Raw genomic sequence first — 57,671 nt, forward strand, 5'->3', positions numbered from 1 at the left:
TATTGAGGAGGTCATTGTGTCGGGGTCATCTACCAAAACATTGATTAAAGAAAGCCCTATTCCTATTTCGGCTTTGTCTCGTACACAGTGGTTGCAGTCGGGCTCTACCAATTTGGTAGATGCTATTAGCAGGCTGCCAGGGATGTCCCAAATCACGACAGGCTCTACTTTGTCGAAGCCTATTATTCGAGGATTGGGCTTCAATAGAGTTATTACGATGCACGATGGTGTGCGTCAGGAAGACAATCAATGGGGCGAAGAGCATTCGTTGCATATCGACGAATATTCGATAGACCGCTATGAAATTATCAGAGGTGCGGGGTCGCTGATGTATGGTTCAGACGGTATTGGTGGGGTTATGTCGGTTATTTCACCCTTACCAATAGAAGAAGGAAAAACACAAGGAAATATTTTGTATAACTACCAGACCAACAATGCTATGAGTGGTGTGTCGGCTAATTTGGCCGGCAATAGCAACGGGTTTATTTGGTCGGGACGTATCAGTATGAAAGATGCCAAAAACTACCAAAACCCTGCTGATGGGCGTGTTTTTGGATCTAATTTCAACGAACTTAACTACTCTGGAATGTTTGGTGTCAATAGAAAATGGGGGTATTCGAGGTTGTACTTTTCTAAGTTTGGCCAAAAAATAAATATCATCGATGGGCTTCGTAATGAACGAGGAAAATTTGTTCAGAAGGTCTTTATCAACAACCAAGAAAAACTCCAAGAAGTAACCGAACATGAGCTTGAAAGCAGAACTATCAATCCTGCCAATTCCCAAAACCTTAGCAACTACAAAATTTCGTCTAACAATCTCTATTTCTTTGATAAAACATCGCTCAGCCTCAATATTGCTTATGCACAAAACCACAGAAAAGAATACGGCAATATCCAAAAGCCTCTTGAGCCTGATTTATATTTCTTTTTACAGAACCTCTATTATGATGTACGCTATAATTTTGCAGAAAATAATGGCTGGGAAACTACACTTGGAAGCAATGGTATGTGGCAAAGTATGCAAAATCAAGGAAATGAAACGCTCTATCCCAATTTTAATTTACAAGATAAAGGAATATTTATTTTTAGTAAGAAAAAACTGCATCGTTGGATTATGAGTGGTGGTCTTCGCTTTGATCATCGTAATCTCGAAATTAACAAATTATATGTAGACCAAAACGGAAAGTTTCAAACGCATGAGTTAGGTGCTGTAGAAGAACGTTTTTCGGGCTTGCAAAAAAGCTATGCAAATCTGACAGGGAGCTTTGGTGCTGTTTGGAAAGTAACCGATAAGCTTTCGGTCAAAGCTAATCTTGCACGAGGATTCAGGGCCCCGAGTGTACCCGAATTAGCATCTAATGGCGAACATGCGGGTACGTTTAGGTACGAAAAAGGCAATGTCAATCAGCAGTCGGAAGTATCGCTTCAGTCTGACTTGGGAATAACTTGGGAATCGTCGAGCCTATATGTCGATTTTAATATTTTCAGAAATCATATTCAGCATTACACCTATTCCGAGCGAGTACAGAATACCTCGGGAAAAGATTCTACTGTAGCGGGTGTTCCGGTGTTTCAGTATGTGCAAGGCAATGCTTTGCTCTGGGGTATCGAAGGTAGTATTACATTCAATCCTGAGTCGGCCAGATGGCTAAGTTTTACCCAAAGTTATTCGATGGTAAATGGCCAAAACCAACAAGCAAACAATGACTCTCTCAAATATTTGCCTTTTATGCCACCTCCAAGATGGATTTCGCAAGTAAAACTTACCAAAAACTCTTGGGGAAACCATATCAAAAACCTTTATATTATGGCTGAGTGGGAATATAACCAAACTCAAAATCAAGTATTATTGGCCTATAATACCGAAACGCCTACCCCTTCGTACCAGCTGTTGAATATAGGAATGGGGACAAGTATTATTAATCGACAAAAAAAGGCTTTGATGTCGATATACATTAGTGCCAATAACCTTTTGGATACTATTTACCAAAGTCATCAAAGTCGCCTAAAATATTTAGACCAAAATCAGGTGACTGGTAGAGCGGGGGTATTCAACATGGGTCGTAATATCAGTATCAAACTGCTTGTGCCAATTGATTTCTAAAAGAATTGAGTGGTTGAGTGGTTGAGTGGTTGAGTGGTTGAGTGGTTGAGTGGTTGAGTGGTTGAGTGGTTGAGTGGTTGAGTGGTTGAGTGGTTGAGTGGTTGAGTGGTTGAGTGGTTGAGTGGTTGAGTGGTTGAGTGGTTGAGTGGTTGAGTGGTTAGGGCAAACAGCAGCTCAATATTTTGAGTTCCCAAAACAACATCTTTTTTCAAAAAATCACTAAATCACTCATTCACTAAATCACAACTCACTAAATCACAACTCACTAAATCACAACTCACTAAATCACAACTCACTAAATCACTCATTCACTAAATCACTCATTCACTAAATCACTCATTCACTAAATCACAACTCACTAAATCACAACTCACTTTTCAACGTTGCCATTTCAAAGTATTCAGCATTTTCACAACATCCTTTTTTAGGTAATCAATAACAGGAGAAAGAGAATCGCTTTGTGTTGAAGAATTAAAATACAAAGCACCTCTTAAATAGTGTTGTGTAGAATCGGTTACATAAAATTGCAAATACGTAGGCACTTCGCCCTGCAACTCTATCAAGCTAGCAGTTTTACCTGTTTTGGTTTTCATCACCATTTCCTGAATAGAATATGCTTTGATATTGTGTTTAGCGGCCAAACGATGAGCATCATCAATCAACTTCGCTAATTTTTGTTTGTCACCACCCAGCGACTTATAAGTAAGTTGTACAACAGCCTTAAAATCAGGATAATACACATATATCCAGTGGGGTTCGGCCCAGGGTACTGTATCGGGCTTAATAACAGCGTATTTAGAATACTCAAAAGTATAAGGATGAGTTTCTTTCAAAGCCTGATAAGTGGCCACAGGCAAGTCTATTCGATTATAGCCTTTGGGTTTGGGCATAAAATCATCATCCGTTTTATTTTGGCGACAAGCCACTGCCAATAAACATAAAACAAGAAAATAACAAGAAAACCTCATGAGCCTTAGCCTATGAGGTTTTCTTGTTATGAGTGATAAAAAATCTTTTTTGAGATTCATTAAAATTATATTTAGTCTTCAAATAAATTACCTAAACCTCCCAATACAGAACCCCCTTCTTTATTGGTATTGCCACCATAAGGCGATAATGTACGAATGAGTTTTGACAAAGGCATCGACTGAATCCATACTCGGCCAGTACCACGCATAGTAGCAAGGAATATCCCTTCGCCACCAAATATCATTGATTTTAAATTACCTGCACGCTGAATATCGTAACTCAATGTAGGCTCAAAAGCCACAATACAGCCCGTATCGATACGAAGGGTTTCGTTGTTCAAATATTTTTCTACGATTGTACCACCTGCATGTACAAATGCAAGGCCATCGCCTTGAAGTTTTTCTAAAATAAAACCTTCGCCACCAAAAAAGCCAGAGCCAATTTTTTGGTTGAAAGTAATTGATACTTTAGTACCTAAAGCGGCACACAAGAAACTATCTTTTTGTGCGATAAGGGTATTACCTGGCAAATTAGCTAAATTAATCGGGATAATTGTACCTGGATGTGGAGCAGCAAAAGCCACTTTTCGTTTGCCATAGCCCCGATTGGTAAAATGCGTCATAAACAGCGATTCGCCTGTTAGTAAACGGCTACCTGCTTGAAATATTTTGCCCAAAATTGAATTATCAGCATTTGAGCCATCGCCCATTTTAGTTTCAAACGTAATGCCATCTTCCATATAAACCATAGCACCAGCTTCGGCAATAACGGTCTCGTTGGGGTCTAATTCAACTTCAACAATTTGAATATCTTCTCCTAAAATTTTGTAATCGATTTCGTGTGAGTTCATGTCAGTTTTAGCTATTAGATTCAGAAAAGCAAGAAAGCTCGCTTTAGATTTGGTTTCAAAATAATTACTTCACAAAGTAAATGAAAGAAAATAATCTCATCATATCAATTATGGATAATTGGCCAAATGGTTGAGTAATCGGTGCGAATCCCTGACAGTATTTTTGTTAATTCAAATGAAAGCTTGTCAGCTCGCCCTGAATTACTTCGTAGACACGTGTTTTTAGGATTTCGATATCATCCTGAGTCATCCCTTTGGTTTCGATAGGTTCATGCACAACTACCTTCAGGGTATGGCGGCTCAAAGGAGGCTGGTTGTCAAACATAATTTTGTAATTATTCAAAAACGAGATAGGCACTACAGGCACTTGTTGTTGAATAGCCATCATAAAAGCTCCATCTTTGAACGGTTTGTGCATTTGTGGAGGGCGTTTGGTTTTGATTCCTCCTTCAGGAAAAATCACAATACTACGACCACTTTGTAGGGCTCGGATCGACCTTGTCATCGACTTGGCTCTGCTACCCTTATCTTCACGGTCTACCTGAATATGCAACTTTGAAAACATATACCCAAAAAGAGGCACTTTTTTAATCGCACTTTTTCCTACAAAAGCATAGTAGTTTTTAAGAACCACCCCCATAGCGGCAATATCCAAATAGGAAAAGTGATTGGCACAAAACACATACGCTTGATGTACGTCGGGATTAAAACGATATTCTACTTTAATAGGGATTCCGACTATTGGAAAATACAATTTGCCCCACAAACGATTTAGGTAGTGAGCTTTAGGCTTCCATTCTTCTTTTTGTAGAAAAATCCAGAAAAACGGGAATAAAATCAGGAAAAGGACAATCAACCAAAATGCTGCCCAAACTGTATAGAGGATTTTGAATATACGCATAATGACAAAGTTAGGCAAAAGATGTCAGTTGCGAGAAGGTAATTGTCAGGAAAATATTTTTGGGCGAAAACTATACCAAAAAAGGGCTTAATAGCCGCCACTATTAAGCCCTACTGGGTATTCTAAACTAGTTGGATTTGTTAGCTGAATATCATTGTTTTTTATAAGATATTCAAGATAAAATACATATTTGATGAAAGTAATAGATAAAGGCTACTTTATTTTTATCAAAATTTAGCTTACCTTCAAAATACCTAAATTCCCATCATTTCTTTGAATGCAACCGAGTTTCGAGTCGATATTTCTAATTCAATTCCATTAATCAATACTACTTTCATACCACCTTTATAATACGAGTCAATATCGTGAATATATTCAGTATTGATAATTTGTTGACGATTTGCTCTAAAGAAAATAGTAGGGTCCAAGCGTTCCTGTATTTTATTCAAAGAACGATGAATCATTGGGCGATTACTGCCAAAGTGAAAACGGCAATAGTTTCCTACCGATTCAATCATAAATACTTCCGACAAACGTACGAAGTAGCATTTCTCCCCATCTTTCAAAAAGATACGCTTATCTGGCGACAACCTGCCTTCAGATACCGCAGCCGTAGCTCTCTCTTGCTGGATTTCAGACCTGATTTTTTCAATAGTCTTTGCCAGGCGTTCGGTTTTGGTAGGCTTCAATATATAGTCCATAGCTTCTGATTCAAAAGCTTGGATAGCATATTGGTTATAAGCCGTTACAAAACAACCTTTGGAACAAACTCAAGTTCTTCTAATAAATCAAAGCCATTTTTTTCGGGCATCTCAATATCGAGGAAAATTAAGTCTGGTTGCAATCGGTGTATTTTTTCTAAAGCCTCATCCACGTTCTCGGCTTCATCAATAATCTGAATATCGGAGAACTCCTGTAATAAGTACTTTAATTCTTGGCGAGCTAATCGTTCGTCATCGACCAAGATAGTTTTAATTTTCTTACTCATCGGTTGTGAATTTAACAAGTCGTGATAAGGGCGGTTACCAGCTCTTGGAGAATAAGGCAATCTATTAGCCATACCTGAGTAACTGATTTTCAATTAATTAACAACAATAGTTCAACTCCTGTGAACCAATCAGGGAGGGTACTATACCTAATACCTTGTAAAGAATGCTAATATAGTAAATTCTATGACATTTTTCTTGATTGACCAAAGATAATTTTCTACATTCAAATCTCCTTTTCGTTAGGTAACTTGCTAAAAATCATCTACTAGCAGTAAAATGTCTTACTTATTTGATATTTTTTTGTTGTAGCTAAGTGATTGAGCAGATTAGTTTGCATATTCTTTGCTTATGCGATTACCGTTTCAGAAACAAACATACTTTTCATTTTGTTCATCTACCCTACTTACATCGAAAATATCATTAACATAGCCTTTATTAACCCTTTTTGTTATTAACTATGAAACCTCCACGCCATTTCATTTCTTTTTAATATGTAAAATCTTTGATAACAAGTAGCAACTTTCTTGCCAATTTAGCATTTTTGGTAGATAAAAACCGATAATCTCTACGATTCTTCACTCAAAACTAATTTTACAAACAAGCTCCATTTTTAAAAGTTATCTAACAAAGGTAGTATATATATTAATTTATGCTAGCACTTTGAATCTGTAAACCCTTGAATTTTTCAAAAAAGTTATCAAATACCAATATAATCGACAAACTGGCACCAAAACCTTACCAATTAATAAAAGCAAAAAGGGACTGTCTTTGACGACAGTCCCTTTTTTTGAGCATTAAAAACCTATTCTACTTGTCCTAATTGAACAGTATTAGTTTTTAAATCTTTGTTTGAAGGTACGCTCAATGTTGTTACAAAAGTATCACCTTTAGCAAGCAATCCTTTCGCCACCAAAATATCGGTCATACCTTTTACAGTAGCTTCTACATCTTTACCTTCGGCTTCATAATAAAATACCTGAGCTCCCCACAGCAAACCCATTACGTTCATAACTTGCTTGTTTGAAGTAAACACATACAAGTTAGCTTTAGGGCGGTGAGCCGACAAACGGAATGCCGTATAGCCACTGTTGGTAATGCACAAAATAGCTTCTGCTTTTGTATCACGAGCCAAACGACAAGCACTCGCAATCATGCGGTCGTTGAGGGGAAATTTTGAATTATTATTAGCCAATGAATGGTTTTTGAAATAAATCGCCGCTTCATCACCTTTTACAATTTCAATTTTATTTTGTTGAACCTCTACTACCTCTTGGATATGAGCCATTGTTTCAACGGCTTTCACTGGGTATATCCCCGAAGCCGACTCAGCACTCAGCATCGTAGCAGAAGCCCCTTGCAATACTGCATTAGCTACGTCAGATGTTTCGGCACGTGTTGGTACAGGGTTTGAAATCATAGATTCCAACATTTGAGTAGCAACAATAACAGGCTTTCCAGCACGTGTACATTTTTCAACCATTACTCGTTGCAAATGAGGCACTTCAGCACCGTCCATTTCTACACCCAAGTCGCCACGAGCTACCATAATAGAATCTGTCGCTTCAATAATTTCGTCGAGGTTGTCAATAGCCTCTGGCTTTTCAATCTTGGCAATTACTTTTGTATTTTTGCCATAAGCTGCAATTTTTTGCTTGATATCATAAATATCTTCTGCTTTACGAACAAAAGATAACGCAACCCAATCTACACCATTATCAAGCCCAAAATAAAGGTCAGCTTCATCTTTTGGTGTCAAACATGGCAACGAAACCTTTGTACCTGGCAAGTTGATACCTTTCTTAGATTTTAAGATACCACCGTATACTACTTCAGTGATAACCTCTTTCTTTTCTTTGTCAACAGCCAAAACTTTTACCTCCAAGTTACCATCATCCATCAAAATACGTTCGCCTGGATTTACATCTAGGTACATCGAAGTATAGGTAGTTCCTACTCTTTCCGAAGTTCCCATGATATTCTCGTCCATCACAAAAGTTAACGTATTTCCTGCAATGAGTTGAACACCGTTATTTTCAACGAGCTGAGTACGGATTTTGGGGCCTTGTAAGTCTTGAAGAATAGTAATATTTACACCTAGTTCCTCAGAAACTTCTCTGATATTCTTAACTCTTTGCAAATGGTCTTCATGTGTTCCATGAGAAAAATTGAGTCTGAATATGTTTGCACCTGCTTGGGCAAGTTTGGTCAACATTTCCTTTGATTCGGATGCTGGACCAATCGTAGCAACAATCTTGGTCTTTCTTTGATAAGACATCTTTCGGTTACAGTTTTAGGGATATTGGATTTGCTTTTGAGGTTGGCACGCAAAACAAAATATTGCTTTGCCTACCAAATCATAACAAATAGTTCAAATGAAGATGCAATTTACAATTTATGACTCGAAAATTGAATCATATTTTGAGTATTTATTACGAAGTAATTTCCTTAGCGACAGAAATTGCATCTAAATTAGATAAATTTGGAATAATATCAACCTTACAAAAGAAAGTTTGTAAAATAAATCATTTTATTCTATTTGATTTTGACGCATATATCATTAATAGAATAAATTATGGTTAATTATCAGTATTTTTTAGTTTTTCTCCGCTAGCGTTTTTTCGCTTTATGGCTATTCTACCTTAAAAATTTATTTTTTTCACTAAATTGCTTTGTTGTAAAGTGCTAGTTTAGCCCTTGCAAATTTGTTTAGTAATCAAGAAAATAGGCCCCTAGCCTACATAATCATTAGGGGTGAGCTATTGGGCTTGGGTAGTATTAGGATGTCAAAGCCATAAGCCTTCGGTATAGTTTTTTTGTACCTGATTGACTTACCACTAATTATTATTGCTAGGATTTTTGCCTAACAATTTAAGTTTCAATATGGAAAAACAGGAGTTTATGCAACAGGCTATTGCCTTGTCGCTCAAAGGGTGTTTGGAGGGAAAAGGTGGCCCTTTTGGTGCTGTGGTAGTACGCAATGGCCAAATTGTCGGACAAGGCCACAATCAAGTAACTTCTACCAACGACCCAACAGCTCATGCAGAAGTGGTAGCAATTAGAGATGCCTGCCAAAATTTAGGAAAATTTCAATTAGATGATTGTGAAATCTATACTTCTTGCGAACCTTGCCCTATGTGTCTGGGGGCTATTTATTGGGCTCGTCCTCAACGAGTTTATTATGCCAATACCCGAGAAGATGCGGCCGAGATTGGGTTTGACGATGCCTTTATTTATGAAGAAATCCCGCTACCTTTATCGCAGCGAAAAATAGAAATGATTCCGCTTGGCCGTGAAGAAGCCCAAAAGGCTTTCCAGTTTTGGAAAGAAAAAGCCGATAAAAACCTTTATTAAAATACGATGGGTTGTATTATTCTAAGCAAAAGTAATTATGCTATAAAAATAGCTGATAACGATTAGATTTATCTTAATTTTACAAGAATCTCATAAAGTTTAACGTTAGGGATTCTTGTTACTTTTATTTGCTTTGCTTGGCATGATGTCAGGCTTTTTTCATTCCCAATTTTCAAAAAACTATGCAAAAAAAACTATTTTTATCCATTGCTTTATCGGCTTTGTTGTCGAGTGCCTGTTCACAAAAAGTGCTTTTCAAGGCAGAAGATTTTACGGCCGAAAACCTTTTTACTAATAATATTGAAGGGCCAAATTTTGACAAATCTGGTAATTTATATGTGGTAAATTACCAAAAAGATGGTACTATTGCTCATGTAAAACCCGATGGCTCGTGCGAGCTTTTTTTGACATTGCCACAAGGAAGTACCGCCAATGCGATTCAGTTTGATAGCCAAGGAGCTATGTATTTAGCCGATTTTTCGGGGCATAATGTGCTTAAAGTAGATATGAAAACCAAATCTATTTCGGTTTATTGCCACAACGACGCATTTAACCAACCTAATGATATTTGTATTACCAAAAATGACGTTTTGTTTGCCAGCGACCCTAATTGGAAACAGTCTACGGGGCAGATATGGCGTATCGACAAAGGCGGAAAAGCAGTATTACTTACCAAAGAAATGGGTACAACAAATGGTATTTGTTTGAGTCCCGACGAAAAAATCTTGTATGTCAACGAAAGTGTTCAGAAAAAGATTTGGGCTTTTGACCTTGATGCTACTGGCAATATTACCAATAAGCGATTATTTACTTCGTTTGAAGATGGCGGCCTTGATGGTATGAAATGCGACCGTAAGGGTAATTTATATACAACTCGCTGGGGGTTGGGCAAAATACTGGTATTCTCTCCAAAAGGCCAATTACTCAAAGAAATCTATACAAAAGGTAAACAAACAAGCAACTTGGTATTTAGTCCCGATGCCAAATCTGTATTTGTAACATTACAAGATAGAAAAGGAATGGAGAAATTTAGTATCAAATAATAGCTGTATTTATAACAAAACAAAACCATAAATATGATTATCCGAATTGTAAGAATGACTTTTCAAGAAGACCAAGCCGATGCTTTTCTTGCTATTTTTAATGCTTCTAAAAAACGAATAAGAGGTTTTGAAGGCTGTTTGCATTTAGAGCTGCTTAGAGATAGCCACCAAAAAACGATTTTTACAACCTATAGCCACTGGGAAAGTGAAGCCCATTTGAACCAGTACCGAGATTCGGAGCTTTTCAAAAATACATGGGCTGCTACCAAAAAGCTTTTTGCAGACAAACCTTTTGCTTTTTCTTCTGAAAGGATTGATTCTGTTATTATTTAAAAGCAAAAACAGGTTCTATTGATATATAGAACCTGTTTTTGCTATATACTATCGGCTATTTATCTTCAAAAATAGATTTTAGTTCTACGGCTTCATGAGCTTTCATTCTACCACCCAACACCAATCGTAACTGACGACGACGCAATGCACCTTCATACAACGACTTTTCTTCGTCTGTTTCTGGAATCGCCTGAGGTACGTCGATTGGGCGGCCAGACTGGTCAACAGCCACGAATGTAAAAAATGCTTTATTGGTAGTTACACGTTCTTTTGCTGGAATATTTTCAGCCCATACATCAATTACAACCTCCATCGACGAATTGAACGAACGTGTTACTTTGGCTTGTAAAGTTACTACACTTCCTAAAGGAATAGCTTCTTTGAAAGATACGTTGTCGACCGATGCCGTAACAACGATTCTATTAGAATGTTTTTGGGCACAAATCGCTCCAACAACGTCCATCATTCGCATAAGGTTTCCGCCCATCAAGTTACCTAAAGTATTGGTATCGTTGGGGAAAATCATTTCGGTCATGGTCGTTAGTGACTCTGAAACAGGTTTGGTCTTTGCCATTGTTTGGGATTATTATATACAATTATAGAGAAGGAACCCCTGTATATTCCTTATCACGGGATGAAGTGCTACAATAACAGGGTTTTATTTTTTTAAGTGACTTACTTCGTCGAGGTTTACAGTTTTAAAATGCTCGTACACTTTCAACACAATTGCCAAAGCTATTACCGCTTCGCAAGCTGCCACTACAATAACAAACAACGAAAAAAGTTGTCCTTGTAAGTCAGGGTCATTTTTGCTAAATGCTACCAAATTGATATTTACGGCATTGAGCATCAATTCGATACCCATCAATACTACAATAATATTGCGTTTTACCACTACAATTGCCAAGCCAATACTAAAAAGTACTGCCCCTGTTAGCAAGTAATATGATAAATAACTATTGTCCATGATAAATGATATAAGGGTCTTAAAGAGATAATTATGGCTTTGTTTTGGTACTTAAATACGCCGCTCCTATCAATACGGCCATCAATAATATACCTGTTACTTCAAATGGTAAAACAAAGCTTGTCATTAACGATACGCCTATGGTTTGGGTAGTTGCACCAAGCTCAATTGGGTCAAACAAGTTGGATTGTGCCTCTACAAAATTGGAACGTCCTATTGTATAAAACAGGGTAATGAATATACCTATTGCTACGATAACCCCCAATATACGATTAGAGCTTTCGGTTACAATATCGTTTTTGCCAGTACCTTTATTGCCTCTTTGGTTGGTAAGCATCACCCCAAAAATCAGTAAAACAAGCACTCCTCCCACATATACTAAAATCTGTGTAACAGCCAAGAAATCAGCTCCTGACAATACATACAAAGCTGCAATACCCAAGAAAGTACCCAGCAAGCTAAAGGCTGCATACAATACGTTTTTGGTGGCTAATACTACTGATGCCGAAGCCAAAGTAAGCACCACGAAAAAGATAAATAGTACTTGTATCAATTTTTTATTGTTTTGATTTCAACTCACTCTATATTTCTATCAATCGGAATATGACTATTCTGGTTTCTTAAACTTTGGTTTAAAAACTGGCTTAGGACGTGGTGTTGACTCTACCGCTGGCTCGGGTGAGGGTACAACATCGTTAGTCTCTTCTGATTTTGCTTCTACACTTTCAGCATTGGCAGGTTTAAACTTTGGTTTAAAAACTGGCTTAGGACGTGGTGCTGACTCTACCACTGGCTCGGGTGAGGCTACAGCATCGTTAGTCTCCTCTGATTTTGCTTCTACACTTTCAGCATTGGCAGGTTTAAACTTTGGTTTAAAAACTGGCTTGGCTGATACTTTAGCTTCTTCAGTAGGTAATGTAGAGGTATTTTCGCCTTCGTCGGCTGTAGCAGTAGGCCTTATTTTGGGTTTAAATACTGGTTTAGCTGTAGCCTGTTCATCTGTAGCTTCTACAGATTTATCAGTTACAGGCATTACAGAAGCTTTAGGCTTAAATGCTGGTTTTGCAACAGGCTTTGCTACAGTGTCATCAGATGCCGTAACAGCTTTTTGTTTTGAAGCCTCTTTTTTGAATGCTTCCTTCTCAAGCATATACTGCTCATACAGTTTTTTCTTTTCCTCCGATTGTTCAAGCGTTAGATTACCAAACTCAAAATTATGTTCGATAATATCAAATACCGAAAAGTCATATTCTTTTTTCATGGTTAGGCACTCTGTTGGGCAAACAGTAGTACAAAGTCCACAAAAACAGCATTTTGACATATCTATATCAAACTTTGCGGCATATAACCTTATAGCAGAGCCATCGGAGGCATAACCTACAACACCTGTAGCTTTGATAGGCTCTATTTCAATACAATCGACAGGACATATTTTGGCACATTTATCGCACACAATACAATCATCCATTTCGTTGTGTAACTGATAACGGCCATTGTCGGGTACAGGAATTTGCTCAAACGGATACTGTGTAGTTACAATACCTGTTTGCTGGTCGAAGTAAGTGGGGTCATCTACAAAAATAGGTTTACGACTTTGTCGAGCATCTTTAAAGTGCTTAAATGATAACGATAAGCCCTTTAACGAAGTTTTGATACCTTCTTTGATATTACCCCAATATGTGTTGTTGGCTCCTTTTTGCATAATCAATCACAAAACTACTTTATAAAATACTGATTTTATAGAGTAAACCTTTTTTTTTAGTAAATGAATCCACAAAACCCATTTTTAAACAATTGGGAGTATTCAACATGACGCTGAAACATGTACACAAAAATAGGCAAAAAGGCTACAAACAAGCTTTTTGATAAGGCTAATCGCAATGATAACCTCTTGCCTGTGGCCTATTTGCCTATCTATTTTTATTCTTAATAATGGTTATCTCTTGTAAATTAAGAGTATCAAAACTCCGCTTTATATTTTAATCCATTGCTAATCTCGATACACAGCAACCTCAAACCTTCTCGCTCGATTACTCACCCAATCTTAATACAACCTAGGATATTCATTAGGGTTTACCTCCGACATTATTTCATAAACTGTATCAAAAACCGTATCGATATTTGGTTTTGAGAAATAATCACCATCGGAGCTGTAGGCTGGACGGTGTGGCTGGGCAGCAATACAAACAGGCTTAGAATCCAGCCAACGATAAGCATTTTGGTTATCAAGCACTTGCTGCATCATATAGGCCGATGCTCCGCCAGGCATATCTTCATCGGCAAACACCACTCGATTTGTTTTCTTGATAGACTCAACAATTTTATGCGAAATATCAAAAGGCAACAATGTTTGAACATCTACAATTTCGACGCTAATACCCACCTCTTGTAATTGGCGTGCGGCATCTTGTACAATCCGACACATAGAGCCATACGTAACAATAGTAATATCCGAGCCTTCTCTGATAACTTCTGGAACGCCTAGAGGCACACGCATTTCAAAGAGATTTTCGGGAAACTTTTCTTTAAGTCGATAGCCATTTAAGCATTCTATTACAATAGCAGGGTCGTCGCCATCAATAAGTGTATTGTACATACCTGCAGCCTGAGTCATATTGCGAGGAACACAAAGATGAACACCTCGAAGACCATTCAATAGTACTCCCATTGGCGAACCCGAATGCCAAATACCTTCTAAACGATGCCCCCTAGTCCTAACAATCATGGGAGCTTTTTGCCCTCCAACAGTTCGATAATGCAAACACGCCAAGTCGTCGGACAAGGTAGCAAAAGGATAAAATATATAGTCTAAATACTGAATCTCGATAATTGGGCGTAATCCTCTCATGGCTGCTCCTATACCTTGCCCCACAATCGTCATTTCACGAATACCCGTATCGGTAAGTCGCAATTCTCCGTGTTTATCTTGAAGCCCTGCCAGCGTTTGGTTTACGTCTCCTATTCGTCCTACGTCTTCGCCAATAATAAATATACGAGGGTCAGTTGCCAGTAAATGGTCGAAGTTACGATTAAGAATCTCACGCCCATCTATCATCTGAGCTTGGTCGGAATAACTTGGAGCAACAGGATGTACCTTGAGCGGAGACCATTCAGATTCACTTACTTGATGAGAATTGAATCGGCCATAATTAGCTTTTTCGGCTTGTTGAAGCCACTGGAGAAGTCCTTGTTTGGCAGGAAAATTTTCAAACCGTAATTGTCGAAGTACTTTTTTTACGGCAATAACATTTTCACGATAAATAGGATGTACAGCCTTTCGGAGTTCGTCGGCGATAGCCTTGATTTGTGTTCCATTTTGGCTTTCAGATGCGGCCTGATACATCAACGACAAAGCGTCTTCTCTTTCAGGTTTTATGGCATCTATGTAATCTTTCCAAGCATCTTTTTGCGACTGCTTAGCAATTTTCACGGCTTCTTCGTCAATAGCTTTTAGTTCCTGTTCGGTAGCAATTTCAGATTCAAGAATCCACTGACGAAAGCGAATATTACAATCAAAATCTATTTCAAACTGAAGTCTTTCTGCTGATTTGTACCGTTCGTGCGAGCCCGAAGCAGAGTGTCCTTGTTGCTGTGTAACCTCCTCGACGTGTATCAAAGAAGGAATATGATATTTACGAGCAAAAGAAGCTGCTTTTTGGAAAGTATCCATCAATCCAGCATAATCCCATGCTTTAGCTGTAAAAATTTCAAGACCGGCCCCATCTTCGTTGCGTTGATAACCCGCTAGAGCTTTTGAGATAGACGATTTGGTAGTTTGGTACTCTGAAGGTACCGAAATACCATAGCCATCGTCCCATACAGCCAATACCAAAGGTATCTGTAAAACTCCTGCAGCATTGATACATTCCAAAAACATTCCTTCCGAAGTAGAAGCATCGCCAATAGTAGCAAAACATACTTCATTACCTTTATTTGAAAATTTTTGAGCAATATCGCCTTGCAATTCAGGTAGTTCTCGGTACAACTTAGAAGCATAAGCTAAACCAACAGCACGAGGCATTTGGCCTGCCGTAGACGAAACCCCAGCCACCGAATTAAAAAGTTCGGTTTGGTTGAGCCAATCGCCATTTTTGTCGAGCCATTGGGTAGCATGATGATTATTCATGGTTCTACCACCTGTGTGAGGGTCAAATTTTTTATCAGGGTGTCCATACAGCTGGGCAAAATACTGTTGCCAAGTCATATCCCCTACGGCGGCTACAATAGTTTGGTCACGATAATAACCAGAAATAAAGTCACCTGCCTTCATTGCCCTTGCTAAGGCAATTTGGGCTAGTTCTTTGCCATCGCCATAAATACCAAACTTTGCACGACCCGTAAATACCTCTTTTCTAACAAGAAGAGAACATTCACGGCTTATTCGTGCAAGACGGTAATCTTCGATAACCGACTCTTTTTTAAGCACAATTGTTTCTGATAGTAGTTCGTTTTCCAACACGGTAGTTTCGGGTTGATAAGTAATAGTCTTATGGTTTAATTTGTTTTTGAACCTTTTAAATCATGAGCATAATCCAAAAACGAAAAAAGGTATTAAAAAGCTGTATCAAAAATAAGAGAAATTAATTAGTATAACAAATACCTGTTATTTCTGAGCTTTGTTAATAATTTGTTAAAGCTTGGCAAAGATTTTGCGAACCTTTTTAATGAGTTTACTTTTGTTTCGGAATAGTTGAAATAACTCTGGTAAAAGAAAAGTAAATTTAAGTATCTTACTTATTTTATATTTTTTTTAAAAAAATGTAACTTTTTTATTTTTATTTAGAATTAAATCAACAGTTCTATGTGATTTTATAGGTATTGATACATTGAATTAATACTACAATCTTGTAATACAAAGTTTGTTTTCTTTATCTTTAAGTTTCCATCTAAGTAATTTTATTAATAACAACTAAAAAATCTGTTCAAATGAAAAAACTATTTTTCTTTTTCGCATTTTTGTTTGCAGCTACATTCGCTAATGCACAAGGTGTAATCAAGTTCAAAGCTGAATCTCATGACTTTGGTAAAGTGGAGGAAGGTACTCTTGCTACCTACACTTTTGAGTTTACTAATACTGGTACTGCTCCTGTTGTAATTTCAAATGCTCAACCTTCATGTGGCTGTACTACACCCGATTGGACAAGAGAGCCTGTTCTTCCTGGTAAAACTGGAAAAGTTACAGCTTCGTTCAACTCGGCTGGTCGCCCAGGTGGTTTCAACAAAACAGTTACAGTAATCAGTAACTCAGAAACACCAACTATCGCTTTGACTATTAAAGGTGAAGTTGTTCCTAAGTCAGCAGAATCGGCTCCTGCAGCTAGTCCTGCACCAGTACCAACTGTTACTAAAAATGCGGCTCCTACTACCGCACCAGCAAAACCTGCTGCTAAGAAAAAGTCTAGCAAATAATTTTGTATCGACATAGCGAGGTGTAAAAACCGTCATTCTAGTTAATCTAAAGTTTAAATAGAATGCCTTTTTTAACCTCTCAATCAGTATGAGGGCATCTTCGATGCCCTTTTTTTATGACTTAACATTTGTGAATTTACTAATTTTATCGAGAATTTTCAATTTAACGGCTCGCTTTCATGATAATTAATACACCTTACTATTATTAGCTTTTTTTTTACACCAACGTAAAAGATTGAGTATCAATAAAAATGTTGGTCGAGTTTTAAGCCCATATTTAGCCAATTTAGTCGCCGTAGCGTTGTTTAATTCTCATGCCCATCTGAAAGCCAATCCATAGGGTAAATTTTTCTGTAGAGCGAATTGCTTGGTAGGTTGGCATATTTCTGAAAGGTTTGCCATTCCAATAAGAAGAGTTTTGGGGGTCGATAATAAGAGCCTTTACCGACGGGCCAAAGGTCAGTGTAGAATTACGAGCCAAAAACTTCTCGAATCCAATATCTAATCGAAATAATGTTCCTTGGTTTATACCAGACATACCGTCGTATTCTACAATAGCATTGGTAACCAAGTCTGTATTGAGCATCCACCGCCGTCCAAGTTTATAAGCCCGACCAACCCCATAACCAATGTTGAAGGTTTCGTAAGTTCTTACAAAATTGTAGCCTAATGTAATAATATTGTAAAAAGCTGGTACGCCCGTTTTGAAGGTAAAATTGGCAGATTGGTTTTCGTCAATAGCAGCTTCGAGCCTTTTATAGCCGTTGCCACGCCCAACAAAGCTCAAAAAGCCAATGGGTGTTGTAGCCGACGAATCACTGAAGTTGAGAAAGCCAAATTGTTTACCTCCTTTACTTACTTTATGAGCAAAGTTTATAAAGCCAATTTGCCAACCTCTCGATTCTTTTAGTACAACATTGAGGTTGGGCGAAAGCTGAACTCCTTTTGAAATAGAACCCGAAACATTAAGCAAAGCACTCATTTGTACTCCTCGTAGGCTTTTGTGCGTAAGGTTGATAAGAGTGGCCATTTGTACTCCCTTATGGTTTCGCCACGAATGATTCCAGACTCCTGCTAGCGACATTCCTTCAGTTTGGCCCAAGTTGGTATTAAATACCCCTGCAAACTGCATGCCTTTTACATCTTTGCCCACGATATTGCCCACACCAGCCACTTGGATTCCATTCATATTGCGGCGTACACCATTGAATAAACCTCCAAACTCAAATTTGCGTACACCTGCAGAGTAGCCCATAACAATATTGATAGAAACGCCGTTTTCGATACTTCCCGAAAGCAAGCGGTTAGTACCCAAAAAAGGTAATAACGATATTTGCCAAGAACGATAAAGCGTATCTGTTACGTTTTGGGCGTGTATTCTTTGCGAACGATGCACCATCATTTTACCAAATCGTTCTTTGAGTTGTTCCCATAAATTTGCTTTTCTGGCTGTATCTATTTTTCGATAAACAGGAAATATTCCTTCATTTGTTACATCGGGGATATATTCATTCAGTGATATTTCGGTGTTAAGCACTGTAGGCAAAGCGATATGTTGTGTAGGTAGCATCGCCGAGTCGATGGTATTAGGGAACAGTACCGTATTGTCGTCGATGGGAAGTTTTAGTGGCCCTACAGGTTCGATAGCCTGCAATATCCAGTCTTTGGTATCGCTCTGAGCCGTTTTTATCCATACCGATTGCTGCACAAATCCAGGTTTAGAAACAGTAAGCTTAAAAGGGAGTTTGGGCGAAGAAAGCTTTAGTTTATAATATCCATTGGCATTACTGATGGCAGCAGCCAAGCTATTTTTCTCATAAATACTGACATTGGGTAACTTTTCACCTGTATTGGCATCAATCACAAACCCCGAAATATAAATTGTGGTTTTGGGGGGCGTTTCATTTTTTATCAAAATAACATATTGCCCTTGTAACTTATATCGAATTGTACCTTTAAACAGTACCGACAGTACTTCCCGAACAGGCTTATTGTACAACAATAAGTCTATTTTTCGGCTAGGGTCAATTAAGCTAGAGTTATACGAAAAGTTAAAATCACCTTGTTTGGCAATATATTCTAAGACATTATCGAGTCGTTCGTCATTGAAGCGTACAGAAATGATTTTATCTAAGGGAGAATTCTGAGAAAAAGCCGAATAGCTGATAAAGTTAATACTATAGACAACCCAAAAAGTTATTGTATATCGTACACTTTGAGTCATTGGAAAGAGTTTATTGTATAAGCAAAGATAATTTAGCATTATTGGCATCCGTTGCCTTGAAGCACAAAATCTTGCCCTTTAGTTTCAACTTTTAAGCTAAACGTTTCGGCAATAATCGACAAGATATTGGCTAATTTCTCACGCTCAAAGGTAGCGGTAAGTTTGCAATTGGCAATGGCAGGATTAGCCAAAACTACCTGTTGTGAAAAAGCCCCTGAAAGTATTTGGGCTACTTCTTTAAGTGGCGTGTTGTCAAAAACAAACGTTTTAGATTGGTAAGCCAGTGCATTGAGATTTACGACTTCCGATACTTGAACTTGCTCGGAGGTTGCTTCTGCTTGTTGACCTTGTGTTAAGATTACTTCGCTATTGTTTTTCGAGAACCGTACTTTACCTGTTTTTACCAACACTTTTACCGCCGTATTATAGGCTGTCACATTAAATGATGTACCCAACACTTTGATTTCGGTACCTTTGGCCTTGATAATAAAAGGATGCTCGCTGTCGTGATGAACCTCAAAAAAAGCCTCTCCTTCAAGGGTTACTTGGCGGGTATCACCCTCAAATTGTTCAGGGAAACTAATACTTGAGTTTTTATTGAGCAACACCCTCGTACCATCGGGTAATGTTTTTGATAACGTATTTTGTTGAGAACTTGTTGTAAGTGAGGCTATTTGAGGAATATTTTGTTGTTGATACAGCCAAAAGCCAATGCCACAAAGCAATACTAGCATAGCTGCTATTTGGGTTATCAGTGGCCAAAAGCGAATAACGGAAGGCGTTTCGGCTGGTACTTCTTTTACCGTAGCAACTCTTTCGTTGAGATGAATAACGGGTTCTACAGCACTGGTATCTATTTTCTTCTTGGGGGTATCCATACCTGCCCTAACTTTAGTCCAGGCAGCGTCAATATCAACTTTCTTTTTTTCTTGAAACGCACCAGAAGCCTCCCAAATTAGCTTTGAGTGGCTGAGTAATGTATCGGACTCGTCAGAATCATTCAGTAGGGCATTCAGTAGAGCAGAATCGTCCTCATGATTTTCTTCGGCCAGATATTTTGCCAAAAGTTCGTCTATTTTAGTATTATTAGTCATTCGCTATTAAGACGATTTTATAAGATATTACAGTTTTTAGTGGTAATACCCAACCGCCTGTACCTTAAAATTAGCCTCCTAAACCTGCCCACAACAAAACCAATATAGGCAAATAATCGGCCAATTCGGTTCTTAGGATTTTTAGAGCTTTACCTATTTGGTTTTCAACGGTTTTGATAGATAATTGTAATTGGTCGGCAATTTCTTGGTATTTAAGTTCCTCAAAACGGCTCATTCTAAATATCAATCTGCATTGCTCTGGAAGCTTATCAATAGCCACGGCAATGCGTTGTTCTAGTTCATTTTTATACAACTCATCTGTTGCTGAATCGTGATTTAGCTCCAGAAAATCGCCAACATGCTGGCGATAAGTATCTTGAATTTTGAGGTGTTTGATACGATTCAGACAAGTATTATGTACTGCTCGATACAAATATGATTTCAGCGATACCGTAATTTCTATTTCTTCACGCTGTTCCCAAAATTTCATAAAAATCCCCTGCACTATTTCTTCGGCATCATCCATATCTTTTAGCAAGCCAAATCCATAGTTACAAAGTGCCTGATAGTGCTTCCGAAAAACTACTTCGAAAACACGTTCGTTACCTTGCCGAATGGCTGTTAAAATATCAGAGTCTGTAAGTTGCAATGGAATAAAACCTTGTGGTGTTTGATTAAAAGTCTAAAGAAAATCAATGGTCGTATATTATAGCGAAGCAGTTTTAACATTCTTGCTTTTTCTGATTCATTAGGAAAAGTAAGATTAAACAATCTTCATTCTTAATAATGGACTTTTATTCCACAAAAGTACAACTCTTATCCGATTTTTTACTGCCTAAAATTTTTAAACGGTTTCTATGGGTTATAAAAGGCTTTGACAAAAATTACCCAATTGCTTTTGGGCATTTAGTCTATGACAATTCTTGAGTAGCTAGCCCCTATGTCAAGCCTCAATTTATTATTTCTTATGCTGCAAGAGCCTTCCTTCTACAATCAAATACTGAGCGACACAATAAGTAAGCATTACCCAAAAACCGTTGTAAGGAAAAGGGTATCCAAATTTGTCAAAAGCAATTAGGCCATCAGACAGCATAAACAAACCCGCCCCTAGGGCTACCCATACAAAGCTCTTGGGCAAAACTTGCCCTCCCCTATTACAAGCCGTACTTACCATCGTGGTAATAGCAATCGAATAAATCAATACAGGTAAAAATAGCTGATTGAGTTGGGGTATAATAAGATACAATACCAAACACTGACACAACACCACTACCACAATAATCCATGCTTGCCGAAAAGCAAACCCCTGGAACGGCAATGGGCAGTCGTGCCAAAATACCCACGCATATAATACCTGCATTACCAAAAAAGATGCCAATCCTAACTCAAAAGCATCGGGGAGCATCAGCAGAATATCGCCTAGCCATGCAAAAAATAAGGCTATCAGAAAGATATTAGATGACCGAGGGGTATTTTTTCGGAACTGCCAAAAATACAACATCAGCGAAAGCACCAAGGCTGGCTTGGTAAAGTACCTCAAATATCCGTATTGTGGAGGCAATAAGCCAAATACCAACTCAGCTATAGCAATGATACCATAAATCCACTTAAAATTTTCTGTTAAAATCCTTTTCATGGCTGTTTAGATTATTATTTCAACAATATACTATTTTAGTAGCAGTATGCCGAAACCCAATACCAAGGATTTTATTCATAAAAACAAAAACCCCGCAACGACACATTTGCGGGGTTTTGAAAACAATTTATTTTCAACTTAAAACCTATACATTGCCAAGTACAAAAATTTGTCCTTTAGGGCCAGCTTCAGTAGTACTTCCGCCCTCAGCCTCTAGCGAAATAGCAAAAGCCACTGCATTTCCCAACGACTTCATACGTGTAAAACTCCCCGAGTCATTTATCAAACCAGCATCAACGGGCTTGCCATCGACAATCGCCCAGAGTTGGTACTGTTTTCCTGCTGGGGCTACCGGTAATTTTAGTGAAGACAGGTATACTTCTTCAGTTTTGGCGTTCCAATATACCATTGCTTGGGCATTTGGAGCGGCCTCTTGGCCTCCAAGTCGAACTTTCTTAATATCAGGATTTTGTAAAATGGCAATCTCTTGCTGGTAGTTTGCTTTCAAGATTTGCTCGTTTTGGGCAAAAAGCTGATTTTTTGATTCAAGAGCTACGACTTTTTCTTCCGAGTTTTGCCAGCGAGTATACAGCAGTACGTTGGCCGCTATGCTTAGGGCTAGCAATACCCATGAGGCAGCATATCTCAACACCGACGGTTTTTCGGCTTCAGCCACTTGAGGCTGAAATGCTATTACATTGGGGGCAACCTCTTGTATTTCGGCCGAGTCTTGTTCTAATGCAAGCAAGGCATCCATAACACGGCTTTTTAATGCAGAAGGGGGATTTTGGGCAAATTGTAGAGCATATTCTTCAAGCGACCCACGTATCAAAGCAATTTCTTGCTCAATAGCAGGGTATTGCTCGGCCAAACGCTCTACCTCTACCGACTCTTCGGCAGTGGTATTTCCAAGCACATAGCTTTCCAGAATACCTGATTCTATATATTCTTGAATATTCATTTTCTTAATGTTTTTTACAGTGGATATTACTCCAGCTTTTAGTCATTTTCTTAAATTGTTTACTGTCGGTCACCAAACTTTGAAAGAACCCTAAGAAAACCAAGCTAAAAGCAATAGTGAAAGACTAACGAAATACTCTCGTAAATGTGTAATAGCTGATTTTACACGAGTTTTGACAGTTCCCAAAGGAATACCATATTCTTTTGAAACCTCCTCTTGAGTATAACCTTTAAAATACAGCAAGTCGATCACTTGTCGATGCTCGGGCTTAAGTTTGTCTACTACCTTCGACAACCCAATGGCATCTATGTCAAATTGGCTGGCACCTTGGCTATCAATAATATTTATCGTAGATTCTATATCTTGATTCCGCTGGGAGTTTTGATAATCTTGCGAACGAATTTTGTCGATAGCCGTATTACGAGCCACATTCAAAATCCAAGTAAATAGAGTTCCTTTCGATTGGTTATAGCCATCGATATTCTTCCAAATTTTTACAAAGGAATCCTGCATGACATCAGCGGCGATTTCTTCTGAACGAACTATCTTAAAGATAACCCCATAAAGTGCCGATGAATAATTATCATACAGAATCGAGAAACCTCGTTGGTCTTTATTTCGCAATAAAGCAACCAGAGTATCTTCCGCTATGACAGTTTTACGCTTTGACATAAGTGTGTTTTATAATGATATTATACTTAATAATGGGATTGCAAGCTTTTGGGTATTCCCAAAAGTAATCGAACAGTTTTCATAGGAAGCGGTATGGGGTTGTTTTTTAAAGCGGTTTTGTCTTGGCTTTCACAAATATAAACATTCCTAAGCAAAGATTAGCTTCTTAAAAACAAAGGACTTTCGCTTTTGAAAGCCCTTTGTACATTACCCATTATTAAACCACACCTATTTCATTTGGTGAGATAGAGCCTCTTAATACTACTTCAATATATGGTATTATAAGTTATTGAATATCAGCAAAAAGAGTGTAAGCTGTGTTTTCTATGCTAACGAATCTCTTAAACTCTGTACTTGTTGATTCAATAATTTAACTTTCTTATTACATCTTGAGCGTTATTACTCTGTCTCACCAATTTCCAAGTTTGATATTTCAAAACCTTGAATATTAATAGCAAAAACTACGCCTCGGCTTTATGATATTAATGGATATAAGTAATTGTGTAATACAAATCCAAGAAGGATTGAACGACTTTCGATATTCGGATATTTGATTTGTCAATACAAAGAATAGAGCCTTTTAACTATATTTTTATATCAGAAATCTCAAATTCTAGGTAGCATATAATACTAACTCCTACTTTCGGTAGGCATACTATATAATGGCATGGAGTTTCTTGTATTTGTCCTAAATACTGCTCCTGTTCCTGCCGGAATGATTGAAATTAATAACTTTTTCATATTCTTAAATGTTTTATTTTTTGATTGATGTCTTTTAAACAGATTTACGAAACAGCCTTTTACTTGGATTGGTTATGGCCACAAATATTTTACTTTTGTACAAATGATTGATATATTTAAGACCTCAATAATCATAAACGCCACCCAAAGTGCATCAGTACCTATACAACGATTAGGCTTTGCCAGCTCAAATTTGTTACTATGAAAAAAAATCTATTCTTTATCTGCTGCTTATTGATGCTTCAACATGTTGTTGTTTCACAAAACGATTCTTTGTCTATTGGTAAAAAAGTCCTTACTAAGCTAACTAGCTATAATTGGGAAAAAGACTATGTAGATATGAAAGATGGCAGTATCTTGCTCGACCCCTCGGTTGGTAAAAAAGCTGTTATGTGCCTAATTTTTCGTAAAAACGGAACAGGTACGTTTATTCATGGCGAAAATGCATCTCCTTTTCGTTTTCAAATTGCCGACTCTATCCTCATTATCAATGCCGTAGAATATAAAATTCATAAGCTCAATGATTTTGAATTGGTTTTTGACCAGTACCTACCCAATACCAACGACGATGGTATCAAGCGTTTTCATTACTTGGCTACAACCGATAGCCCAACAGAGATTTATCTAAGAAAACACATTAAACCTTTTATTTCTATTTCGGCCTTAAAGGATACAGCTTTTCTATTCAATGAGGAGGTATATCCCGAGTTTTTAGGAAATCTATATACCAATAAAACCCAACATACAGGACAAACCTTTGAAGAAGTACACGGAGATTCGTATAATTTTATTGAAAAGGCTTTCTTAGAGAATATCCCCAAAAATACCGAAGGTGTATTCAAAGTATCATTTACGGTAAATACCAAGGGCTTGGTACAAGATATTGTGGTCAACGAAAGCACACAGGAAGCCTACAACGCCAAACTTGTCGGTGCTATTCTAAGTACCAATCGCTTATGGATTCCTGCTACTTGGCAAAATAAAAAATACCCTGTCAAGTTTCAATATATTTTTCAGTTAGTAAAAGAAAAACCTAATCTGATTGAATTTGACCCTGTGCTGTACAACGAATACTTTAACCGAGCCAACAGCCTAATGGCTCGCAAAAACTATGACAAAGCAGTAAAAATTTATACAAAGTGTGTTTTGATGACCGACGATGCCATTGAGGCTATTTATAAGCGGGCAGAATGTTATGAAGCCATGAAAATCACCAAAAATGCTTGCTCGGATTGGAGCTATCTGGCATCGAAAGGACTCAAAAAAGCTGAAAAACTATTTTTAGAGAAATGTGCCAAATAGCAATGAATGAGTTGTTAATTGCTGAATAAGAGATTAAATTTTGATTGACTAATTGAAAATCAAACAAATACCTATAATTTGCATTAATCCTTGATGGATTATTAGGCTTTCAAGAACTTATTGATGTATAAATATGCTCATTTACTTTTCTACTACTGCAAAATATAGGGTAAACCCTGATAATGTACCTCAGTTTTTTTCGTATTTTTCGCCCCGATTATTTTGCAATAATACCTCTTATTTTAATACTGTTCTTTTGGTAAAATTTGAGTGGCAATTGTATTACAAAACCATATTTTTCTAATAGTGTACCTTTTCATTCGTACAAAACCCCAATTCACAAATGTTAAAACGTTTGATTTGTTTACTTATACCCGTTTCTGTTTTTGCACAGACAGAAATACCATTAAATGATTTGAGCTACTTCAAAAAGCCTAGTGCCAATTGGAGTATCGAAGGGCAGGTTGTTGGCACAGCCAATGGCGAAGCCCTGAAAGTTAGCTCAGGAAAAGGTATTTTGTTAAATACCCTCAAAGGCCCTAAATATCAACGTACTGATGATTTGGTATTTGGTTTTGAGCATGGCGATATTCGTCTTTCGCTCGACTACATGATTCCGACAGGCTCAAATTCAGGTATTTATTTACAAAGCCGCTACGAAGTTCAAATCATGGATAGCTGGCTCAAAGCCAATCCTAACGATGGCGATGCTGGTGCTATTTATCACCGCTGGGACGAATCGCGTGGAGCTGGCAAAGAGGGTTATGAAGGGCATGCTCCTAGGCAAAACGCTATCAAAGCTCCTGGCCTTTGGAATCACCTCGAAATTGATTTTAAAGCACCTCAATTTGATGCTTCTGGCAAAAAAATCGCTAATGCTCGCTTTGTAAAAGTAGTATTGAATGGTGTGTTGATTCATGAAAATATCGAACTACTAGGCGTTACACGTGGGGCCGTATCAACGCAAGAAACAGCCAAAGCTCCTATTATGATTCAAGGCGACCACGGGCAGGTAGCTTTCAAAAATATTCGCTATGAAGTTTTTGACAAAACTCCTGCAACCTTCAGCCCTGCTACCTACGAGTATTACCAAGGCAAATTTGGTAACCTCCAAACAGGAACTAACAAGCCCGTAACAACAGGTACAACGGCCATACCTACCATGAAGTTGGCAGAGGCTAAATCTGATTTTCTTTTGAAGTTTCAAGGTAAAATCACGATTCCAGAAACCGACACTTATACCTTTACTACCAACTGGACAGGTTCGGGTGCATTGTTGATTGATAACGACACCATTACCAATGGAAGCCACTGGTACAGCGAAAATGTAAAAGGAAGCAAAAAACTGTCGGCAGGCGAGCATTCTTATACATTGATTTATGCAAAAGATTTTGGTTGGGGGCCTAAAGGACTAGGCTTATTTATAGAAAGAGTAGGCACTGCCAAACAATCTATTACAGAACGTACTTCCTTACCAGAGCCAGAAGCTACGCCACTTGTAGAAGTAGCTGTAAATCAGGAAACTGTACTACAACGTTCTTTTGTTGTCTATAATGGTGTAAAAAAGACACATGCTATTAATGTAGGTATGCCTAATGGCCTGAATTTCTCTTATGACCTCAATCAAGGAGGATATTTACAAGCTTGGAGAGGAAAGTTTTTGGATGCTACTCAAATGTGGCATGATCGTGGCGAACCCCAAACATCGGAGCCTATGGGTGCGGCTATTACAGCTAATGATAAATTTCCTTTAGCATTTTTGACGAGTGCCTCAGCCAGTTTTCCCGATTCGTTGACCAAAAGCGACCTTCAATACAAAGGTTATACTTTACAAAAAAATGAGGCTTCTAAAATCAACTCGGTATTTCCTATTTTCCAATACGAATACAAAGGGCTAAAAGTAAAAGATACCTCTGTTCCATCGGCTCGTGCTGAGGGTATCATCCGTCAGATAAGCTTTGAGGGAGCAACCCCTGCCAATACACAACTTTATGCCCTTCTTGCCGAAGGCTCTTCTATTATCAATCTTGATACCCAACGTTTTGGCGTTGATAATCAACAATACTATGTAGAAGTACTTTCTTCAAATCCGAATAACAAACCTTTTATTCGTGAAAACAAAGGCAAAATGCAATTGTTGATGCCTCTTACTGGTCTGAAAGAATTGTCTTATCAATTGACTTTCTAATCTTTAGTATTGATAACGGTGAAATACCAAGTAATATCTCAGAAAATGAAAAAACGATTTAACATATTATTATCAATAGGCTTGTTGGGGCTAGTAACTCAAGGAACAATAGCTCAAACCAAACCAAAACCTTATACCGAAGAGGATTTTTACGAAATCAAAACCATTGCTATTCCCGACGGTATTAAGCTAGAAGCAGGTGGATTGGCCCCTATGCCCGACGGACGTATTGGCGTGTGTACTCGTAGAGGCGAAGTTTGGATTATCGAAAACCCTTACCAACTCAACGGAACGAAACCAAGCTATACCCTTTTTGCTAGTGGCTTGCACGAGTCATTGGGGTTGGCCTATTACAATGGTTCTTTTTATTGTACACAACGTGGCGAACTAACCAAATTAACCGATACCGATGCCGATGGCAAAGCAGATATTTATGAGTCTGTGGCTAACTGGGATTTGTCGGGCAATTACCACGAATATTCTTATGGCCCTGTTTTCGACAAAAATGGCGATATGTACCTAACGTTCAATGTGGCGTGGGTGGGCTATGGCGAAGGTAAACTTGCTAAATGGCGTGGCTGGCTTGTAAAAGTGAAAAAAGATGGTACTCTTGAGCCTGTAGCTACAGGTTTACGCTCGCCAGCAGGTTTCACGATCAATTCTAACGGTGATGTCTTGTATGGCGAAAACCAGGGTGACTGGGTAGGATCGGGTAGAATAACACATCTTGAAAAAGGTGACTTCGCAGGAAATGCAGGGGGCTTGTTCTGGACAAAAGAGCCCGAATCGCCTTTAAAACTTACCAAGGCTGATATTCCTGACACAGGCGAACCTATGTACGAAGCTGCCAAAAAAGTAAAAGCCCTTAAATTACCTGCGGTGTGGTTTCCGCATGCTTTGATGGGTATTTCGACAGCCGATATGATTGAAGATGAAACAGGTGGCAAATTTGGCCCTTTCCAAGGACAATACATTGTGTTTGACCAAGGGCAATCAAAGGCTATGCGTATGACCCTAGAGAAAGTAAATGGCAAATATCAAGGAGCTTGTTATCCATTCCGTGAAGGTTTTCAGTCGGGAACGGTTCGGGCAAGATGGGGCAACGATGGCTCTATTTTTGTTGGTATGACTTCAAGAGGTTGGGGGTCTACAGGAAAAGACTTGTATGGTCTTCAACGCTTGGTTTGGAATGGCCGTATGCCTTTCGAAATGAAAAATGTACGTGCTATGCCCGATGGCTTTGAAATTGAGTTTACACAACCTGTAACCTTGAAAAGTGCCGAAAATGCCAGTAGCTACGAATTGAAAAGCTTTACTTATAAGTACCACCACGAATATGGTAGCCCTATTATTAATCAAGAAAAAACACCTTTAAAGGGTATCATTGTTTCGGCCGACCGCCTCAAGGTTCGCTTAGTAATGGATAACCTTCGCAAGGGATATATTCATGAGGTACGAGCTACAGGCTTAATCAACGACGAAGGACAACCCCTTTTGCACGATGTAAGTTATTATACCCTCAATGATATTCCGTCGGGAGAAGCGGCAAAACTAAGCCCTACTCAAAAGGTAACCCAGCCAGCGGCAACTCCTAGTAAACCAACGAAAGCTCCTGCCACAAAAGGTAAAGTAGCCTTAGAAAGCGGTTTGATCGACACTAAATTGGTAGCATCGTTGCTCAAAAAGCATGCTTGTACCAGTTGTCATGCCGAGGCTACCAGAGTAGTAGGGCCTGCTTTTACAGAAGTAGCCAAACGCAATTATACCAACGAACAAATTTTAGAGCTTGTGTATCATCCAAAACCAGAGAACTGGCCAGATTACGCTACCGAAATGGCATCAATGACACACGTACCAAAAGCCGATGTGCTAAAGATTGCTGCTTGGATTAATTCTCTTGGCAAAAAATCAAAAGTAGATTTGAATAAAATTGAAAATAGAGACTAGCGTATTGCCTTATACCCAAAAAAGCCACCGAAAACTCGGTGGCTTTTTTTAGAATAAACCAACAGATTAATTAATCAATCTACGACACTTTCACTTTTTTTAACGGAATCGGCTGTCATGGCCTGTTCTTTTGTGTCTTTCTTGCTAAATGGCATCTTATAATTTTGCCATGTCAAATACTCTTCTTTGGGTTGAGTCCTTTCTACCACTACTGCTTTTTCAACCGACTTGCTACCTATAATTTGTTTGTAGTTTCTACTAATTGCTACATTGTCGGTAACAGGTATTCCTTTTTTACTTTTTTTAGCTGCGGCGGCAGCTTTGTTAGGGTGTTTGTAATTGCTAGTACTATAGCCTGGGTCACCTGCGGGAATCTCCTGAGCGAACGAACCAAAGCTTGCTACCGTTAACAAACTCGCCCAAAAAAATTTCACTTTCATAATTTAATTGATTGTATGTGTTTTGTTTCAGAATTTACACAGTCAATACAGCCTTTTGTTACTAAGCTGCCATAGTATAATCATCGGTATCGAATGTTTTTTTATACAATGCTCTGAAAGTAGGTACCATACCCAACATTTCTTCGAGCTTATACTGAGCCTTGCGGTAAGTATAGTTGTTTTTATTAGATGCTACCAATGATTTAAACAGATGCGACATCATATAAAGCTCTTGTACGTGCATGGTAAAATCCAAGATTTCGTACATCAAGAAGCCCTTCTGTCCGTCGTCGGTCATCATAAATAATACTAAGTAAAAGTTCTCATCTTTTACAAAAGATATAACCTGGTTTTGGTTAAAATCTTTAGGCATATATCCAAAGTCTACTAAGCAATCTATGATTTCGACATCGCTAATAGTAGTATATAAATTTGGGGTCAAAAACTGGTTGTTCATCATCGTCGCTTCCATATCTTTTCTCTATTAAAATTGTAAGAGTTTATTTCGTTGTTGTGAATTATGAACGAAAGATTACAATAAAAAGTTTGATTGTCAAGTACTTAGAAAATAACCAAAAAGTTCATTTTTTGACGCAAATAAGACTTTTTCTAGTACTTTTCTTGATGAATCACCAGTTTTATGAAGCGTTTTTTTCTCAATTTTCAATTTTATCTTCGATTCCTGTACTTTTTTAAAGTATCCTCTCTAAAAAAGATAAAAAATAAATTTTTTAAATATTTTTTTGCACTTTAAATATCTACAAGTTGACTTTTCGCATCTTTTTGAATGAATTATGTTCTTTTTTCAAAAAAAATGTTCAAATACTATATCTGTTGACCAAAATACGGTAAAAATCCCTAAAAATGAGTACTAAAAGGAGGTTAATAAGTCAAAAAACAAATAAGTATAATTACTTATAAATATTTTAATATTTTTTTAGATAAAAACAAAACCCCCTCATTAGTCTAGCTGATGAGGGGATTTATAAGCTGATTTACTTACCGTACTTCAAGGACTCAAAATGAAGATTCTTCTTGCCTTTTCTGGTAATTAAATATAGGTTATCGTATTCTGAATCTGGTAAATTTTGAGGCTCAAACTTTACCCCAAAATAGCGGATGATGTCGGGAACGGTATTGCTATGCCCAACAATCAACACATTTTTGGTAGCTACACCTGCTTTTTGGAGGTTATCTTTCAGAAAAGTGTCTTTGGCACTGTACCAAAGGGTATCTATTTTCTGATTAATCCGCAAAGAATCGGCAGTTTGCTGTACTCGAAGGTATTCAGTTACCCATATTTTCTGGATATTTTCCCCTTCTAACCGCCGATACAATGCCCCCGCTCGGGCATAACCTTGCTGATTAAGCGGCCTCTGGTGGTCGTCGCCTTTATAATTGGTCTCTTTTTCAGCATGACGTACCACATAAATTTTGTAGGTATTCTGACAAGACGACACCGCCAGCATTCCTAGCAATACACAACCCAATATCTTTTTTTTCATTGCTCACTTAAAGGTTTTTGGGAGTAAAGCCCATATTATAAAATAAGAAAGCATAAATATCGGCTGTTTGCTCTATACTCTTGGCGGTGTTGCTTGCTCCATGCCCCGAGTTGACATCTACTCTTATAAGCAGAGGGTTGGCTGAACTAGCCCCTGCTTTTTCCTGCAAAGTAGCAATATACTTGAACGAGTGTGCAGGCACAACACGGTCGTCGTGGTCGGCAGTAGTAGCCATCGTAGCTGGATACGCCACCCCTTGCTTGATATTGTGTAGGGGAGAATAGCCATATAAGTTTTTGAAATCGACCGCATCGTCGGCATTGCCATATTCTGGCGACCAGTTCCAGCCAATCGTAAATTTATGATAACGCAACATGTCCATTACACCCACTTGTGGAAAAGCAACTTTACATAAATCAGGACGCTGGTTGATAACAGCACCAACCAGTAATCCTCCGTTTGAACCTCCACGCAGTGCCAAATGCTGGTTATCGCAGTATTTCTGAGCAATCAGGTATTCGCCAGCAGCAATAAAATCGTCATATACATTTTGCTTTTTGAGTTTCATACCTGCTTCGTGCCATTTTTCGCCATACTCAGCTCCACCTCTGATATTGGCCAAGGCATACACTCCGCCTTGCTCCAAAAACGGTATCAATGTAGCACTAAAAGCGGGCAATGAACTTATATTAAATCCACCATAGGCATATAATAAGGTGGGATTTTGGCTGTCGAGCTTCAAGCCTTTTTTGTAAGTAATAAACATTGGTACTTTTGTACCATCTTTACTAGCATAAAATACCTGTTTGGTTTCAAAAGCCGCAGGGTCAAAACTCAGCTCTGGCTTACGGAACAGTGTACTTTTTTGAGTAGCAATATCGTATCGGTAAATAGTTGGCGGAAATGTAAACGAGGTAAATGTATAGAATACAAATTTGTCGTCGTTGTTACCTCCAAAACCCGAGCAAGTACCCAAGCCCGGGAGTTTTACTTCGTTTTCTAGCTTACCACTGGTACTATATACATATACACGAGTTGTAACGTCTTTGAGGTACGACAAAAACAGCTTTCCTCCCGCCGACTGAGCTCCTTGTAATGGTTCTGGTTTTTCTGGCACAAGGTTTTTCCAAGATTTGTCTGCTGGATTATACAATTCAATCTTCGAGTTTTGAGCTTTTTCGTTGGTTTCGATCAAAAACTTATCACCAACGTTGTCAATCACCGAATAAGAAAAATCGCCCACTTTGGCCACAATAGGGGTAAATTGTTTGTCATCTGCTTTTTTGAAAAACAAAGCGTTACCTTCTTTACCTTTTCCTCGGTCGCTTACAATCAAAATAGCAAACTTTTCATCTTCGGTAACTTGCAAATAATGGAATCGTTGTGGGTTAGCAGGGTCTTCGTGTATCAATTTATCGGCCGACTGAGCTGTACCTACTTCATGATACCATACTTGGTGATTTTCATTTTTGGCAGCCAATGCACTTCCCTCTGGCTTAGGATAACGGCTATAATAAAAGCCATTACCTTGCCACGATAAAATAGATACTTTAATCCACTCTATTTTATCAGACAAATTTTGTTTGGTAGTAAGATCCATCACAAAAGCATCTTGCCAGTCAGAACCACCCTTCGACAAAGTATAAGCGGCGTACTTTCCATTTTTAGAAATCACAAAACTCTGCAAACGAGTAGTTCCATCGGGCGAAAGTTGGTTGGGGTCAAGTACCACCTCAGGCGAGCCATCGAGTCCTTTTTGACGGTACAATACCGACTGGTTTTGCAAACCATTATTTTTATAGAAATAATACCAGTCATTTTTGCGAGAAGGTGCCGAAAACTTAGGGTAATTAAATACCTTTTCGATACGCTGCTTTAGAGCAGCCCGATGTGGTATTTTGTCTAAATAATCGAATGTAACCTTATTTTGCTCTTTTACCCATTGAGCCGTTTCGGCCGAACGGTCGTTTTCAAGCCAACGATAAGGGTCGGCTACTTCAGTACCATGATAATTGTCTACTTGATTAACCTTTGCGGTGTTGGGATATTGCCATTGAGCCATACTAAGAATCGGAGCTAGTACCAAAGACGATACCAGTGTGAGCGTTTTGTTCATTAGATAGATACTTTTAGATTGTTGACAAACATTCTTTCTCTCGAAAATAAGGATAAATCTGCAAAAAATGAATTTTCACGAATCTATCACCTTGGCTTTGGTCTCACAAAAAACATACTTGGTCGGCAAATACCAAACCCATAAACTCGTTTATTGTTGATGACCAACACTTTGTTTAAGTTTGTAAAAAAAAAAGCAGTGAAAACAAGCAAATCCATCAACATACAACAAGTAGTTATTCACATTATTGCATGGTCATGCTTTGCAGCTCTTCCTTATATTTTGAAGGGAACAGTACCCGACCCTCCACGGGTTGGTGCAGTTCCACCTGCTCCAAATGCTAATGCTACATTGTATTTTACATTGTTGGGAATGCTCAACATTCCGTTTTTTTATATCAATAGCGAGTTTCTAATTCCGAAGTTTTTGAATAAAAAAGGGCTTTGGCAATATATATTGGCCATTGTTATTACAATAGCAGCCTTGTTTTATATCAATGGCTATTGCAAAGCCCTATTGTTTGGCCCGCATGTATCACGTTACCCAAGGCTTGGTACTATTTTTCAAACCCTCTTTGTACTGGCAATTAGTTCTAGTTATAGAATTATGGCCGACAATATGAGAAAAGAAGAAATCAGAAAAGAACAAGAAAACGAACGGCTCAAATCGGAATTATCGTTTTTGCGTTCGCAGATTAGTCCGCACTTTATGTTCAATGTACTGAATAGCATTGTATCGTTGTCGCGTCGTAAGCCCGATTTAGTAGAACCAGTTGTCATAAAACTTTCAGAGCTTATGCGGTATATGCTCTATGAGTCGGATGGAGCCAAAGTTTCGTTAGAAAAAGAGGTACAGTATTTACAAGGCTATATCGACCTACAGATGATTCGTTTTGGCGATGATGTGCATTTAACCTTTCAAAAACCCATTATTGAAAACCATCAGTTAATAGAGCCAATGCTTATTATTCCGTTTGTAGAAAATGCCTTTAAGCATGGCGTAGGTATGATTATGAATCCAGAAATTCATATCAAGCTAGCTATACAAGTCGACGAGCTTCATTTTGAGGTACGCAATAAAATAAATTCGCAATACAAAGAAGTAAAAGACCAATCCTCGGGGATTGGCCTAAACAATGTCAGTCGCCGTTTAGAACTCCTTTATCCAAATCAGCATACCCTCCAAATCCTGTCAGATTCTGATTGGTATAGTGTACATTTAACCATCAAAACATAATTGCTACCTATTTTATTAAACTTTATGGTTAGTTATTTATCCAACTGCCCTTGAAAGGTTTTATCTATTAGAGTACTTAGATTAGCAACAATTTCTATCAAAATATTGTTAGCCTACCTATACACATAGATACTTTACATTGGGGGATGCCCAAACTTTTGTGTTTTGGCTATCGGTATTACTCAAAAGTATTTTTGAATACACTTGATTAAATAAAACCTCTGTTCAATCTATCGACAAATACCTATTTGTTGACACAAACTCTTCTCATATATTATGATACAATTAAACTGCATAGCGGTAGATGACGAAAATCTTGCACTTGATTTACTAGAAGATAACATTAAGAAAGTGCCTTTTTTAAATCTGGTTAAACGTTGTAAAAATGCTTTTGATGCCATTGAAACCCTTCAACATGAAAAAATAGATTTACTTTTTCTTGATATTCAAATGCCTGGTATTACAGGAGTTCAGTTTTTACAAAGCTTCAAAGAGCCTCCTATGGTAATTTTTATTACGGCTTATCAGCAATACGCCCTAGAGGGTTTTGAGTTAAGTGTAATAGACTACTTATTAAAGCCTGTAGCTTTTGAGCGTTTTTTGAAGGCTGTCAATAAAGCCTACGAATTGCATAACCTCCATATCAAAAGCAATCAAATCGAAAATGAGACCAAGGTGCTTCCTCCTCTCGAAAGCGATTCGTTGTTTGTCAATGCCGATTATTCGTTGGTCAAAATAAAAATAGCTGATATTACTTATATCGAAGGGCTCAAAGATTATATCAAGATTCATTTAGAAAGTAATAACAAGCCTATCGTAACCCGTATGACCATGAAGGCGATTGAAGAAAAATTACCGTCTCAAGCTTTTTTCAGAATACACAAATCTTATATTATTTCATTAGACAAAATCGAGTCTATCCGCAATCTAAAAATCAAAATAGGCTCTGCTCAAATTCCAGTAAGCGAGCATTACTCCGAAGATTTCTTCAAACGAATAGGTCAATAACTATTCCTAAAAATATCAGGCAGACGTATATTCTTTGCTTGATATTTTTTTTTGTATTCTTAGCCATAACCTATTTTTATCTTCACAATTCACGTATACATCTACACACTTTTCTTCTCAGCCGACTTTCTGTAGGCTCGTGGCAACGCACACTCATACTTCGCTGGTCAATGATGCTGATATATTATCAGAATAATCAAGCATTTATTAAACCTAATGTTTCCTCCCCAAAGAAGGTATGAGAAAAATATTATTACTAATCACTATGGTAATTTGTAGCGTTTCGGTTGTTTGTACGGGACAACAAATGCCTACATCGGTCAACACAACAGGTATTACTATTAAAGATGAATTTTATAACAATACATCCTTACATGAAATTTGTCAAGACCTTGAAAAGAAAACAGGACTCAAAGTCGATGCCGACCTTACTCTTATTGCTAAATACCGTATAAGTTATTGGTTTCAGAACATAAAGGCCGAAATAGGTTTTAAAGATGCCCTCAAAGGAACAGACCTCAAGGCTTATGTCGACGAAAACAGTATTTTGCATATTGTTCCAAAAACACAAAAAGTTGTTATTGCCAAAGCTGTTACCCAAATGGCCTATCGTGGCAAAGCGGAAAAAACTAATTTTAGTATTTCTGGAAAAATCGTAGATGCCAAAACAGGCGAATCGCTTGCTTTTACGTCTATTTCGGTAAAAGGACGCAAAACAGGTGTACAAACCAACGTTGATGGGCTATTTACTTTACAAAAAATTCCGAGCGACACCAGTGCTTTGGTGATTAGTTATATTGGCTACAAAACGCTTACGTATTACCTCAACCCCCAAACGCCAACCACAAACCTCAAAATTGAACTTGAGGCCGACAACGAAATATTGGATGAAGTAGTCGTTTCGGGCGAAAAAACAGAAGTCATGAAAGTCAACGAAACCGTTGGTATGTTTATGATGACACCCAAGAATATTGCCAAACTACCCAATGTTGGCGAAAAAGATATATTTAGGGGGTTTCAGCTCATGCCAGGTATTAGTGCCGCCAACCAATCGTCGTCGGGGCTTTATGTACGAGGTGGTACACCCGACCAAAACTTGGTTTTGTACGATGGCTTTACAGTATATTATGTCGACCACCTTTATGGTTTTTTTAGTGCTTTCAACTCCAACCCCATCAAAGACGTAAGGCTGTTTAAAGGAGGCTTTGAAGCCAAATACGGAGGGCGTGTGTCGAGTGTAGTAGATATTACCAGCAAAGATGGCAACCAAAAAGAGTTTAACGCTACCGCCGATGTTAGTTTATTAAGTGCCAATATTTTGGCGGAAGGCCCTATTTCTAAAAAAATTACATTTGTCGTAGCTGCACGCCACTCTTGGGCGGGGCCATTGTACAACAAAATTTTCAATACGTTCAAAAGTCAACAAACCGCCAATAGTTCTAATGGAGGCTTTGGTGGACAATTTGCTCGTCGTTTCCAATCTGGACAAACGGTGTCGTCGTATTTTTATGACCTCAACGGCAAAGTAACTTTTCGCCCTACCCAAAAAGACAATCTTACGCTTAGTATTTATAATGGTGAAGACTTTCTGGATAATTCCCAAAATCTTTCTTTGCCATTTGGTGGTACACGTTCGGGAGGCTTCAACAATACCGACGTATCTAATTGGGGCAATACAGGGGCAAGTTTTAAATGGTCTCGACAATGGTCTGAAAAGTTTTATACCAATACCCTTATGAGCTTTTCTAACTACTATAGTAAGCGAGACAACACCAACCAAAACTCCATTACCCGCACCGATGGTACTACCCAAAACATTAAGTTTGGTTCGCTAGAAAGCAACGACCTCAAAGATATATCGTTCAAATCTGATTTTGAATACCGTGCATCAGCTCATAATTTGATTGAATTCGGTGTACAAGCCAGTCACCTACAAATACAATATTCGTACAGCCAAAACGATACCACAGAAGTATTAGGCAAAAATGATAAGAGCAATACGCTGGCGGCCTATTTGCAAGATGAAATCAAGTTTGGTGATAACAAACTTGTACTAAAACCAAGTATGAGAGTTACGTATTATGATATTACCAAGAAAAACTACTATGAGCCTCGTATATCAGCAACATTTGCTCTGACCAAGAAAATTCAACTCAAAGGAGCTATTGGGCAATATTACCAGTTTGCCAAACAAGTAGAACGTGAAGATATTTCTAATGGAAGTCGTAGCTTTTGGCTTTTGGCCAACGACAGTTATTTGCCTGTAACGTCATCGACCCATTACATTGTGGGTGGTAGCTACGAAATAGATGACTATGTTTTTGATGTGGAAGCCTATTACAAAGATATTCAGAACGACACCCGATACACCTTACGCTTTGCCCCACAAATTGGCCGAGGTTTGGTAGCCGACGAAACCTTTTTTACTGGAACAGGCAAAGTAAAAGGTATCGACTTTTTGTTACAGAAAAAATTTGGTGATTATACTGGCTGGATAGGCTATACATTGGCCCAATCCGACAAAAATATTGCTCAGTTTTCGGCCACTACCTTCCCCTCCAACTTTGATGTTCGTCATGAGTTCAAAAGTGTGAATATGTATAAAATGGGGCGTTGGGATTTTTCTCTTACTTGGATTTATGCTTCTGGCAAGCCCTATACCTCTATTACTGGGGGGTATGTTATCAAGCTTTTGGATGGTACAGAAAAAGACTTTACCAGTCCTTCTACCACCAATGCCAACCGACTGCCTGCTTCGCACCGCATGGATATTGCCGCTACTTATAATTTTGTACACGGTAGCATTGGGCTTTCGGTTTTTAATGTCTATGGCCGTAGCAACGTTTGGTACAAAAAATTCCAAACTATTACCGACACCGAAACCAACGAAAAGTATTTGTCTGTAACCGATGTCAATTACTTAGGCTTTACGCCCAACCTGACATTTACTTACCGACTGAAGTAAGAGTATTTGTGTTCTATTTTGTATACAAAACTTTTGTTCAAAAACATTCGCCCAGAAATCTTACACGAATTTTGTACGAACACTTCAATAAAACATAGCCCTATTTTTTTATCAAATTTTGTAGAAAACATCATGAAAATATTCTCATATATCATCTTATTATTGGTAGGTGCATCACTACTGTCGTGTAGTAATGAAGGCTCGGTCGAGGCAAGCGACATTCCTGTTGTAGAAGCCTATTTGGTAGCTGGAAAATCGATTTCGGTACATATCAAAAAAGAAATTCCTTACAGCGAAGAAAGTATTAGTACCGAACAGCCTATCGACGGCCTGGTAGTAACCGTTGCGGGCGGAGGCAATACTTATGCCTTAAAATCTATTGGCAATGGCGACTATCTGTCCGACTCTACCGTAAAGCTACAAGTAGGTATTACTTATTCTTTGGCCTTCGACTATTCAGGCAAGCACGTTTCGGCTAGCACGATTATTCCGAGTAAGCCCCAAAGTTTTGTTAGCGACCAGTCTTCTATTTATTTAACTCAAGTAGATTTAAGCCAAGGAGGATTTCCAAGCGGTGGTGGTGGCTTTGGTGGAGAGTCACAAATCAAGTTAACTTGGGACAATACCACAAGTGATTATTATTTTGTGGTAGTTGACAATATCGAAACCAACCCAACCCCTGTAATTATTTTGCCCGACGATAGCAATATTCCTGCCGATAATCGCCGATTCAGAAGCCAGCCTGTTCAAGGAACGCAAACCCAACTAAACCCCAATCAATTTCAGTATTTTGGAATGCATAATATTATTTTGATGCACGTCAATGCTGATTATGCAGCACTATACCGTAGTACAGGCTCTACCTCACAAAATATCAGTACCCCTCCTACTAGCATTGCCAATGGCTTTGGTATATTTACAGGAGTAAATGCCGACACACTTTCTTTTGAAGTAAAACAACGATAAAATTTAGTCTCTTATGAATAAAACCCTATTTAATATACATTCACAAGAGACTAAACTCAATAATACATAGCAAATCCATAATTAAAATTACAGAATCTTATATTCTACGAATAAACAAGAAAAAAAACACTAGTCAACAAACCATACTTACTTTATTTTATATTAACTATTTTGCACAAAACTCAACTATATAAAGTTTAATACTGTGCAAAATATATCCATACTCTTCCAAGATTTACTCCATGAGTTTATCATTTTCCTAAGACTAGAAGGTCTTTTGGCCATTATTCACGACGGTAATTGGCGGGCATTCAAAACTATCGACGGTATCTTTACGGTACTGATGCCCTTAGCTCCTATTATTATTGTCATCGAAGTAGTTTTACTTTTATTTACCCATCAATTCAACAAAAAGTTTTACAAAATACCTTTTCTTATTATTATCATTAACCGTATCCTTGAAAAGACCCTAAAACTATCTATTACTTTATTTTTTATCACATTATTCAAGAACTACGCCTTGTTCAATATTAGCTTCAAATGGTATTTTGTACCACTTGGATACCTTATTTATGAATTAAACTCCTTTATTAGGCACTATGCAGCACACAAAATCAGGTTGCTTTGGTGTAGCCATGCGGTACATCATTCTGCTACCGAAATAACCTCGTCTGTTACTTTAACTACAGCATACCTAGAAAATATCTATACCGACATCTTTGCTGCTAGTTTTTGTACCTTGATGGGCTTAACACCTTCATTATTCTTTTTTGTCATGATTTTGGATAGTATTTGGGGGGCATTTGTTCATATCAGCGAAAAAACCCTCAAAAATGGTAGACTAGGTTTTTTGGAAAAACTCATTCTAACGCCATCACATCACCGAGTACACCATGCCAGTAATGACTTGTATATGGACACCAATTTTTGTTCTGTTATCAATATTTGGGATAGGGTTTTTGGGACATACCAAGAAGAAAAAGTATATGAACCTGTCAAATATGGCATTACGAGGCCTATGAATGCCCATAATTTTTGGGATGTATATTTTGGCGAATATGTGGCCTTGTGGCACGATGTAAAAAATGCCAGAGGAATCAATAAAATTAAATATATTTTTATGCCGCCTGGGTGGCATCCAAATGGCGAACAACAAACCGCTAAAATACTGCGTCAAAAAGCAATGAATCGAGAATAAATAAAACATGAATCATCTCATGTGCTATTAATTTAGAAAGGCGGTCGAAAAACTAATTTCGACCGCCCTTTTCATGATAAATTTCAAAAATAATCATTCATTTACTCCATCACAAAATTTGGGATGGCTCATATTTTTATAAATACTATCTATTATTTTTTACGACCCCCAAAATGATACCCTACGCCAAACCAAGCCCTGATAATACCGCTTGTACCCTCTGCATTATTGATATAGGGCGAAATCTCGAAATTAACACTCAATTGAGGTGTTTTTTCTAAAGGATATATTCTTGTACCCATACTCCCAAAATAGCCCTTTACCAGATCTGTTTCATTGACTATAGCCCCAACAAAGCCAAAGTTTACGCCACCTCCCAAATAAAAATCTGCTTTTTCGGCTTTCAAGACATTGAGCATCAAAGCAGGCTCGGTATTGAGCGATGACGAAAAGGAATTTAATTGAAAACGACAATCAACCCAAAGCCTTTTGGTAGGATTTGATGAAACCGACAAAATATTACTCCAAGGATAATAGCTTACCGCTTGAGCCTGAGCCTTGAAAGAATACAGAGAAAATATAATTTGGCTAAAAATAGCGAGGCCGAATAATTGTTTTTTATTCATACGTTTGGGTAAAATCTGATTAATTGAGCCAAAGATAAAAGAAGAATGTGTGCTTCCCAATAAATAATCATCAACTCTCTGTAACTTTGCTGCCTTATAAAAGGAAAGTTCCGCTTGCCTTCAAGCTATCCCTTTCGTCAAATCATCAAAAAGGTTCTAATGTTTCGTTAATAATATGTCTGTTCTAAAGAAATTGGCTGGAGAAACAGCCTCTTATGGTATTAGTACTATTTTGGGTAGGTCAATCAATTTTTTATTGGTTTTCATTCACACAGCGGCTTTTATTCCCGACGAGCTTGGCGTTAATGTCAAACTATACAGCTATGTAGCCGTAGCCAACATTATTTATACATACGGCATGGAAACAGCCTTTTTCCGTTTTGCGGCCGAAGACAAACACAAGTTTTATAATATTATCCAAAGTGCCTTATTGGTAAGTAGCACTTTATTTTCGGGTATTTTAATTGTATTTTCAAGTAGCATTATCCAAGAATTGGGCTATCCCAACAAAGAGATTTATTTAATATGGTTAGCCATTATTGTTTGGATAGATGCCGTTACTGCGATTCCATTTGCTAGGCTTCGTTTAGAGAAAAAAACCAAAAAATTTGTTGTTGCCAAAATCTCCAACATTCTTCTAAATGTTGCCCTCAACGTTATATTTCTATTGGGTTTCAAAAAAATTGCCGAAGGCGAATACCTTATTTTCTTACAACCTCTTGCCCAAAAACTATACAGCCCTAGTATTGGGGCAGGCTATATATTCTTGGCTAACCTTATTGCCAATGCGTCATTCTTTATTTTCCTTCGTAAAGAAATGGCCGACTTTCGTTTTCAGTTCGACAAAGAGATTTTCAAAGATCTTTGGATTTACGCATACCCTATTATGATAATGGGCTTGGCAGGCATGGTCAATCAGGTATTCGACCGCATATTATTAGAACGATTTTTACCCGAAAACTTCTATCCCAACAGAACAGCACAAGCCGCCCTTGGAATTTATGGCAATGCCTACAAGCTTTCTATATTTATGGCCCTGTCAACACAAGCATTTAGGTATGCTGCCGAGCCATTTTTCCTTTCCAAAACGGCCGACAAAAATGCTCCAGAAACCTTAGCACAAGCCACCAAATGGTTTATGATTGTTTGTATATTTATTTGGCTAGGCGTTTGTATGAATTTAGACTGGCTCAAAGTACTTTTTTTACGCAAGAAAATTTATTGGGAAGGCGTTAGTGTTGTGCCAATTTTGTTATTAGCCAATCTATTTTTGGGTATTTATTACAATATTTCGGTTTGGTTCAAGCTCAACAACAAGACCTACTTTGGTACATATATCACTATTTTTGGCTTACTTGTCACCGCTGTACTCAATATTATACTGATTCCACGCATGGGCTACATGGGCTGTGCCATAGCATTTTTTGTATCGTGCTTTAGCATGACAGCACTATGCTATTATTATGGACAAAAATATTATCCTGTACCCTACAAAATAAAATCGGCCTTTGGTTATATCATTACAGCAGGAGCTTTAATTTATTTTACCTTAAAAATACCCATTAGTAACCTCTGGCTATCAATACCTTACCATTTAATCTTACTAGGATTATATACAATTGGTGTGATTATTGTAGAGAGAGATACCGTATTGCCTCAACGCTGGAAAGACCGACTAAAAACCTTATAAAGCCGAATGGTCTATAAGATTGCTTGAGAATTATATACCACTCAATAAAAAAAGCATTAGATTTGCTCTAACTTTAAGAGAAAATTAAGAAATTTGTATTAGATTTAGATCTGGTATGTTTGTAAAAAAAAATACCACTCTGCTCATTACCTTAAACTTTGTAATTGCCATATAATTTCATCAATCCATGACTGAATTTCAGATACGAACTATTATTGACTCCTTAGAAGTAAAACTAAGGAAGTTGGTTATGGCTCATAGCGACCTGAAAGAGCAATTAAAGGCAGCACAAAAGGAAAAGGAGCTTTTAAAAAAGAGCCTTATTGAAGCAGAGCGGGAAAACCACGAACTACAGAAAAAATTAAACGAACAGTCGAAAAACTTTAAAAAATCAGATAAATTTACTAAGATTGTAGCGAACAATCTCAAAAACGCAGGCAACACTGCCGAATTGAAGGAAAAACTTGACGAATATATCTTGGAAATAGAAAAATGTATTAGTCAACTAAGCAACTAAATCAATAGGTGTCTGGATAGTAGCAATACAAAACTATAGGTAAAAAAATCTTGAAATACGTTATTTTTGATTTTTGATTCCTACTAAATTCCTAAACCCAATGGCGGAAAAAATACCTTGCAATATTAAAGTAGGTCTCAAAGAATTCAATTTAATGGTGGGTCGTGAGGAGGAAGAGTACGTACGCAGGGCAGCAAAGTTGATTAATGAAAGAATGGATTTTGTAAGAGAAAAAGTAGGTCTCTCTGAATCGTATGAACTATTGGCTTTTGTAGCCTTAGACTATGCGATTGACAATCTGAAATTTGATAGCAAACATTCTGATCTCCAAAAAACTGTAATGACCAAAATTTCTGAAATGGATTCCCTCGTTGATTCTATTCTGAAATAAACATTACATTACAAGTGTTATTCGTTAAAAATATGCAATACAAATAGATGTTTTATTGATAAAATCACCAGCTCATGGTTTGTTGGTTAATTAGAATAAGTTTCTGTTTTGTATAAAGTTTATTTTGTTATTGAAGTGATATATTACTTTTGAATCCTTGATTGATGGGATTATCCATGAACCAGTACCCAACATTGGACAAATAGATATAAATCAAATTTTGATTTAAAAAAATAATCACAATACCATAAAATGGCCTTTCTAGGCATTTTTATGACCATAATAAACTACCATTCATTTCCTCTCTTCTTCGGCATAAAAGGTCTGTTTTAGTACTTTTTTTCACTTTCGCCATTTATATTCTCTCATTGCTCTATAGTAGGCTATAAACAATGATTAACATAAAAGCGATTCTAAAACGATATCTAACAATGCTAACTCCAATCATTGCCGCTGTAGTTTCTCTTGTGGCAGGTATATTTCTGGGTAAAGCCATTTTTGCGAAAAACACCCAAAAGCTTGAAGACGAAGCTATAGCCAAAGCTTCCGACATCGTGAAAAATGCCGAATCACAAGCCGAAAATATCAAGAAAGATAGAATCCTTGAGGCTAAGGAAAAATTCTTGAAACTCCGAGCGGAATTTGAAGATGAATCCAATAAAAAGAAACAAATTCTAATTCAAAACGAACAAAAACTCAAAGAACGTGAGCGTACTATCCAACAATCAATGGAACAAAGCAAACGTTTGGAGTCTGAATTGAATAGCCAACGCCAGTCGGTTGCCGCCAAAGACGAAAACCTTAAAAAGAAACTAGAAGAAGCTGACCGCAAACGTGAGGAAGCTGAAAAAATGTTGGCTTCGCAAGTAGCTCAATTAGAAAAAATTGCTGGCCTTTCGGCCGACGAAGCTCGTCAACAATTGATTGATGCCCTTCGTGGCGAAGCCGAAACAAAAGCGTCGTCTATCATCAAAAATACCATCGAAGAAGCCAAACTTACCGCAACCAAAGAAGCGAAAAAAGTGGTTATCGAAACCATTCAGCGTACTGCTGCTGAAAATGCTATTGAAAACTGCGTATCGGTATTCAATATCGAATCGGACGATGTAAAAGGTAAAATCATTGGTCGTGAAGGACGTAATATCCGTGCCTTAGAATCAGCAACGGGTGTTGAATTTATTGTAGACGATACCCCAGAAGCCATCATTATTTCAGGCTTTGACCCTGTTCGCCGTGAAATCGCTCGTTTATCGCTTCACCGCTTGGTACAAGATGGCCGTATTCACCCTGCTCGTATTGAAGAGGTAGTAGCCAAAACAAAGAAAAATATCGACGAAGAGATTATCGAAATTGGCGAACGCACTGTTATAGATTTGGGTATTCATGGGCTTCACCCAGAACTTATCAAAATGGTGGGTAGAATGCGTTTCCGCTCTTCGTATGGACAAAACCTACTACAGCACTCACGCGAGGTAGCCAAGCTTTGTGCTACTATGGCAGCCGAATTGGGCTTAAATGCCAAATTGGCCAAACGTGCGGGTTTATTACACGATATTGGTAAAGTATGGCCAGAAGAAGCTGAGTTACCTCACGCTATTTTGGGTATGCAGTTGGCCGAAAAATACAAAGAAAATCCAGAGGTTTGTAATGCTATTGGAGCTCACCACGACGAAATCGAGATGACTTCTATGATTTCGCCAATCATTCAGGTATGTGATGCTATTTCGGGGTCTCGTCCTGGGGCTCGCCGCGAAATGATGGAATCATATATGCGTCGCCTCAAAGAATTAGAAGAACTTGCTACAAGTTTTAGTGGTGTCCAAAAATGCTACGCTATTCAGGCTGGTCGTGAATTGCGTGTATTAGTAGATTCTGAAAATGTTTCTGATGAAAAAGCAAGTATGCTTTCTTATGATATTTCTCAAAAAATTGAAAAAGAAATGCAATATCCTGGCCAAATCAAAGTAACGGTTATTCGTGAAATGCGTGCCGTAAATTATGCTAAATAATTCATCGAGGTACAATTGAGTTGTCATATTGTACCTCTACTATATTTTCAAAAGCCTCAATAAACACACCGTTTACTGAGGCTTTTATCTTTACACTAGAGGTATATAGATATTATACTGGATTAAAGATTTCTGATTGCAGAATAAGGTTACCATATTGCATTTACAACAATGAAAAAGGCTAATCATTCCGAAAGCAAATATCTCACCTCTGAAACATTTCAATCATTCATTCACTACTATCTTTACATTCACGATTCAACACACTCAGGACTATGTTAAAGAAGCTCATATTATTGGTTTGGACATCGGTATTACTTTATGGTTGTGCCACGGTTTATACGCCTCCTGTCAACACCCCAACACCCAATACCAAAACTACAGTAAGTACCAAAATAGCACAAAACTTTCCAGAGGGCTTTGACCAAGCTAGTAAAAACAAGTATGAAAATGGACTTATTTCAACCAATTCGGGCGAGTGGTATCTGGAAAACGCTATGATGGGAAGCACCGATAACGATGCAAAAGTTGGGAATAAATCTATCAGAATAAAAGACAATGGTTTACTCAGAATGAATTTTGATATTAGCTCGGGGATTTATCAATTGCGTATCAAGTCGGGCTTATACCAAGTCGATAAAAGTGCTAATTACGAAGTATGGATTTCGACTAACCGAGGTTCTTCTTGGCAAAAAATAGGTAATACTATTACGGTTACAGATAAATTTTTGAAAGAAAATATTTTTAATATCAATATCCAACAGCCTGTCCGCTTTGAAATTCGTAAGACCGATGGCCTCACTAGCCGAATCAATATCGACGATATAGGTATCTCGACTTACCTCAGTGCTAATCCAGCTCCTATACCAAGCCCCAAGCCAAACCCTAGCCCCAAAAATATTGCTACAAAAGACAACAACCTATTATTAGGCAACCCTAGCAATGCCATTGCCAATACCAGTTATAGCAACAATTTTCTGATGGTAAAAAATGCCTATGCTCTTTCGTACAACAAATCGAAAGGTACGGCCAATTGGGTAAGCTGGCATGTAAGCAGTGCATGGAAAGGCGATACCCCACGCCAAAATGATTTTAAGCCCGACAGTAGCCTTCCACAAGGCTGGGCAGCCATAAGCCCTCGTGACTATACCGATTCTGGTTTTGACAGAGGACACCTCTGCCCTTCCGACGACCGAGATGGAAGCGTTGCCGAAAACCAAGAAACGTTTTTGATGACCAACATGACCCCACAAGCCCCCGAAAACAACCGTGGTGTCTGGAAAAGCTTGGAGGAATATGGCCGTAAATTAACCGAACAAGGTTATGAACTCTATGTAATAGCTGGCCCAGCAGGCAAAGGTGGTACTGGCTCGAATGGTACAGCCCAAGTAATAGGCAACAAAAACCAAGTGACTGTTCCTGCTTCGCTATGGAAAATAATCGTTGTTTTGCCTATTGGGCAAGATGACTTATTCAGAATTTCGGCTGATACTCGTATCATTGCAGTAAATATTCCTAACAATAATAGTGTAAGTAATACACGTTGGACAGACTATCGGGTTTCGGTAGATGCCCTCGAACGTCTTACAGGATTTGACTTTTTGTCGGATGTACCTACCGATATTCAATCAATTATTGAAGCTAAAATTGATAACCAATAGTCCTCATGATATACATCAAAGCCCCTGAATCGCCCCAAGAGTGGGAACAGTATTATGACCTCCGCTTTACAGTTTTGCGTGAACCTTGGGGACAACCCAAAGGTAGTGAGGTATTAAAAGACGAACACCAAGTAATACACGCCATGGCAGTAGAACAAGCAACAGGCAAGGTATTGGGTGTTGCAAGGCTTCAACAAAACTCGGAAGAAGAAGGACAAGTACGTTGTGTAGCAGTATCAAAAGATGCCCAAGGAAAAGGTGTTGGTAAAATTTTAATGCAGTACCTAGAAAACGCCGCATTACAAAAAGGCATAAGCTATATTGTACTAGATGCCCGAGAAAATGCCTTACCTTTTTACAAAGCAATAGGTTATAGCATTGTTAGCGAATCGTATTTACTCTTTGGCCAAATCCAACATTGGAAAATGCAAAAAAGCTTGTCTTAAATAAGCAAATTTGACTATTCAAAGGATACTTTTTTACAATCAATTGATTTTCAAGAAGATTTATTACATATTTTATACAATTTTCAAGAAATCAATTGATCCAATAACAGAATATTTGAGGGAATAATAAAGATAAGCTGTAACTTTGTATCTTATTTATTTTCATAATCATGACTTTCGAAGAATTAAATCTCAATAAATTTTTGCTAAATGCTTTGTCTGATTTGGGTATTACTACTCCAACTCCAATTCAGGAAAAAGTGTTTTCGGTAGTAATGTCGGGAAAAGATGTTTGTGGTATTGCCCAAACAGGTACAGGCAAAACCTTTGCTTATTTACTCCCCTCGCTTAGACAATTTCAGTTTTCTAAAGAAAAACTTCCTCAACTCATTATTCTTGTACCAACTCGTGAATTAGTAGCTCAGGTAATGGAGTCGGTTCAGCAATTAACAACCTATATGAGTGTCAAGACTGTCGGTATTTATGGCGGGGTCAACACAAGGCCACAAATGGCTGAAATACTATTGGGTGTTGATATTTTGGTAGCAACCCCAGGGCGTTTGGTGGATTTTTTGATGAATGGTACTATAAAACCTAAAAATGTAAAACGCCTGATTATCGACGAATTTGACGAGATGTTGAACCTTGGATTTAGGGCTCAGCTTACTGTTATTTTCGACAAGCTTCCTGCCAAAAGACAAAACTTGTTGTTTTCGGCTACGCTAACACGCGATGTAGAACAACTGGTAGATACATTTTTTAATAACCCCGTGCGGGTAGAAACTGAGCCAGCGGGTACACCTCTTGATAGTATTTCTCAGCAGTATTACGAAGTACCCAATTTCTTTACCAAAGTAAATTTACTGAACCTTCTGCTAAAAAATGATAGCAGCATGACCAAGGTATTGGTTTTTGTGGCTACCAAAAAGCTTGCAGATACTTTATTTGAACAATTACAACCTACACTCAAAAACAAAGTAGATGTAATTCACTCTAATAAAAATCAAAACCACCGTTTCAATTCGGTCAACCAATTTGAATCTGGAGATTGTCAGGTATTGATTGCCACCGATATTATTGCTCGTGGGTTAGACATCGAAGAAGTAACACATGTTATCAACTTTGATATGCCTGACGTTGCCGAAAATTATATTCATCGTATTGGTAGAACTGGTCGATACGACAAAGACGGTATTGCTATTTCGTTTGTTTCACCTAAAGAAGTAGAGTTCTTGGAACAAGTAGAAGCGTTGATGAATATGCAAGTACCATTGCTAGAGTTGCCAGAAGATTTAGTATTTTCAGAACGCCTTTTAGAGGATGAGGTATCGAAAGTAGGTATGAAGTTTATTACCAAACTACCCGATATTAATGCAGGAGGCTTAGCCTATCATGACAAATCAGAAAAGAATAGTAAAACAAATGTGCGGAGAAATCACCAAGCAGAAATGAAGAAAAAATATGGCCGTTCGTATGAAAACAGGTCGAGAAAATAGATGCGTTTTTTTCCCTACAATAAGCTGGCTGATTACTTCGCCAGCTCATTGTAGGGAAGAAGCTTTGCTGTGTTATTTCTGAATTTTCACATCAAAAACAACTTTTCCTTGAGTATATAAATTAGCTACTTTAGTAATAGATTTTACCCGAATTAGTCCCTTCTTCATTTTAGCACCATCGCCTTTTCTATACATATACAATTTACCTTCTTCAATCAAAATAGCCTGACTAACCGACGTAATGTTCAAGGCTTGTAATGTAGTATTATCGGCCGCATCAAAATCAATACCAAACGGAGCTTCTTGGAAATAAGTAGGATTACCTCCTGCTGTTGATGAGCCTGCACAATTGGCATTTGAAGCTGGTACTGTAGTCGAATACCCTTGATTTACTCTTTCTGGATTTGACAAAAACTGAGGTTTATCGGCAGTTTTGCTCGACGCATAAGTAATATCAACAAACTTAATGTTTGAATCAATATCACACACCTGATACCGTACGCCTGTAGAAGAGGCAAAACGCGATGCCAATTCGTTGCTTTGAGCACCTAATTCGACACCCGACCATGTCGAGATTTGTTCTTCTTTACCAACATTAATTTTAAGCGTTTTTCGTGAAATTAATCCACTGTTGTCTTGCACATCAAAATGCAAATATACAACGCCCGAAGTAGGCGAAACGGTATATTCAAATGTTTGGCTTTGTTCGTCTACGTTTTTGAGTTTTACTTCAAACAAAGGCTGGTCGGTAGTACCACGATAATTGGCTTGCTGGGCTACATAAATACGGGCTACACGAGGCTTGCCACCATCTGGCGATTTCTTAATCAATAACGTTACTGTTACGTTATCGCCATTTCCTGCATATACTTCGGGATTGACATTGAGCGAAGCATCAGTAAAAGAAACATCCAACTTACCAGTAGCGGCAGGTAATTCATTATTAGGGCCGGGCAAAACAGCATCTGGAATTGAATTACAAGCATAAAAGAAAAGAGAGATAAGAGAAAAGAGGATAATAATTGACTTTTTCATTATGGGAGTATTCATTTTAAATTATACAAATTACAAGTACGACACAAGTATAGCGTAATTGTCACCCATAACGTCTAGGTAAATGATTAAGTGGTAAAAAAAAATAGGACTATAATCAAATAGTCCTATTCATTATATAATTAGTATGATTTTTTACAAAACCTCCACTTCCTGAATACCAAGAGCTTTTCCTGCTGTTGGGGTTACCTGAAACTCTACAGGAGCTTTTTTCTCATCTTTGAAAGCTTCACGAGGTTTGATACTCAAAATCTGGAATAACTCTTTATCAGAATTGACAGCTGGGTTTGGAGTAGTCAACAGGACATCGCCCGAGAAAATAGAGTTGGCACCTGCCATAAAGCAAAATGCCTGACCTTCATAAGAAAGCTCTAAACGACCCGCCGAAAGGCGAACCATAGATTTAGGCATAATAATACGAGCCGTTGCAATTGTGCGTACCATGTCCCAAACAGTAGCAGGGTCTTGGCCTTCCAATGGCGTACCAGCAATAGGCACAAGGTTGTTGATAGGTACTGAATCGGGATGTTTTGATAAATTAGCCAATGTCAAAAGCATACCAACACGGTCTTTTGACGATTCGCCCAAACCAATAATACCACCCGAACAAACCGACAGGTTAGCTTTGCGTACGTTTTCGATAGTATTCAGACGGTCGCCGTAGGTTCTTGTCGAAATAATATCTTCATAATGCTCTTCACTTGTATCTACATTATGATTGTAGGCATACAAACCAGCATTTTTCAATTTTTGAGCTTGTTCTTCAGATAACATTCCCAAAGTACAGCAAACTTCCATACCTATAGCATTTACGCCTTTGACCATTTCCAACACTTTGTCGAAATCACGGTTATCACGTACTTCACGCCAAGCGGCACCCATACAAAAACGAGAGCTTCCTGCATCTTTTGCACGTTCGGCAGCAGCCATTACCTCGTCAATTTCCATCAATTTCTGAACTTTGACATTGGTATGATAACGAGCAGCCTGCGAGCAATACGAGCAATCTTCAGGGCAACCACCTGTTTTGATTGACAACAACGTACTGATTTGCACTTCTTGTGGGTCATGATACTGACGGTGTACCGTAGCAGCACGATATACTAATTCTAAGAAAGGAAGGTTGTAGATTTCTTCAATCTCTTCTCTTGTCCAGTTATTTCTAATCATATCCATTTTTTTTGCGATTTGGAACGCTGCGACACCTCGCAATCGTGTTACACAGTACCAAAATTAAAAAGGACTTCTCGTTCCACCAAACAAGAAGTCCTTTTGTACATGATATTTAGCAAAATACTTATTTGAATTCTATCTGAAAAGGCATCAAAGCCATAAACCCTTCTTGGTTTTTGATAGCTTGTACCTGTTTGACATAGCCTGCCATTTCACCAAACTGAGCTTTCATCAACTTTGCTTCTACTTCGTCGGCTTTCTTATCCATAAACTCCTCAAAAAAAGATTTAGGCGTTGGGTAATAACGTACTTTGTAATCATCGCCTTTAAGTTTTGCTTTTTTAGCCGCAATTTCAATGGCTTTATTCAAGTCGCCCAATATGTCTACCAACCCATTGGCTTTGGCTTGCTCGCCTGTCCATACTCGTCCGCCAGCCAAAGATTTAAGATGCTCGACAGTCATGTGGCGGCCTTGGGCAGCTTTGGTAGTAAATGTTTCATAGCCTGCGTCTGTTCTAGCCTGAAACCATTTTTTCTCAAAATCATCCATTTCGCGGGTTACCGTAGGAAAATCTGAGTGAGCGTTGGTATTTACTCGGTCGTGGGTAATTCCTAGTTTATTTTTGAGGAAAGCATCAAAGTTGAAGAACTGAGAGAAAATGCCTATCGACCCCGTAATGGTAGTAGGTAATGCCACGATTGTGTCGGCGGCCATAGCCATATAATAACCTCCAGAGGCTGCATAGTCGCCCATAGATGCAATTACAGGTTTTACCTTTTTGGCTAATTCAACTTCGCGCCACATTACATCCGAAGCCAAAGACGAACCTCCTGGGCTATCTATTCTTAGTACAATTGCTTTTACTTTTTTGTCATCACGAGCTTTGCGAAGTTCTGCCACAAAATCATCTGAACCAATATTTCCTTTGCTAGCTTTTGCTCCTTCTATTGTACCTTCGGCCACAATAACGGCAATTTTATTTTCAGCATCATTAAACGGTAAAGCAGACTCGGCTTTCAAGAATTTAGATAATCCGATAAAAGTAACTTTTTCGCTAGAAGCTACGCCTACTTTTTTCTTCAAAACAGCCTCAAACTCGTCATAATAGCCTACATCAGTTACTAATTTGGCATTCAAAGCTCCTTTCGGTTGGAAAGCAACTAGCTCATCAGCTACTTTTTTCAGGTCGGCCAAGGTTACACCTCTCGACACTGCTATTTGTCCCATCACCTGATTATTGATAGAGTTGAGCAACGAGCTGTATTGTTCACGATTGGCATCGCTCATACTTTCACGAAGGAAAGGCTCTACGGCCGATTTGTATTCGCCTACACGAAATACAACAGGCTTAATATCGAGTTTATCCAACGCCCCTTTGAAGAACGTTATTTCGGCACTAATACCATTAAAATCAAGTGCTCCTGCTGGATTCAAATAGATTTTGTCAGCTACCGACGACACAAAGTAACCCTTTTCAGAATAAGCTTCGCCGTAAGAATAGATGAATTTTCCAGATTTTTTGAATGCCATTAAGGCATCTCTTACTTCCTGGAGCTGGGCATAACCCGCCATTGGGTAATGAGCTTGTAGATAAATACCCTTGATATGACTATCGGCGGCAGCACGTTTAAGTCCTTCTCTGATTTGGACTAAGCCTACATCGTCGGTATTGTCGGCAAAAGGCCCTCCTAAATTTTTGAAGGGATTTTCGTCTTCCGACACATTTTCTGCTATTGGACGGTTGAGGTCTAATTTAAGTACAGAATTATCTTTCAGAGAAACTTGGTCGTCTGAACCACCCACTGCAGCAGCAATACCTACCAGTAGAAAAAAGCCTAAAATGGTAAAAAGAAAGAGACCTACGATGGTCGCAAAAACATATTTCAGAAATCGTAGCATATTATTAAAGTTCAGAATGAAGCTGCCCAAAGCAAGCCTCTTATAATGATTTATGTTGTTTTGGTTTGATTGTAATTCTGCAAAGTTAAGGATAGCTCAAAATTAAGTTCTATTTTTTCCTCATCTTTCTATTTAGGATTAAAGCTCAAAAATATAGGAGTAGGTTATCTATAGGCTTAATTTGTGTTTAGTGGAAAATTAAGTTGATAGAAGGGTCTGAAAAAACATGAACTTTTCTTGTATCGATACGATACAATACAACAATTTCTCCAGAGCGGTATTGTCCATAAAAAAAGGGAAAAACTTTGTATCGTTTTTCCCTTTTTAGAAGCCCCAAAACCTTAGTTTTGAGAACAGAAATATTCGATAAGTTCGGTGGCAACTACCACATCTTTTTCCAGCACTTGCAACTCATACTGAGCGTCTTTTGAAAGCTGCGATTTAATTCCAGCAATCGAAAGTTTATCTTGGATTTCTTCTGCTTTACCCAAAATATCATACTCGGCAATAGTTACAAGCTCCAAACTTCAACCGAACATATTACGGTAATCTTCACGAGATTTCAAGATTACTTGATAAGCCACTTCACTACCATATACTGCGTCGATATCTACAGCAACTTTTTCTTCACCTGGAATATTTTTGTAAGTCAAGAAATAGTGAACCAAGCGGTCGATGATACTTTGAGGGCAATCTTTAATGTCTGTCCATTTGCCATACATAGAGTCACCTTTCAATACTGCAATGATTTTATCATCGGCTTCGCCTTTATCAATCATACGAATACCACCAATAGGGATAGCTTCGCAGATAATATCACCGTGTGTAATAGCACGCTCTGAAAGCACCAGGATGTCCAATGGGTCGCCATCACCTTTTTCAATTACTTTTCCTGAAGCTGCACGAGCTAATTCGGCTGTTTGTTCGCCACAGTAAGTTTGAGGTACAAAGCCATACAAAGCAGGAACAATGTTTGAGAACTTTTGAGGACGGTCAATTTTCAAGTACCCAGTTTCTTTATCGATTTCATACTTTACGGTATCGGTAGGTACAATTTCAATAAAAGAATTTACGATTTTGGGCATATCCTTTCCAATTTGGATACCATGCCAAGGATGGGCTTTATAAAAATTTCTTTGCATATTGATTATTGCAGTGTCCACTGCGGGTTGTTGGTGAGATTGCTCTCCGTCATCGGTCATTGGTTTTGGAGGTTTATTAGTTTTAACTTTCCCTCTTGGAGTCGTCGCTTTTTTGGCCATGACCTAAGACAATTTGGTTAAAATTAGAGTATATTTTTTCTTGTAAATATTCAACGCTTACATCCAATAGCTTGGATGCTGCCACAAAGATACTTGATATTGTGCAATTCTTATCGTCTGTTTCAAGAAATAACTGCTCAATTGGGATAGTTGAAATACCCTTGCTGGCATTTGAATCATTTTTGAGCAAAGCACTGCCCAACGATACATAAAATTGGTTGTTGAGAAGCTGATGTAAGATTTGAGCATTATTGTTGAACCCATGAATTAGCCACGGAACAGTCGGCTTAATTTGCTGTTTAAAACGCACTATTTCTGGAAAGCTCCTTACACAATGAATAATCAAAGGCTTGGCCAATTGGCTAGCCAAATGGGCTTGTTTTTCAAAACTTTGCATTTGTAAATGCCAATCAACACGGGTATTTCTATCCAAACCACATTCGCCCAACATCAATACTTTGGGGTGTAACAATACCTCTGAAAGCACGGCAAAATCCTTTTCTACTCGGTCGCTGGTTAAGTCCCAAGGATGTAGCCCCGCCGAAAAATACTGATGAGCCTGAGCCTGATGAATTATATTGAGCCAATGGTCTAGCTCCTGTCTACTTGTTACCATTAGGTTCAAGACTTCGATAGATTCGGCTGTAGCCCGAAACTGATGTGTATGAATGTCGAGATAAGTCATATTTCAAAACAAAAATACAGGAAATAAGCAATCAAGTACCATTCAAGCCACTGAATTAAGTAAGTGCCTCACACAAAATATTACGCTTTATTGGTACAAAAACCTGAGGGTTTAGGGCATACGGTCAATTATAGTATCTGTCTATTTGATAAAAAGATTTTGGCACAAAGCATTTATTTTAATCCCTTTAACTAGCAGAATCCATAGAATTTTAGTACAAAGTTTGATTTTTCCCTACCTTTGTATTTTAATTCAGCAATTCAACTAATTACCGTACCAATTTGCTCTACAAAATTGAGATTTGGTACGAGACATAAAGCAGAAAGCAAAATGATTTATCCTATTGTACCTTACGGCGACCCAGTTTTGAGAAAAGTAGCTGTTGATATAGAGAAAGATTCAATTGATGTAAAAAAACTTGCCGAAGATATGTTTGAAACCATGTATGCGGCATCTGGAGTAGGTTTGGCAGCTCCACAAATTGGTATGAATATCAGAATGTTTGTGGTAGATGGCCGTCCATTCAATGAAGGGGAAGACTTAGACGAAAGAGACAAAGACCCTTCATTAGTAGATTTCAAAAAAGTATTTATCAATGCCGAAATCATCGAAGAAGATGGTGACGAATGGGCATTTGAAGAAGGCTGTTTGTCTATCCCAGGAATTCGTGCCGACGTTTTCAGACCAGAATATGTAAAAATCAACTATTTTGATACCGACTGGAACGAGCATACAGAGGTATATGAAGGGTTAGCGGCTCGTATTATTCAACATGAATACGACCATATCGACGGTATTTTGTTCACCGACCATTTGAGTCCAGTTAAGAAAAGAATGATTAAAAATAAGTTGAGCGATATTTCAAAGGGTAAAGTAAAAGTAGATTACAAAATGAAACTCAACAAATAAGCCATATCCCAAATCTAGTAATAGGTTTGGGATATTGTTTTATAGGTATATAAAGAATAGTACTGAATTTTGGGCGTAATAGCACGCTTATCTAACATACCTTTATCATGAAAAATATCATTGCAGGGCTATTATTTGCCATGTTGTGGGCATCGGCATCGGCGGCTACCAAAATAGGGTTATTGGTAGCACAGCCATTGGTGATTGGTAACTGCCGTTTCTTTATTGCGGGTTTTATTATGCTTTTTTATACCTATGCCATACAAAAAAACAGACTACCACAGGGCAAAGAATGGCAACAACTCTTGATGTACGGTTTTTTGAATGTAACCATTTATTTGGGGTGCTTTGTATTGGCAATGAAACACGTTTCGGCAGGTATTGGCTCGCTATCTACAGCTACCAATCCACTTATTATTAGTATGCTTTCTGCATTTTGGAGCAAACGACCTGTCAAATTAGCCGAATCAATAGGCTTGTTATTAGGAATTTTAGGCGTAGCTGTAGCCACTTACCCACTCCTCCAAAATAGCTTTGCGAGTATTGAAGGGTTATTGATTCTATCGGCTAGTATGCTTTCGTATTCGGTTGGTACGATCTATTATGCCAATCAAAAATGGGAATTACCCCTTTTGGCTATCAATGGCTGGCAGGTATTGCTTGGGGGTATTTTATTGCTGCCTGTTACTTTTTTCTTTACAGATTGGAACCACAACCAATATACAGTACAATTTTGGG

Annotated in this window: 50 protein-coding genes (2 of these 50 cut by a window edge); 22 read left to right on the top strand and 28 right to left on the bottom strand. The window is 38.1% G+C overall.

Annotated elements, in window-relative coordinates:
• On the top strand, positions 1-2,104 hold the 3' portion of the coding sequence (locus FLEMA_RS69460; RefSeq protein WP_044171839.1) for a TonB-dependent receptor. Its footprint begins 302 nt before the window's first position; only the last 2,104 of its 2,406 coding nucleotides appear in the window; its start codon lies beyond the left edge, outside the window; its stop codon occupies positions 2,102-2,104.
• Positions 2,105-2,481: 377 nt separating this feature from the next.
• Here FLEMA_RS69460 and gldD read toward each other — a convergent pair whose 3' ends face one another.
• From gldD to pyk, 6 genes are all read right to left on the bottom strand, one after another.
• Positions 2,482-3,072 (bottom strand): gliding motility lipoprotein GldD, encoded by a 591-nt coding sequence (gldD, locus tag FLEMA_RS0121375; RefSeq protein WP_026995969.1) that lies wholly within the window; start codon positions 3,070-3,072, stop codon positions 2,482-2,484.
• Between the two features lie 71 nt (positions 3,073-3,143).
• Entirely contained in the window at positions 3,144-3,923 is a 780-nt protein-coding gene (locus FLEMA_RS0121380; RefSeq protein WP_026995970.1) for a TIGR00266 family protein, read from the bottom strand.
• Positions 3,924-4,089: 166 nt separating this feature from the next.
• Positions 4,090-4,824, bottom strand: a complete 735-nt coding sequence (locus tag FLEMA_RS0121385) for a lysophospholipid acyltransferase family protein (protein WP_044171841.1) — start codon at positions 4,822-4,824, stop codon at positions 4,090-4,092.
• Positions 4,825-5,078: 254 nt separating this feature from the next.
• Positions 5,079-5,525, bottom strand: coding sequence for a LytR/AlgR family response regulator transcription factor (locus FLEMA_RS77220; protein WP_229359433.1), 447 nt, complete (start codon positions 5,523-5,525; stop codon positions 5,079-5,081).
• A 44-nt stretch (positions 5,526-5,569) separates the two neighbouring features.
• Entirely contained in the window at positions 5,570-5,812 is a 243-nt protein-coding gene (locus tag FLEMA_RS77225; RefSeq protein WP_229359435.1) for a response regulator, read from the bottom strand.
• 803 nt (positions 5,813-6,615) lie between these two features.
• Entirely contained in the window at positions 6,616-8,088 is a 1,473-nt protein-coding gene (gene pyk / locus FLEMA_RS0121420) for a pyruvate kinase (protein WP_026995972.1), read from the bottom strand.
• 605 nt (positions 8,089-8,693) lie between these two features.
• Here pyk and FLEMA_RS69475 point away from each other — a divergent pair.
• From FLEMA_RS69475 to FLEMA_RS69485, 3 genes are all read left to right on the top strand, one after another.
• Positions 8,694-9,164: a nucleoside deaminase gene (locus tag FLEMA_RS69475; protein ID WP_044171842.1), complete on the top strand. Its 471-nt coding sequence runs from the start codon at positions 8,694-8,696 to the stop codon at positions 9,162-9,164.
• A gap of 182 nt (positions 9,165-9,346) precedes the next feature.
• Positions 9,347-10,207: an SMP-30/gluconolactonase/LRE family protein gene (locus FLEMA_RS69480; RefSeq protein WP_044171843.1), complete on the top strand. Its 861-nt coding sequence runs from the start codon at positions 9,347-9,349 to the stop codon at positions 10,205-10,207.
• A 33-nt stretch (positions 10,208-10,240) separates the two neighbouring features.
• A complete protein-coding gene (locus tag FLEMA_RS69485; RefSeq protein ID WP_044171844.1) occupies positions 10,241-10,540 on the top strand; it encodes a putative quinol monooxygenase in 300 nt (99 codons plus the stop codon).
• A 55-nt stretch (positions 10,541-10,595) separates the two neighbouring features.
• On the opposite strand, the gene FLEMA_RS0121495 is transcribed toward FLEMA_RS69485, so the two are convergent.
• The 5 genes from FLEMA_RS0121495 to FLEMA_RS0121535 form a co-directional block, all read right to left on the bottom strand.
• Positions 10,596-11,114, bottom strand: a complete 519-nt coding sequence (locus FLEMA_RS0121495; protein WP_026997788.1) for an acyl-CoA thioesterase — start codon at positions 11,112-11,114, stop codon at positions 10,596-10,598.
• 84 nt (positions 11,115-11,198) lie between these two features.
• Positions 11,199-11,507, bottom strand: a complete 309-nt coding sequence (gene nuoK / locus FLEMA_RS0121505) for an NADH-quinone oxidoreductase subunit NuoK (RefSeq protein WP_026995977.1) — start codon at positions 11,505-11,507, stop codon at positions 11,199-11,201.
• A gap of 31 nt (positions 11,508-11,538) precedes the next feature.
• A complete protein-coding gene (locus FLEMA_RS0121510) occupies positions 11,539-12,060 on the bottom strand; it encodes an NADH-quinone oxidoreductase subunit J family protein (RefSeq protein WP_026997789.1) in 522 nt (173 codons plus the stop codon).
• Positions 12,061-12,114: 54 nt separating this feature from the next.
• Positions 12,115-13,209, bottom strand: a complete 1,095-nt coding sequence (locus FLEMA_RS69490) for a 4Fe-4S binding protein (protein WP_044171845.1) — start codon at positions 13,207-13,209, stop codon at positions 12,115-12,117.
• A 342-nt stretch (positions 13,210-13,551) separates the two neighbouring features.
• Positions 13,552-15,966, bottom strand: a complete 2,415-nt coding sequence (locus FLEMA_RS0121535) for an alpha-ketoacid dehydrogenase subunit alpha/beta (RefSeq protein ID WP_026995978.1) — start codon at positions 15,964-15,966, stop codon at positions 13,552-13,554.
• Positions 15,967-16,433: 467 nt separating this feature from the next.
• Between FLEMA_RS0121535 and FLEMA_RS69495 the strand changes: the two genes are divergently transcribed.
• Positions 16,434-16,916: a DUF1573 domain-containing protein gene (locus tag FLEMA_RS69495; RefSeq protein ID WP_044171846.1), complete on the top strand. Its 483-nt coding sequence runs from the start codon at positions 16,434-16,436 to the stop codon at positions 16,914-16,916.
• Between the two features lie 286 nt (positions 16,917-17,202).
• Here the strand turns inward: FLEMA_RS69495 and FLEMA_RS76150 are convergent, their stop codons facing one another.
• The 6 genes from FLEMA_RS76150 to FLEMA_RS0121645 form a co-directional block, all read right to left on the bottom strand.
• On the bottom strand, positions 17,203-19,140 hold the full coding sequence (locus tag FLEMA_RS76150; RefSeq protein ID WP_052354102.1) for an STN and carboxypeptidase regulatory-like domain-containing protein: 1,938 nt from the start codon (positions 19,138-19,140) through the stop codon (positions 17,203-17,205).
• 38 nt (positions 19,141-19,178) lie between these two features.
• Complete coding sequence (locus FLEMA_RS69505) at positions 19,179-20,234, bottom strand: FecR family protein (RefSeq protein ID WP_044171847.1); 1,056 nt, start codon at positions 20,232-20,234, stop codon at positions 19,179-19,181.
• A 70-nt stretch (positions 20,235-20,304) separates the two neighbouring features.
• On the bottom strand, positions 20,305-20,883 hold the full coding sequence (locus tag FLEMA_RS69510) for an RNA polymerase sigma-70 factor (protein WP_044171848.1): 579 nt from the start codon (positions 20,881-20,883) through the stop codon (positions 20,305-20,307).
• 309 nt (positions 20,884-21,192) lie between these two features.
• On the bottom strand, positions 21,193-21,870 hold the full coding sequence (locus FLEMA_RS69515) for a lysoplasmalogenase (RefSeq protein WP_052354103.1): 678 nt from the start codon (positions 21,868-21,870) through the stop codon (positions 21,193-21,195).
• Positions 21,871-22,015: 145 nt separating this feature from the next.
• The gene (locus FLEMA_RS0121635; RefSeq protein ID WP_026995980.1) at positions 22,016-22,831 is read right to left on the bottom strand and encodes an anti-sigma factor; all 816 of its coding nucleotides are present in this window, start codon (positions 22,829-22,831) and stop codon (positions 22,016-22,018) included.
• A gap of 90 nt (positions 22,832-22,921) precedes the next feature.
• Positions 22,922-23,503 carry an RNA polymerase sigma factor gene (locus FLEMA_RS0121645; RefSeq protein WP_174395950.1) on the bottom strand — a complete coding sequence of 194 codons (582 nt, stop codon included), beginning with the start codon at positions 23,501-23,503 and terminating at the stop codon, positions 22,922-22,924.
• A 942-nt stretch (positions 23,504-24,445) separates the two neighbouring features.
• Between FLEMA_RS0121645 and FLEMA_RS69520 the strand changes: the two genes are divergently transcribed.
• The 3 genes from FLEMA_RS69520 (at position 24,446) to FLEMA_RS69530 (ending at position 29,681) form a co-directional block, all read left to right on the top strand.
• The gene (locus FLEMA_RS69520) at positions 24,446-25,546 is read left to right on the top strand and encodes a tetratricopeptide repeat protein (protein WP_144080108.1); all 1,101 of its coding nucleotides are present in this window, start codon (positions 24,446-24,448) and stop codon (positions 25,544-25,546) included.
• A 343-nt stretch (positions 25,547-25,889) separates the two neighbouring features.
• Positions 25,890-27,734: a 3-keto-disaccharide hydrolase gene (locus FLEMA_RS69525; protein WP_044171850.1), complete on the top strand. Its 1,845-nt coding sequence runs from the start codon at positions 25,890-25,892 to the stop codon at positions 27,732-27,734.
• 45 nt (positions 27,735-27,779) lie between these two features.
• The gene (locus FLEMA_RS69530; protein ID WP_044171851.1) at positions 27,780-29,681 is read left to right on the top strand and encodes a hypothetical protein; all 1,902 of its coding nucleotides are present in this window, start codon (positions 27,780-27,782) and stop codon (positions 29,679-29,681) included.
• Between the two features lie 74 nt (positions 29,682-29,755).
• Here FLEMA_RS69530 and FLEMA_RS0121800 read toward each other — a convergent pair whose 3' ends face one another.
• The 4 genes from FLEMA_RS0121800 to FLEMA_RS0121835 all read right to left on the bottom strand — a co-directional run bounded on the left by FLEMA_RS0121800 (position 29,756) and on the right by FLEMA_RS0121835 (position 33,742).
• Entirely contained in the window at positions 29,756-30,121 is a 366-nt protein-coding gene (locus FLEMA_RS0121800) for a hypothetical protein (RefSeq protein ID WP_026995989.1), read from the bottom strand.
• Positions 30,122-30,182: 61 nt separating this feature from the next.
• Complete coding sequence (locus FLEMA_RS69535) at positions 30,183-30,593, bottom strand: hypothetical protein (protein WP_144080109.1); 411 nt, start codon at positions 30,591-30,593, stop codon at positions 30,183-30,185.
• A 523-nt stretch (positions 30,594-31,116) separates the two neighbouring features.
• Positions 31,117-31,626: a SixA phosphatase family protein gene (locus tag FLEMA_RS69540; RefSeq protein WP_044171853.1), complete on the bottom strand. Its 510-nt coding sequence runs from the start codon at positions 31,624-31,626 to the stop codon at positions 31,117-31,119.
• A 7-nt stretch (positions 31,627-31,633) separates the two neighbouring features.
• A complete protein-coding gene (locus FLEMA_RS0121835; RefSeq protein ID WP_026995992.1) occupies positions 31,634-33,742 on the bottom strand; it encodes a prolyl oligopeptidase family serine peptidase in 2,109 nt (702 codons plus the stop codon).
• A 198-nt stretch (positions 33,743-33,940) separates the two neighbouring features.
• On the opposite strand from FLEMA_RS0121835, the gene FLEMA_RS69545 reads away from it, so the two are divergent.
• The 5 genes from FLEMA_RS69545 (at position 33,941) to FLEMA_RS69565 (ending at position 41,115) form a co-directional block, all read left to right on the top strand.
• Positions 33,941-34,978: a sensor histidine kinase gene (locus FLEMA_RS69545; RefSeq protein WP_044174746.1), complete on the top strand. Its 1,038-nt coding sequence runs from the start codon at positions 33,941-33,943 to the stop codon at positions 34,976-34,978.
• Positions 34,979-35,254: 276 nt separating this feature from the next.
• Complete coding sequence (locus tag FLEMA_RS69550; protein WP_044171854.1) at positions 35,255-35,986, top strand: LytR/AlgR family response regulator transcription factor; 732 nt, start codon at positions 35,255-35,257, stop codon at positions 35,984-35,986.
• A 238-nt stretch (positions 35,987-36,224) separates the two neighbouring features.
• Positions 36,225-38,951, top strand: a complete 2,727-nt coding sequence (locus FLEMA_RS69555) for a TonB-dependent receptor (RefSeq protein WP_044171855.1) — start codon at positions 36,225-36,227, stop codon at positions 38,949-38,951.
• A gap of 132 nt (positions 38,952-39,083) precedes the next feature.
• Positions 39,084-39,917: a DUF4249 domain-containing protein gene (locus FLEMA_RS69560; protein ID WP_044171856.1), complete on the top strand. Its 834-nt coding sequence runs from the start codon at positions 39,084-39,086 to the stop codon at positions 39,915-39,917.
• 205 nt (positions 39,918-40,122) lie between these two features.
• A complete protein-coding gene (locus tag FLEMA_RS69565; protein WP_229359437.1) occupies positions 40,123-41,115 on the top strand; it encodes a sterol desaturase family protein in 993 nt (330 codons plus the stop codon).
• A 152-nt stretch (positions 41,116-41,267) separates the two neighbouring features.
• Here FLEMA_RS69565 and FLEMA_RS0121990 read toward each other — a convergent pair whose 3' ends face one another.
• Complete coding sequence (locus FLEMA_RS0121990) at positions 41,268-41,741, bottom strand: hypothetical protein (protein ID WP_044171857.1); 474 nt, start codon at positions 41,739-41,741, stop codon at positions 41,268-41,270.
• Between the two features lie 175 nt (positions 41,742-41,916).
• Here FLEMA_RS0121990 and FLEMA_RS69570 point away from each other — a divergent pair, with 175 nt between their 5' ends.
• The 7 genes from FLEMA_RS69570 to FLEMA_RS69595 all read left to right on the top strand — a co-directional run bounded on the left by FLEMA_RS69570 (position 41,917) and on the right by FLEMA_RS69595 (position 49,951).
• Positions 41,917-43,431: a lipopolysaccharide biosynthesis protein gene (locus tag FLEMA_RS69570; protein WP_044171858.1), complete on the top strand. Its 1,515-nt coding sequence runs from the start codon at positions 41,917-41,919 to the stop codon at positions 43,429-43,431.
• 187 nt (positions 43,432-43,618) lie between these two features.
• Complete coding sequence (locus tag FLEMA_RS0122040; protein ID WP_044171859.1) at positions 43,619-43,948, top strand: hypothetical protein; 330 nt, start codon at positions 43,619-43,621, stop codon at positions 43,946-43,948.
• Positions 43,949-44,048: 100 nt separating this feature from the next.
• Positions 44,049-44,339 carry a cell division protein ZapA gene (locus tag FLEMA_RS69575; RefSeq protein WP_044171860.1) on the top strand — a complete coding sequence of 97 codons (291 nt, stop codon included), beginning with the start codon at positions 44,049-44,051 and terminating at the stop codon, positions 44,337-44,339.
• Positions 44,340-44,770: 431 nt separating this feature from the next.
• Positions 44,771-46,348, top strand: a complete 1,578-nt coding sequence (rny, locus tag FLEMA_RS69580) for a ribonuclease Y (protein ID WP_044171861.1) — start codon at positions 44,771-44,773, stop codon at positions 46,346-46,348.
• Between the two features lie 275 nt (positions 46,349-46,623).
• On the top strand, positions 46,624-48,009 hold the full coding sequence (locus tag FLEMA_RS69585; RefSeq protein ID WP_044171862.1) for a DNA/RNA non-specific endonuclease: 1,386 nt from the start codon (positions 46,624-46,626) through the stop codon (positions 48,007-48,009).
• A 5-nt stretch (positions 48,010-48,014) separates the two neighbouring features.
• A complete protein-coding gene (locus tag FLEMA_RS69590) occupies positions 48,015-48,455 on the top strand; it encodes a GNAT family N-acetyltransferase (protein WP_044171863.1) in 441 nt (146 codons plus the stop codon).
• 170 nt (positions 48,456-48,625) lie between these two features.
• Positions 48,626-49,951, top strand: coding sequence for a DEAD/DEAH box helicase (locus FLEMA_RS69595; RefSeq protein WP_044171864.1), 1,326 nt, complete (start codon positions 48,626-48,628; stop codon positions 49,949-49,951).
• A 72-nt stretch (positions 49,952-50,023) separates the two neighbouring features.
• On the opposite strand, the gene FLEMA_RS0122205 is transcribed toward FLEMA_RS69595, so the two are convergent.
• The 6 genes from FLEMA_RS0122205 to FLEMA_RS69600 form a co-directional block, all read right to left on the bottom strand.
• On the bottom strand, positions 50,024-50,986 hold the full coding sequence (locus FLEMA_RS0122205) for a hypothetical protein (RefSeq protein ID WP_044171865.1): 963 nt from the start codon (positions 50,984-50,986) through the stop codon (positions 50,024-50,026).
• 153 nt (positions 50,987-51,139) lie between these two features.
• A complete protein-coding gene (bioB, locus tag FLEMA_RS0122210; protein WP_026996010.1) occupies positions 51,140-52,180 on the bottom strand; it encodes a biotin synthase BioB in 1,041 nt (346 codons plus the stop codon).
• A 121-nt stretch (positions 52,181-52,301) separates the two neighbouring features.
• Positions 52,302-54,077 carry a signal peptide peptidase SppA gene (gene sppA / locus FLEMA_RS0122220; protein WP_026997790.1) on the bottom strand — a complete coding sequence of 592 codons (1,776 nt, stop codon included), beginning with the start codon at positions 54,075-54,077 and terminating at the stop codon, positions 52,302-52,304.
• A 341-nt stretch (positions 54,078-54,418) separates the two neighbouring features.
• Positions 54,419-54,601 (bottom strand): hypothetical protein, encoded by a 183-nt coding sequence (locus FLEMA_RS0122235; RefSeq protein WP_026996011.1) that lies wholly within the window; start codon positions 54,599-54,601, stop codon positions 54,419-54,421.
• 3 nt (positions 54,602-54,604) lie between these two features.
• Entirely contained in the window at positions 54,605-55,219 is a 615-nt protein-coding gene (locus FLEMA_RS0122240; protein WP_044174752.1) for an inorganic pyrophosphatase, read from the bottom strand.
• 82 nt (positions 55,220-55,301) lie between these two features.
• Complete coding sequence (locus FLEMA_RS69600; protein WP_044171866.1) at positions 55,302-56,024, bottom strand: TatD family hydrolase; 723 nt, start codon at positions 56,022-56,024, stop codon at positions 55,302-55,304.
• A 330-nt stretch (positions 56,025-56,354) separates the two neighbouring features.
• Between FLEMA_RS69600 and def the strand changes: the two genes are divergently transcribed.
• Both def and FLEMA_RS69605 read left to right on the top strand, forming a co-directional pair.
• Positions 56,355-56,933, top strand: a complete 579-nt coding sequence (gene def, locus FLEMA_RS0122270) for a peptide deformylase (RefSeq protein WP_026997791.1) — start codon at positions 56,355-56,357, stop codon at positions 56,931-56,933.
• A gap of 107 nt (positions 56,934-57,040) precedes the next feature.
• Positions 57,041-57,671, top strand: partial view of a DMT family transporter gene (locus FLEMA_RS69605; protein ID WP_044171867.1) — the 5' portion only. The gene runs 242 nt beyond the window's last position; only the first 631 of its 873 coding nucleotides appear in the window; it begins with the start codon at positions 57,041-57,043; the stop codon falls past the right edge of the window.

The organism is Flectobacillus major DSM 103, assembly GCF_000427405.1.
In the GTDB taxonomy this organism is placed as follows: domain Bacteria; phylum Bacteroidota; class Bacteroidia; order Cytophagales; family Spirosomataceae; genus Flectobacillus; species Flectobacillus major.

Bases quoted from the DNA above. Each gene is read 5' to 3' on its own strand.
- FLEMA_RS69540 (WP_044171853.1), bottom strand. From the start codon at position 31,626: ATGAAAAAAAAGATATTGGGTTGTGTATTGCTAGGAATGCTGGCGGTG.
- FLEMA_RS69515 (WP_052354103.1), bottom strand. From the start codon at position 21,870: ATGAAAAGGATTTTAACAGAAAATTTTAAGTGGATTTATGGTATCATT.
- gldD (WP_026995969.1), bottom strand. From the start codon at position 3,072: ATGAGGTTTTCTTGTTATTTTCTTGTTTTATGTTTATTGGCAGTGGCT.
- FLEMA_RS0122240 (WP_044174752.1), bottom strand. From the start codon at position 55,219: ATGCAAAGAAATTTTTATAAAGCCCATCCTTGGCATGGTATCCAAATT.
- FLEMA_RS69505 (WP_044171847.1), bottom strand. From the start codon at position 20,234: ATGACTAATAATACTAAAATAGACGAACTTTTGGCAAAATATCTGGCC.
- FLEMA_RS69590 (WP_044171863.1), top strand. From the start codon at position 48,015: ATGATATACATCAAAGCCCCTGAATCGCCCCAAGAGTGGGAACAGTAT.
- FLEMA_RS69525 (WP_044171850.1), top strand. From the start codon at position 25,890: ATGTTAAAACGTTTGATTTGTTTACTTATACCCGTTTCTGTTTTTGCA.
- sppA (WP_026997790.1), bottom strand. From the start codon at position 54,077: ATGCTACGATTTCTGAAATATGTTTTTGCGACCATCGTAGGTCTCTTT.
- FLEMA_RS0121645 (WP_174395950.1), bottom strand. From the start codon at position 23,503: ATGTCAAAGCGTAAAACTGTCATAGCGGAAGATACTCTGGTTGCTTTA.
- FLEMA_RS69480 (WP_044171843.1), top strand. From the start codon at position 9,347: ATGCAAAAAAAACTATTTTTATCCATTGCTTTATCGGCTTTGTTGTCG.
- FLEMA_RS77220 (WP_229359433.1), bottom strand. From the start codon at position 5,525: ATGGACTATATATTGAAGCCTACCAAAACCGAACGCCTGGCAAAGACT.
- FLEMA_RS0122205 (WP_044171865.1), bottom strand. From the start codon at position 50,986: ATGAAAAAGTCAATTATTATCCTCTTTTCTCTTATCTCTCTTTTCTTT.
- FLEMA_RS0121635 (WP_026995980.1), bottom strand. From the start codon at position 22,831: ATGAATATTCAAGAATATATAGAATCAGGTATTCTGGAAAGCTATGTG.
- FLEMA_RS69595 (WP_044171864.1), top strand. From the start codon at position 48,626: ATGACTTTCGAAGAATTAAATCTCAATAAATTTTTGCTAAATGCTTTG.
- FLEMA_RS77225 (WP_229359435.1), bottom strand. From the start codon at position 5,812: ATGAGTAAGAAAATTAAAACTATCTTGGTCGATGACGAACGATTAGCT.
- FLEMA_RS0121385 (WP_044171841.1), bottom strand. From the start codon at position 4,824: ATGCGTATATTCAAAATCCTCTATACAGTTTGGGCAGCATTTTGGTTG.
- FLEMA_RS69600 (WP_044171866.1), bottom strand. From the start codon at position 56,024: ATGACTTATCTCGACATTCATACACATCAGTTTCGGGCTACAGCCGAA.
- FLEMA_RS0122040 (WP_044171859.1), top strand. From the start codon at position 43,619: ATGACTGAATTTCAGATACGAACTATTATTGACTCCTTAGAAGTAAAA.
- FLEMA_RS69555 (WP_044171855.1), top strand. From the start codon at position 36,225: ATGAGAAAAATATTATTACTAATCACTATGGTAATTTGTAGCGTTTCG.
- FLEMA_RS69490 (WP_044171845.1), bottom strand. From the start codon at position 13,209: ATGCAAAAAGGAGCCAACAACACATATTGGGGTAATATCAAAGAAGGT.
- nuoK (WP_026995977.1), bottom strand. From the start codon at position 11,507: ATGGACAATAGTTATTTATCATATTACTTGCTAACAGGGGCAGTACTT.
- FLEMA_RS0121800 (WP_026995989.1), bottom strand. From the start codon at position 30,121: ATGAAAGTGAAATTTTTTTGGGCGAGTTTGTTAACGGTAGCAAGCTTT.
- rny (WP_044171861.1), top strand. From the start codon at position 44,771: ATGCTAACTCCAATCATTGCCGCTGTAGTTTCTCTTGTGGCAGGTATA.
- FLEMA_RS0121380 (WP_026995970.1), bottom strand. From the start codon at position 3,923: ATGAACTCACACGAAATCGATTACAAAATTTTAGGAGAAGATATTCAA.
- FLEMA_RS69530 (WP_044171851.1), top strand. From the start codon at position 27,780: ATGAAAAAACGATTTAACATATTATTATCAATAGGCTTGTTGGGGCTA.
- FLEMA_RS76150 (WP_052354102.1), bottom strand. From the start codon at position 19,140: ATGACTCAAAGTGTACGATATACAATAACTTTTTGGGTTGTCTATAGT.
- FLEMA_RS69485 (WP_044171844.1), top strand. From the start codon at position 10,241: ATGATTATCCGAATTGTAAGAATGACTTTTCAAGAAGACCAAGCCGAT.
- FLEMA_RS69475 (WP_044171842.1), top strand. From the start codon at position 8,694: ATGGAAAAACAGGAGTTTATGCAACAGGCTATTGCCTTGTCGCTCAAA.
- FLEMA_RS0121835 (WP_026995992.1), bottom strand. From the start codon at position 33,742: ATGAACAAAACGCTCACACTGGTATCGTCTTTGGTACTAGCTCCGATT.
- bioB (WP_026996010.1), bottom strand. From the start codon at position 52,180: ATGGATATGATTAGAAATAACTGGACAAGAGAAGAGATTGAAGAAATC.
- FLEMA_RS69560 (WP_044171856.1), top strand. From the start codon at position 39,084: ATGAAAATATTCTCATATATCATCTTATTATTGGTAGGTGCATCACTA.
- FLEMA_RS69535 (WP_144080109.1), bottom strand. From the start codon at position 30,593: ATGGAAGCGACGATGATGAACAACCAGTTTTTGACCCCAAATTTATAT.
- FLEMA_RS69585 (WP_044171862.1), top strand. From the start codon at position 46,624: ATGTTAAAGAAGCTCATATTATTGGTTTGGACATCGGTATTACTTTAT.
- FLEMA_RS69570 (WP_044171858.1), top strand. From the start codon at position 41,917: ATGTCTGTTCTAAAGAAATTGGCTGGAGAAACAGCCTCTTATGGTATT.
- FLEMA_RS0121495 (WP_026997788.1), bottom strand. From the start codon at position 11,114: ATGGCAAAGACCAAACCTGTTTCAGAGTCACTAACGACCATGACCGAA.
- FLEMA_RS0121990 (WP_044171857.1), bottom strand. From the start codon at position 41,741: ATGAATAAAAAACAATTATTCGGCCTCGCTATTTTTAGCCAAATTATA.
- FLEMA_RS69495 (WP_044171846.1), top strand. From the start codon at position 16,434: ATGAAAAAACTATTTTTCTTTTTCGCATTTTTGTTTGCAGCTACATTC.
- FLEMA_RS69520 (WP_144080108.1), top strand. From the start codon at position 24,446: ATGAAAAAAAATCTATTCTTTATCTGCTGCTTATTGATGCTTCAACAT.
- pyk (WP_026995972.1), bottom strand. From the start codon at position 8,088: ATGTCTTATCAAAGAAAGACCAAGATTGTTGCTACGATTGGTCCAGCA.
- def (WP_026997791.1), top strand. From the start codon at position 56,355: ATGATTTATCCTATTGTACCTTACGGCGACCCAGTTTTGAGAAAAGTA.
- FLEMA_RS69550 (WP_044171854.1), top strand. From the start codon at position 35,255: ATGATACAATTAAACTGCATAGCGGTAGATGACGAAAATCTTGCACTT.
- FLEMA_RS69575 (WP_044171860.1), top strand. From the start codon at position 44,049: ATGGCGGAAAAAATACCTTGCAATATTAAAGTAGGTCTCAAAGAATTC.